Origin of the sequence: Blastococcus sp. MG754426 (genome assembly GCF_021699055.1) — a bacterium.
Classification (GTDB): domain Bacteria; phylum Actinomycetota; class Actinomycetes; order Mycobacteriales; family Geodermatophilaceae; genus Blastococcus.
The window spans coordinates 1-55059 of sequence record NZ_SSXC01000017.1 but is presented as its reverse complement, the minus strand read 5'-3'; the positions used below and the strand labels follow the sequence as shown (position 1 = coordinate 55059).

General features: G+C 75.5%; 58 protein-coding genes (1 of these 58 only partly in view). 25 read left to right on the top strand and 33 right to left on the bottom strand.

Annotation, left to right across the window (positions count from 1 at the left end):
* The 7 genes from E9549_RS08555 to E9549_RS08525 all read left to right on the top strand — a co-directional run.
* A protein-coding gene (locus E9549_RS08555) for a DivIVA domain-containing protein (RefSeq protein ID WP_236826116.1) crosses the window boundary here: on the top strand, positions 1-636 show its 3' portion. It extends 135 nt beyond the left edge of the window; only the last 636 of its 771 coding nucleotides appear in the window; its start codon lies beyond the left edge, outside the window; it ends in the stop codon at positions 634-636.
* 104 nt (positions 637-740) lie between these two features.
* A complete protein-coding gene (locus tag E9549_RS08550; RefSeq protein WP_236826115.1) occupies positions 741-1355 on the top strand; it encodes a DUF4178 domain-containing protein in 615 nt (204 codons plus the stop codon).
* Entirely contained in the window at positions 1352-1858 is a 507-nt protein-coding gene (locus E9549_RS08545) for a DUF2617 family protein (RefSeq protein WP_236826114.1), read from the top strand. Before E9549_RS08550 ends, E9549_RS08545 begins: the two co-directional genes overlap by 4 nt.
* A complete protein-coding gene (locus tag E9549_RS08540) occupies positions 1855-2259 on the top strand; it encodes a DUF4247 domain-containing protein (RefSeq protein ID WP_236826113.1) in 405 nt (134 codons plus the stop codon). The genes E9549_RS08545 and E9549_RS08540 overlap by 4 nt, the downstream gene beginning before the upstream one ends.
* 40 nt (positions 2260-2299) lie before the next feature.
* On the top strand, positions 2300-2764 hold the full coding sequence (locus E9549_RS08535; protein ID WP_236826112.1) for a DUF350 domain-containing protein: 465 nt from the start codon (positions 2300-2302) through the stop codon (positions 2762-2764).
* A gap of 4 nt (positions 2765-2768) precedes the next feature.
* Positions 2769-4346, top strand: a complete 1578-nt coding sequence (locus E9549_RS08530; RefSeq protein WP_236826111.1) for a polyamine aminopropyltransferase — start codon at positions 2769-2771, stop codon at positions 4344-4346.
* A gap of 131 nt (positions 4347-4477) precedes the next feature.
* Positions 4478-6097, top strand: coding sequence for a peptide chain release factor 3 (locus E9549_RS08525; protein WP_236826110.1), 1620 nt, complete (start codon positions 4478-4480; stop codon positions 6095-6097).
* Between the two features lie 6 nt (positions 6098-6103).
* On the opposite strand, the gene E9549_RS08520 is transcribed toward E9549_RS08525, so the two are convergent.
* Positions 6104-6976, bottom strand: a complete 873-nt coding sequence (locus E9549_RS08520; RefSeq protein ID WP_236826109.1) for an alpha/beta fold hydrolase — start codon at positions 6974-6976, stop codon at positions 6104-6106.
* Positions 6977-7091: 115 nt separating this feature from the next.
* Between E9549_RS08520 and E9549_RS08515 the strand changes: the two genes are divergently transcribed.
* Both E9549_RS08515 and E9549_RS08510 read left to right on the top strand, forming a co-directional pair.
* Entirely contained in the window at positions 7092-7847 is a 756-nt protein-coding gene (locus tag E9549_RS08515) for an SDR family oxidoreductase (RefSeq protein WP_236826108.1), read from the top strand.
* Between the two features lie 73 nt (positions 7848-7920).
* Positions 7921-8283: a DUF1330 domain-containing protein gene (locus E9549_RS08510; RefSeq protein ID WP_236826107.1), complete on the top strand. Its 363-nt coding sequence runs from the start codon at positions 7921-7923 to the stop codon at positions 8281-8283.
* Between the two features lie 28 nt (positions 8284-8311).
* Here the strand turns inward: E9549_RS08510 and E9549_RS08505 are convergent, their stop codons facing one another.
* From E9549_RS08505 to E9549_RS08490, 4 genes are all read right to left on the bottom strand, one after another.
* Complete coding sequence (locus E9549_RS08505) at positions 8312-9955, bottom strand: thiamine pyrophosphate-binding protein (RefSeq protein ID WP_236826106.1); 1644 nt, start codon at positions 9953-9955, stop codon at positions 8312-8314.
* Positions 9952-10728 carry a cyclase family protein gene (locus E9549_RS08500; RefSeq protein ID WP_236826105.1) on the bottom strand — a complete coding sequence of 259 codons (777 nt, stop codon included), beginning with the start codon at positions 10726-10728 and terminating at the stop codon, positions 9952-9954. The genes E9549_RS08505 and E9549_RS08500 overlap by 4 nt, the downstream gene beginning before the upstream one ends.
* Positions 10729-10790: 62 nt before the next feature.
* Positions 10791-10973 (bottom strand): PspC domain-containing protein, encoded by a 183-nt coding sequence (locus E9549_RS08495; protein WP_255715098.1) that lies wholly within the window; start codon positions 10971-10973, stop codon positions 10791-10793.
* Positions 10974-11013: 40 nt separating this feature from the next.
* Positions 11014-11847 carry an alpha/beta fold hydrolase gene (locus E9549_RS08490; RefSeq protein ID WP_236826103.1) on the bottom strand — a complete coding sequence of 278 codons (834 nt, stop codon included), beginning with the start codon at positions 11845-11847 and terminating at the stop codon, positions 11014-11016.
* Positions 11848-11930: 83 nt separating this feature from the next.
* Here E9549_RS08490 and E9549_RS08485 point away from each other — a divergent pair, with 83 nt between their 5' ends.
* A complete protein-coding gene (locus E9549_RS08485) occupies positions 11931-12125 on the top strand; it encodes a hypothetical protein (protein ID WP_236826102.1) in 195 nt (64 codons plus the stop codon).
* Between the two features lie 11 nt (positions 12126-12136).
* On the opposite strand, the gene E9549_RS08480 is transcribed toward E9549_RS08485, so the two are convergent.
* Positions 12137-13495: an alpha-amylase family protein gene (locus tag E9549_RS08480; RefSeq protein WP_236826101.1), complete on the bottom strand. Its 1359-nt coding sequence runs from the start codon at positions 13493-13495 to the stop codon at positions 12137-12139.
* Positions 13496-13756: 261 nt separating this feature from the next.
* Here E9549_RS08480 and E9549_RS08475 point away from each other — a divergent pair, with 261 nt between their 5' ends.
* A complete protein-coding gene (locus E9549_RS08475; RefSeq protein ID WP_236826100.1) occupies positions 13757-13960 on the top strand; it encodes a cold-shock protein in 204 nt (67 codons plus the stop codon).
* Positions 13961-14301: 341 nt separating this feature from the next.
* Here E9549_RS08475 and E9549_RS08470 read toward each other — a convergent pair whose 3' ends face one another.
* Positions 14302-15174 (bottom strand): ATP-grasp fold amidoligase family protein, encoded by an 873-nt coding sequence (locus E9549_RS08470; RefSeq protein ID WP_236826099.1) that lies wholly within the window; start codon positions 15172-15174, stop codon positions 14302-14304.
* A 147-nt stretch (positions 15175-15321) separates the two neighbouring features.
* Here E9549_RS08470 and E9549_RS08465 point away from each other — a divergent pair, with 147 nt between their 5' ends.
* The gene (locus tag E9549_RS08465) at positions 15322-16461 is read left to right on the top strand and encodes a hypothetical protein (RefSeq protein ID WP_236826098.1); all 1140 of its coding nucleotides are present in this window, start codon (positions 15322-15324) and stop codon (positions 16459-16461) included.
* Here the strand turns inward: E9549_RS08465 and E9549_RS08460 are convergent, their stop codons facing one another.
* Positions 16462-17004, bottom strand: coding sequence for a sugar O-acetyltransferase (locus E9549_RS08460; RefSeq protein ID WP_236826124.1), 543 nt, complete (start codon positions 17002-17004; stop codon positions 16462-16464).
* Between the two features lie 74 nt (positions 17005-17078).
* Here E9549_RS08460 and E9549_RS08455 point away from each other — a divergent pair, with 74 nt between their 5' ends.
* A complete protein-coding gene (locus tag E9549_RS08455) occupies positions 17079-18914 on the top strand; it encodes a SpoIIE family protein phosphatase (RefSeq protein WP_236826097.1) in 1836 nt (611 codons plus the stop codon).
* Here E9549_RS08455 and E9549_RS08450 read toward each other — a convergent pair.
* From E9549_RS08450 to E9549_RS08435, 4 genes are all read right to left on the bottom strand, one after another.
* Positions 18904-19344 (bottom strand): NAD(P)H-dependent oxidoreductase, encoded by a 441-nt coding sequence (locus tag E9549_RS08450; protein ID WP_236826096.1) that lies wholly within the window; start codon positions 19342-19344, stop codon positions 18904-18906. The genes E9549_RS08455 and E9549_RS08450 overlap by 11 nt on opposite strands.
* 131 nt (positions 19345-19475) lie before the next feature.
* Complete coding sequence (mug, locus tag E9549_RS08445; RefSeq protein WP_236826095.1) at positions 19476-20006, bottom strand: G/U mismatch-specific DNA glycosylase; 531 nt, start codon at positions 20004-20006, stop codon at positions 19476-19478.
* Positions 20003-20659: a histidine phosphatase family protein gene (locus E9549_RS08440; protein ID WP_236826094.1), complete on the bottom strand. Its 657-nt coding sequence runs from the start codon at positions 20657-20659 to the stop codon at positions 20003-20005. The genes mug and E9549_RS08440 overlap by 4 nt, the downstream gene beginning before the upstream one ends.
* Positions 20650-21717 (bottom strand): phosphotransferase family protein, encoded by a 1068-nt coding sequence (locus E9549_RS08435; RefSeq protein WP_236826093.1) that lies wholly within the window; start codon positions 21715-21717, stop codon positions 20650-20652. Before E9549_RS08435 ends, E9549_RS08440 begins: the two co-directional genes overlap by 10 nt.
* A gap of 244 nt (positions 21718-21961) precedes the next feature.
* Here E9549_RS08435 and E9549_RS08430 point away from each other — a divergent pair, with 244 nt between their 5' ends.
* Positions 21962-22417 (top strand): STAS domain-containing protein, encoded by a 456-nt coding sequence (locus tag E9549_RS08430; RefSeq protein WP_236826092.1) that lies wholly within the window; start codon positions 21962-21964, stop codon positions 22415-22417.
* Positions 22418-22425: 8 nt separating this feature from the next.
* On the opposite strand, the gene E9549_RS08425 is transcribed toward E9549_RS08430, so the two are convergent.
* The 4 genes from E9549_RS08425 to E9549_RS08410 all read right to left on the bottom strand — a co-directional run bounded on the left by E9549_RS08425 (position 22426) and on the right by E9549_RS08410 (position 25081).
* Positions 22426-22659, bottom strand: coding sequence for a hypothetical protein (locus tag E9549_RS08425; RefSeq protein ID WP_236826091.1), 234 nt, complete (start codon positions 22657-22659; stop codon positions 22426-22428).
* 40 nt (positions 22660-22699) lie between these two features.
* Complete coding sequence (locus E9549_RS08420; RefSeq protein WP_236826090.1) at positions 22700-23995, bottom strand: S8 family serine peptidase; 1296 nt, start codon at positions 23993-23995, stop codon at positions 22700-22702.
* 127 nt (positions 23996-24122) lie between these two features.
* Positions 24123-24518 carry a VOC family protein gene (locus tag E9549_RS08415; protein ID WP_236826123.1) on the bottom strand — a complete coding sequence of 132 codons (396 nt, stop codon included), beginning with the start codon at positions 24516-24518 and terminating at the stop codon, positions 24123-24125.
* A gap of 98 nt (positions 24519-24616) precedes the next feature.
* Entirely contained in the window at positions 24617-25081 is a 465-nt protein-coding gene (locus E9549_RS08410; protein WP_236826089.1) for a helix-turn-helix domain-containing protein, read from the bottom strand.
* Between the two features lie 153 nt (positions 25082-25234).
* Between E9549_RS08410 and E9549_RS08405 the strand changes: the two genes are divergently transcribed.
* Positions 25235-25378 carry a hypothetical protein gene (locus tag E9549_RS08405; RefSeq protein WP_236826088.1) on the top strand — a complete coding sequence of 48 codons (144 nt, stop codon included), beginning with the start codon at positions 25235-25237 and terminating at the stop codon, positions 25376-25378.
* 46 nt (positions 25379-25424) lie between these two features.
* On the opposite strand, the gene E9549_RS08400 is transcribed toward E9549_RS08405, so the two are convergent.
* Positions 25425-25913, bottom strand: coding sequence for a hypothetical protein (locus tag E9549_RS08400; RefSeq protein WP_236826087.1), 489 nt, complete (start codon positions 25911-25913; stop codon positions 25425-25427).
* Between the two features lie 409 nt (positions 25914-26322).
* Here E9549_RS08400 and E9549_RS08395 point away from each other — a divergent pair, with 409 nt between their 5' ends.
* From E9549_RS08395 to E9549_RS08375, 5 genes are all read left to right on the top strand, one after another.
* Positions 26323-27198, top strand: a complete 876-nt coding sequence (locus E9549_RS08395; RefSeq protein ID WP_304505741.1) for a metallophosphoesterase — start codon at positions 26323-26325, stop codon at positions 27196-27198.
* Between the two features lie 85 nt (positions 27199-27283).
* Positions 27284-27961, top strand: coding sequence for a response regulator transcription factor (locus tag E9549_RS08390; RefSeq protein WP_236826086.1), 678 nt, complete (start codon positions 27284-27286; stop codon positions 27959-27961).
* A complete protein-coding gene (locus tag E9549_RS08385) occupies positions 27958-29400 on the top strand; it encodes a HAMP domain-containing sensor histidine kinase (protein ID WP_236826085.1) in 1443 nt (480 codons plus the stop codon). The genes E9549_RS08390 and E9549_RS08385 overlap by 4 nt, the downstream gene beginning before the upstream one ends.
* Complete coding sequence (locus E9549_RS08380; protein ID WP_236826084.1) at positions 29397-29981, top strand: GerMN domain-containing protein; 585 nt, start codon at positions 29397-29399, stop codon at positions 29979-29981. Before E9549_RS08385 ends, E9549_RS08380 begins: the two co-directional genes overlap by 4 nt.
* 4 nt (positions 29982-29985) lie before the next feature.
* Complete coding sequence (locus E9549_RS08375; protein ID WP_236826083.1) at positions 29986-31350, top strand: DUF2254 domain-containing protein; 1365 nt, start codon at positions 29986-29988, stop codon at positions 31348-31350.
* Positions 31351-31374: 24 nt separating this feature from the next.
* On the opposite strand, the gene E9549_RS08370 is transcribed toward E9549_RS08375, so the two are convergent.
* The 6 genes from E9549_RS08370 to E9549_RS08345 all read right to left on the bottom strand — a co-directional run bounded on the left by E9549_RS08370 (position 31375) and on the right by E9549_RS08345 (position 37863).
* Positions 31375-32055, bottom strand: a complete 681-nt coding sequence (locus tag E9549_RS08370) for a GPR1/FUN34/YaaH family transporter (protein WP_236826082.1) — start codon at positions 32053-32055, stop codon at positions 31375-31377.
* The gene (locus E9549_RS08365; RefSeq protein ID WP_236826081.1) at positions 32052-32534 is read right to left on the bottom strand and encodes a hypothetical protein; all 483 of its coding nucleotides are present in this window, start codon (positions 32532-32534) and stop codon (positions 32052-32054) included. The genes E9549_RS08370 and E9549_RS08365 overlap by 4 nt, the downstream gene beginning before the upstream one ends.
* Positions 32531-34996, bottom strand: coding sequence for a molybdopterin oxidoreductase family protein (locus tag E9549_RS08360; protein WP_236826080.1), 2466 nt, complete (start codon positions 34994-34996; stop codon positions 32531-32533). The genes E9549_RS08365 and E9549_RS08360 overlap by 4 nt, the downstream gene beginning before the upstream one ends.
* A 215-nt stretch (positions 34997-35211) precedes the next feature.
* Positions 35212-36435, bottom strand: coding sequence for a cation:proton antiporter (locus tag E9549_RS08355; protein ID WP_236826079.1), 1224 nt, complete (start codon positions 36433-36435; stop codon positions 35212-35214).
* 40 nt (positions 36436-36475) lie between these two features.
* On the bottom strand, positions 36476-36883 hold the full coding sequence (locus E9549_RS08350) for a four-helix bundle copper-binding protein (RefSeq protein WP_236826078.1): 408 nt from the start codon (positions 36881-36883) through the stop codon (positions 36476-36478).
* A gap of 128 nt (positions 36884-37011) precedes the next feature.
* Positions 37012-37863, bottom strand: coding sequence for a formate/nitrite transporter family protein (locus E9549_RS08345; RefSeq protein ID WP_236826077.1), 852 nt, complete (start codon positions 37861-37863; stop codon positions 37012-37014).
* A gap of 239 nt (positions 37864-38102) precedes the next feature.
* Between E9549_RS08345 and E9549_RS08340 the strand changes: the two genes are divergently transcribed.
* Both E9549_RS08340 and E9549_RS08335 read left to right on the top strand, forming a co-directional pair.
* Entirely contained in the window at positions 38103-39251 is a 1149-nt protein-coding gene (locus E9549_RS08340) for a glutathione-independent formaldehyde dehydrogenase (RefSeq protein WP_236826076.1), read from the top strand.
* 13 nt (positions 39252-39264) lie between these two features.
* On the top strand, positions 39265-40473 hold the full coding sequence (locus E9549_RS08335) for an alcohol dehydrogenase catalytic domain-containing protein (RefSeq protein WP_236826075.1): 1209 nt from the start codon (positions 39265-39267) through the stop codon (positions 40471-40473).
* Positions 40474-40532: 59 nt separating this feature from the next.
* On the opposite strand, the gene E9549_RS08330 is transcribed toward E9549_RS08335, so the two are convergent.
* The 6 genes from E9549_RS08330 to E9549_RS08305 form a co-directional block, all read right to left on the bottom strand.
* Entirely contained in the window at positions 40533-41048 is a 516-nt protein-coding gene (locus E9549_RS08330; protein WP_236826074.1) for a DUF421 domain-containing protein, read from the bottom strand.
* A gap of 63 nt (positions 41049-41111) precedes the next feature.
* Positions 41112-42707 carry an alpha/beta hydrolase fold domain-containing protein gene (locus tag E9549_RS08325; protein WP_236826073.1) on the bottom strand — a complete coding sequence of 532 codons (1596 nt, stop codon included), beginning with the start codon at positions 42705-42707 and terminating at the stop codon, positions 41112-41114.
* A 143-nt stretch (positions 42708-42850) separates the two neighbouring features.
* Positions 42851-43714 (bottom strand): dioxygenase, encoded by an 864-nt coding sequence (locus tag E9549_RS08320; protein ID WP_236826072.1) that lies wholly within the window; start codon positions 43712-43714, stop codon positions 42851-42853.
* An 81-nt stretch (positions 43715-43795) separates the two neighbouring features.
* Positions 43796-44767: a zinc-binding alcohol dehydrogenase family protein gene (locus tag E9549_RS08315; RefSeq protein WP_236826071.1), complete on the bottom strand. Its 972-nt coding sequence runs from the start codon at positions 44765-44767 to the stop codon at positions 43796-43798.
* Between the two features lie 10 nt (positions 44768-44777).
* On the bottom strand, positions 44778-45623 hold the full coding sequence (locus tag E9549_RS08310) for a citryl-CoA lyase (protein WP_236826070.1): 846 nt from the start codon (positions 45621-45623) through the stop codon (positions 44778-44780).
* A complete protein-coding gene (locus tag E9549_RS08305; protein ID WP_236826069.1) occupies positions 45620-46810 on the bottom strand; it encodes a CaiB/BaiF CoA-transferase family protein in 1191 nt (396 codons plus the stop codon). The genes E9549_RS08310 and E9549_RS08305 overlap by 4 nt, the downstream gene beginning before the upstream one ends.
* Positions 46811-47042: 232 nt before the next feature.
* Here E9549_RS08305 and E9549_RS08300 point away from each other — a divergent pair, with 232 nt between their 5' ends.
* From E9549_RS08300 to pdxY, 3 genes are all read left to right on the top strand, one after another.
* Positions 47043-48560, top strand: a complete 1518-nt coding sequence (locus E9549_RS08300) for an amidohydrolase family protein (protein ID WP_236826068.1) — start codon at positions 47043-47045, stop codon at positions 48558-48560.
* An 83-nt stretch (positions 48561-48643) separates the two neighbouring features.
* Entirely contained in the window at positions 48644-49471 is an 828-nt protein-coding gene (locus E9549_RS08295; RefSeq protein ID WP_236826067.1) for an IclR family transcriptional regulator C-terminal domain-containing protein, read from the top strand.
* A gap of 129 nt (positions 49472-49600) precedes the next feature.
* Positions 49601-50452, top strand: a complete 852-nt coding sequence (gene pdxY / locus E9549_RS08290; RefSeq protein WP_236826066.1) for a pyridoxal kinase PdxY — start codon at positions 49601-49603, stop codon at positions 50450-50452.
* A 12-nt stretch (positions 50453-50464) separates the two neighbouring features.
* Here the strand turns inward: pdxY and E9549_RS08285 are convergent, their stop codons facing one another.
* From E9549_RS08285 to E9549_RS08270, 4 genes are all read right to left on the bottom strand, one after another.
* Entirely contained in the window at positions 50465-50641 is a 177-nt protein-coding gene (locus tag E9549_RS08285; protein ID WP_236826065.1) for a hypothetical protein, read from the bottom strand.
* A gap of 129 nt (positions 50642-50770) precedes the next feature.
* Complete coding sequence (locus E9549_RS08280) at positions 50771-51589, bottom strand: hypothetical protein (protein ID WP_236826064.1); 819 nt, start codon at positions 51587-51589, stop codon at positions 50771-50773.
* Between the two features lie 33 nt (positions 51590-51622).
* Entirely contained in the window at positions 51623-53053 is a 1431-nt protein-coding gene (locus E9549_RS08275) for an ATP-binding protein (RefSeq protein ID WP_236826063.1), read from the bottom strand.
* The gene (locus E9549_RS08270) at positions 53050-54708 is read right to left on the bottom strand and encodes an FAD-dependent oxidoreductase (RefSeq protein ID WP_236826062.1); all 1659 of its coding nucleotides are present in this window, start codon (positions 54706-54708) and stop codon (positions 53050-53052) included. Before E9549_RS08270 ends, E9549_RS08275 begins: the two co-directional genes overlap by 4 nt.
* Positions 54709-55059 lie beyond the last annotated feature (351 nt).

Below are 55059 nucleotides of genomic sequence, written 5' to 3'. Positions count from 1 at the left end.
GACATGGTGGCCGCGGAGGTGGGCAGCCTCGTGGGCGAGCGCGACGAGCTGCGGCACCGGGTCACCGAGCTGGAGCAGCGCCTGTCGGGCGCCACGGTGCCCGAGCCGCCCAGCGAGCAGGCGGTGAAGATCCTCGCCAGCGCCCAGCAGACCGCCGACGAGTACGTCGCCGAGGCCGAGGACTTCAGCCGGCAGATGACGGCCGAGGCCCGCGACCAGTACGAGGAGCAGCTGCGGCTGGCGCGCGAGAACGCCGGTGCGATCATGCAGGCGGCGCAGGAGGCCGCCGCGCGCCTCAGCGTGCCGACCGGCGGGGACGGCGACGCCGCCGGGCAGCGCACCGCCGCCGAGCTGGAGGAGCAGGTGGCGTTCCTGAAGGCGTTCGCCCAGGCGTGCCGGGCGCAGCTGCGCGCCTACCTGGAGGCCCTGCTCACCGACGTCGAGACCGAGTGGGGCCGGGTCGACCCGGCGCTGGCCCCCGAGGCGCTCGCCGCCGACCGGACCGGGCGGCGCCCCGGCGGTCCCGCCGCCCCGCAGACGGCGTTCCACGGCAACAGCGCCGCCGGTCCGGCGGAGGAGCCGGCGGACGACGCCGACCGGACCGAGCCCGCGGGCGCGCGCGCCACCGGCGGCTGAGCCCCGCTGCCGCGGGCCGCACCGGGCCGGGGCAGCGCGGTCCCGGGACGATCTTCCGGCGCGATAGGTTCTCCCCCGAACGCACCCCGCCGGGAGGCCCCGCGATGCCCGATGTGCTGCTCGTCCTGCTGGTCGTCGTCCTCGTGGTCCTCGCGGTGCTCGCCGTGGTCGTGCTCGTGCTGCGCCGGCGCAACCTGGCGCGCGCCGCGGCGCCGCGCGCCCGGGTCGACCCGCTGGCCGACGAGCCCGACGTCTACGACCCGCACGCCATCGGCGTCGGCGACGTGATCACCTACGCCGGCATCGACCACGTCGTCCGCGGCACGATCGTGCTGGAGGAGGGCGGGATGACCTGGCGCGAGCACCTGCTCGACGGGTCGACCGGCCGCCGCTGGCTCACCGTGGAGGACGACGAGGGCGACCTCGAGATGACGCTGTGGATGCGTCGCGAGGGCACGAACCTGACCCCCGACGGCGACGTGGTCCTGGACGACCGCGTGCACCGGCAGGTCGAGCGGGGCCGCGCCTCGTACACCGCCGAGGGCACGACCGGCACCCCGCCCAGCGGCACCGTGGACTACGCCGACTACGCGACGGCGGACCGGACCGGGCTGATCGCCTTCGAGCGCTGGGCGCCGACCCAGTCGTGGGAGGTCTCCACGGGCCGGGCCGTCAGCCGTGGCGAGCTGACCGTCTACCACCGGACGCCCGGGACATGAGCCTGCACCAGCTGGACATCGCCCCCCGCGACGTCTCCGCCGGTGCCCTGGGGCTGCTGCTCGACGGGCCGGCCCCCACCCCGCTGGCGCAGCTGCGGCTGCCCGGTGCGGCGGGCGCCTCGGTGGTCCTCGGCGTGCTGGGCGCCTCGCACGTGGTCGCCGCCGAGGTCCGCGGTCACCGGCTCACCGAGGAGGTGTCGTGCGACGCCGTCGCCGCGGGGGGCCGCCCGCTCCCGGCGGAGCAGCGCTCGGGCGGCTATGCGTTCACCGCGGCCACCACCACCGCGACGCGCGCGGAGCTCGACGCGACGGCGGCGCGGTTGCGTGCCCGGGCCGCCGGCGACCCGGCGTGGCTGTGCGGCGCCTTCCCCGGCGCGGCCGACGCGCTGACCGCCCTGACCGCGCAGCCGCTGGACGGCGGCTGGGCCTGGCAGACCTGGCACCTCTACCCGGCCGGCGACTCCGGCGAGCTGGTCACGACGCGCACGAGGTGGGTGCCGTGAGCCCGGCCCGCCGGCTGGCGGCGCTCCTGCTCGCCGCCGTCCTGCTCGCCGGGTGCGGCAGCGGCACGCGGGTGCGCGACTTCCTCGACGACACCTACGAGCGGACCAGCACCGTGGACGACACCTGGGTCTACGCCTCGCCCGACCCGGTGGGCACCACGACCGCGGCGATCGCCGACGCGGTGCGGCCCGCCGAGCGGCAGGCCGACGGCGGCAACGAGTACCTCCGCTACGACGACGACATCGTCGTGGTGAGCGCGGCCGCCGGCGGCAGCACCGTGCGGGTGGAGGACCTCGACGGCCGCTACCGCAGCGGCTTCTTCGCCTTCCTCGGCCCCGGCTTCCGCCCCGGCTCACCCGCCGGCACCGGTGGCGGCGGCGGCCCGGGCGACGGCAAGTGATCCGCTGCTCCCCCACCCCGACCTCAGGAGAGTTCCCGACGTGACCACGACCTGGCAGGCCCTCGAGTTCGGCACGGTCGAGGGCGGGGCGCTGCTCGACGGCGTCCTGGCGACGCTGCTCTGGTTCGGCATCGGCGTCGGCGTGCTCGCGCTCGGCTTCCTCGCGCTGGACCTGCTCACGCCCGGGAACCTGCGCACCCAGGTCTACACCGACCACAACCCGAACGCGGCGATCCTGCTGGGTGCCAACCACATCGCCCTGGCGATCATCGTCGTCACCGCGATCATGACCAGCGCCGACAGCCTCGGCCAGGGCCTCGTCGACGCCGCCGTCTACGGGCTGGTCGGGGTGGTGCTGCAGGCCGTCGCCCTGCGGTTGCTCGACGCGGTCATCCCGACCGACGTGCGCGCCCTGGTGAACGAGCCCCGGATGCGCGGCTCGGCCTGGGCCGTCGGCATCAGCCTGGTGGCCATCGGCGCGGTGAACGCCGCCGCGCTGTCGTGACGCCGTGACGACGTCGGCGGAGCGGGTGGCCGGCCCGGCGCGCACCCGGGGCGGTGGCGCCGTGCGCTCGCGGCCGCTGCTGCTGGCCGCCGTCGCCGTCTGCGCGGCCTGCGGGCTGGTCTACGAGCTGGTGCTGCTGACCCTGTCGGCCAGCCTCGTCGGCGGGGGCATCACCCAGACCTCGCTCATCGTCGCCGGCTTCGTCGCCGCGCTGGGCGCCGGCGCGCTGCTGGTCAAGCCGTTCCTGCCGCACGCCGCGACCACCTTCGTCGCGGTCGAGATCCTGCTCGGCGTCGCCGGGGGGCTCAGCGCCGTCACGCTGTACGTGTCGTTCTCCTTCTACGGCACGAGCACCGCCGTGCTGCTCGCCGCGACCGCCGTCCTGGGGATCCTGGTCGGCGCCGAGGTGCCGCTGCTGATGACGCTGCTGCAGACCGGGCGCGAGGGCATCGACGCCGAGGGCAGCGGCACGGTGCTCGCCGACCTCAACGCCGCGGACTACGCCGGTGCGCTGCTCGGCGGGCTGGCCTGGCCCTTCCTGCTGCTGCCGCTGACCGGCCAGGTGCGCGGCGCGGCGATCACCGGCCTGGTCAACCTGCTCGCCGCCGCGGTGGTGTGCGGCCTGCTGCTCCGGCGGCAGATGACGCGCCGGGCGCGGCGCGCGGCCACCGGTGCGCTGCTCGCCGCGGCCCTGCTGCTCGGCGCGCTCCTCCTGCAGGCCCGGGACATCGAGACGACCGCGCGGCAGCGGCTGTACGCCGACCCGGTCGTGCACGCCGAGCGCTCCGCGTACCAGGAGGTGGTGCTGACCGAGCGCTCCGGCGACCTCCGGCTCTACCTGGACGGCGACCTGCAGTTCTCCAGCCGCGACGAGCACCGGTACACCGAGTCGCTGGTGCACCCCGTGCTGGCCCGCGACCCCGCCCGGGTGCTGGTCCTGGGCGGCGGTGACGGGCTCGCCGCGCGGGAGGTGCTGCGCCACCCCTCGGTGCGCGAGGTGGTCCAGGTGGAGCTCGACCCCGAGGTCGTCCGCCTGGCCCGCACCCGGCTGGCCGCGCTCAACGCCGGCGCGCTCGACGACCCGCGCGTGCGGGTGGTCGTGGACGACGCGTTCCGCTGGCTGCGCTCCCCGGCCGCGACCGGCTTCGACGCCGTGGTCGTGGACATGCCCGACCCCGACACCCCGGTGCTCGGGCGGCTGTACTCCACCGAGTTCTACGGCCTGGTCTCGGCCGCCCTGGCGCCGGGCGGGCTGGTCACCGTGCAGGCCGGCAGCCCGTACTCGACGCCGGACGCGTACTGGCGGACCGTCTCCACCCTGGAGGCGGCCGGGCTGGCGGCGACGCCGTACCACGTGCACGTGCCGAGCTTCGGCGACTGGGGGTTCGCCCTGGCCGAGCAGGGGCAGCGGCCGCCGGACCTCGTCCTCTCCCCGGAGGCCCCGCCCACCCGGTTCCTCGACCCGGACGTGCTGGCGGCAGCCGGCGTCTTCCCGGGCGACCGGCCGCGGCAGCGGCTGGAGCCCTCCACCCTCGACCGGCCGCTGGTCGTCGGCGACATGCGCGGCGGCTACGTCGGCTGACGCCTGTAGCGTTGAGCGTGCTCGGACGCCGCCGGCCGGCCCGTTGGTAGCTCGCCCGCCCGGTGTCCCGGAGCACCCCCGGGCCGCCGTCTGAAGGACCTGCGCGCCCACGGACCCCGAGGAGAACCACCGTGAGTGCCGCCCCACCCGCCGCCGACGTCGACCGCACCGGCCGGGCAGCGGTCGCCGAGGCCGCGCGGCGGCGCACCTTCGCCGTGATCAGCCACCCCGACGCCGGCAAGTCCACACTCACCGAGGCCCTGGCCCTGCACGCCCGCGTCATCGGGCAGGCCGGCGCGGTGCACGGCAAGGCCGGCCGGCGGGGCACCGTGTCGGACTGGATGGACATGGAGCGCGCCCGCGGCATCTCCATCACCTCCGCGGCGCTGCAGTTCGAGTACCGGGACGCGGTGGTCAACCTGCTCGACACCCCCGGCCACGCCGACTTCTCCGAGGACACCTACCGGGTGCTCACCGCCGTCGACGCCGCCGTGATGCTGGTCGACGCCGCGAAGGGCCTGGAGACCCAGACGATGAAGCTGTTCGCCGTCTGCAAGCACCGAGGCATCCCGATCGTCACCGTGGTCAACAAGTGGGACCGGCCGGGCAAGGACGCCCTGGAGCTGATGGACGAGATCGCCGAGCGCACCGGCCTGACCCCCACCCCGCTGACCTGGCCGGTGGGCATCGCGGGCGACTTCCGCGGCGTCCTGGACCGCCGCGACGGCACCTTCCGCCGCTTCACCCGCACCGCCGGCGGCGCGACCATCGCCCCGGAGGAACAGCTGACGGCGGCCGAGGCCACCGCCCGGGAGGGCGAGGTCTGGGCACAGGCGGTCGAGGAGGCCGAGCTGCTCGAGGCCACCGGCGCCGAGCACGACCAGGAGTCCTTCCTCGGCGGGGTCACCACGCCGGTGCTGTTCGCCTCCGCCGTCTCCAACTTCGGCGTCGGGGCGCTGCTGGACACGCTGGTCGACCTCGCCCCCGCCCCCACGGGACGCCCGGACGCCGACGGCGCGGTGCGCGGCCTGGACCAGCCGTTCAGCGCCTTCGTGTTCAAGGTGCAGTCGGGGATGGACGCCGCTCACCGCGACCGGCTCGCCTACATCCGCATCTGCTCGGGGGTGTTCGAGCGGGGCATGGTGGTCACCCACGGCCGCACCGGCCGCCCGTTCGCCACGAAGTACGCCCAGCAGGTGTTCGGCCGCGAGCGGGAGAGCGTCGACGTCGCCTACCCCGGCGACGTCGTCGGCCTGGTCAACGCCTCGGCCCTCGGCGTCGGCGACACGCTGTTCACCGAGCGGCCGGTCGCCTTCCCGCCGCTGACCACGTTCGCGCCCGAGCACTTCGCCGTCGTCCGCAGCCGTGACACCGCCAAGCACAAGCAGTTCCGCAAGGGGATCGAGCAGCTGGACTCCGAGGGCGTGGTGCAGGTGCTCCGCTCCGAGCGCCGCGGCGACGGCTCCCCCGTGCTGGCCGTCGTGGGCCCCATGCAGTTCGAGGTGGCCACCCACCGCATGGAGCACGAGTTCAACGCCCCGGTCGCGCTGGACCGGCTGCCCTACAGCCTGGCGATGCGCACCGACGAGGAGTCGCTGCCGCTGATCGCCTCGTCCGGCGGGGTCGAGGTGGTGCAGCGACCCAGCGGGGAGCTGCTGGCGCTGTTCCCCGACAAGTGGGCCCTGCGCATCCTGCAGCAGCGGCACCCGCGCGCCACGCTGGAACCGCTGGTGGCCGCCCAGCTGGCCTGACGCGGCTCAGGGCCGGAGCGCCGCGTACACCTCCTCGGCGTGGTCGAAGACGAGGAAGTGCCCCTCCCCGGGCAGCCAGCGCGCCGAGCACCGGGGCAGCATCGCGCTCAGCACCTGCCCGAGCACGACGGGCACCTGCCAGTCCTGCGTGCCGTGCCAGACGTGCACCTGCTGGCCGATCTCCGCCAGCGGGAAGCCCCACGGCCGGAACAGCAGGGCGCGGTCCTCGGCGAGCACCCCGCTGCCGTTGCGCAGCCCCTCGGTGAAGGTGTCGGCCAGGACCCGCCGGACGGCGGGGCGCCCGATCACCCGGCGGTCGGCGGCGTTGAGGCGCAGCTGCAGGTAGCGCGGGATCATCGCCGGCCGCAGCCCGATCGGCGCGAACACCGGCCGCAGCACCGCCGCCAGCCGGCCCGGGCGGTGCACCGCGGCGCGGAGCTGCCCGGGGATCCAGCGGGGCCACGGCCACGGGACGTCCGGCGGGGGCGCGCCGCCGAGGATGCCCACGGTCGTCACCCGGTCGCCGAGGGCGTGCGCGCAGGCCAGCGCGTAGGCGGCACCCCCGGAGAGGCTCAGCGCCGCGCACCGCTCGACGCCGAGGTGGTCCAGCAGCTGGGCGACGTCGTCGGGCCAGTCCGCGACCCGGCGGCCGGGGTGCGGGTCCGAGCGCCCGAAGCCGGGGCGGTCGGGCACGATGAACCGCACCCCCCACCGCCGGTAGTCCGCCGGGTCCTCGACGTGCCGCTCCAACCGGGAGCTCGGCGAGCCGTGGCACCCCAGCACCGGCCACCCGTCGGGGTCGCCGTGCTCGGCCCAGGCGAGCGTCCGGCCGTCCCGGAGCCGGATGCTCGCCTGCCGTGCCTCTGCATCGGTGCGCATCTGCACCCCCTACCCCACGGGGCGGTGCGCACCCCCGCTCTCCGGGGACTGCGGGAACGGACCGCGGGTAGGGACCCCTGGTGCCGCGGTGGGCCGCGGCCGGACGGGAGGGCGCATGAGCGGCACCGGTACCGACCGCGTGGCCGTGGTGACCGGGGCCAGCAGCGGGCTGGGCCGGGCAGTGGCGCTCCGGCTGGCCGCCGACGGCCACCGCGTCGCCCTCCTCGCCCGGGGCGCCGAGGACCTCGGGGCCGTCGCCGCGGAGGTCGAGCGTGCCGGTGGTACGGCGCTGACCTGCGCGGTCGACCTCGCCGACGCGGCGGCGACCCGGGCCGCCGCCGAGGAGGTCCTGACCCGCTGGGGGCGGGCCGACGTCCTGGTCAACGCGGCGGCCACGGATGCGCCCGGGCCGGTCGCGTCGACCACGGTGGAGGACTGGGACCGGGTCCTCGCGGTGAACCTCCGGGCCCCGTTCCTGCTGAGCCGGGCGGTGTTCCCGGCGATGCGCCGGGCGGGGGGCGGCACGATCGTCACCGTGTCCTCGGTCGCCGGCCGCCGCGGCTGGGCCGACGCCGCGGCCTACTGCTCGTCGAAGTTCGCGCTCACCGGCTTCACCCAGGCGCTCGCCGCCGAGGGCCGCGCGCACGGCATCCGCGCCTGCGTCCTGTACCCGGGTGCGATGGCGACGTCGTGGGGGGTCTGGGATCCCTCGGCGCGCCGGCCGGCCGGCGTCGGGGACGCGCCCGACCCCCGCGACGCGCTCCCGCCCGAGCGCGTCGCGGAGCTGGTGGCGTGGCTGGTGCAGGCACCGGGTGAGCTGGTGCTCAACGAGGTGACCGTCACCCCGTTGCACGAGCAGGGCTGGCCCTGACCGCGACCGGACCGGTGCGCCGACCTGCAGGTACGCCGCCCGCCCCGAGGACCGGGACCGGTAGCGTGCCGGCATGGCGATCGATCCACGCGGTGCGGACCTGAAGCGCTACCTCCAGGAGGACCCCGGCGGCCCCGTCGTGATGCTCAACCTGCTCCGGTTCGCCGAGGGTGGTCGGGAGCTCTACGCGCAGTACGCCGACGCCCTGTCCACCACGTTCCTGCCCCGCTACGGCGGCGAGGTGCTCTACGCCGGCAGCGGCTCCACCCCGCTGGTGGCCGAGTCCGGGCAGGACTGGGACGCGGTGCTGCTGGTCCGCTACCCCTCGCGCGAGGCGTTCAGCCGCATGGTCGCCGACCCCGAGTACCAGCAGGTGACCGGCCTGCGCACCCGCGCCCTCACCGAGGCGGTGCTCCAGGCGACGACCGCCTGGTAGCCGCCCTCCCGGTCGCCCGGCAGGCCGGTCAGTGGCCGCGGAACGCCTCCTCGAGCCACCAGGACGGCCGCTCGCGGGTGACCTTGGCGTCGACCAGCAGCGGCGCGGTCCGGGGCCCGGCCAGCCAGGCGGCGACGCCGTCGAGGTCGTCGCGCCCCCGGACGGTGACCGCGTCGTACCCGTGCCCGCGCGCGACGGCGGCGAAGTCGGTCTCGGGGAACCGGACGGTGTCCAGCGGGTGGCCGTCCGGGCCGAAGTGGTGCACCTCGGCGCCGTAGCCGGCGTCGTCGTAGACCACCACGACCATCGGCAGGCCGAGCCGGACCACCGTCTCGAGCTCCGCGGCGCCCATGAGCGCCCCGCCGTCGCCGAGCGCGGCCACCGGCAGCCGGTCGGGGCGGGCCAGCGCCGCACCGATCGCCGTCGCCAGGCCCAGCCCGACCGACTGGAACGCCTGGGTGAAGCAGAACCCCTGCTCGTCGGGGACGTCGAGGAACATGCTCGGGTAGCCCATGAAGTTGCCCGAGTCGACGGCGACCACGCGCTCGGCGGGCAGCAGGTCGTCCAGGGCCGCGGTGAGCGCGCGCGGGTCGATCCGGTCGCCGTCCCCGTCGGGGAACGGCTCGTCCCGCCAGCGCCCGCGGGCGGCGATCGCCGCCCGCACCTCGGGCGTGCGGTAGCCGCCCGCGGCCTCGGCGCCCAGCACCGCGGTGACCGCCTCGGCGGTGGCGCCCACGTCGCCGACGACGCCGAACGCCACCTCGCGCTGGGCGCCGATCGCCGGCTCCTCGTCGTCGACCTGCACCACGACGGCGTCCGCGGCGATCAGCCGGCCGTGGCGCATCGTCCACATGTTGAGCTGGCAGCCCCAGCCCACGATCAGGTCGGCCCCCGAGACGAGCTCGGCGGCCAGCGGGGTGGCGAACCCGCCGGAGACGTCGAGGTCCCACTCGCTGCCGCGGAACAGCCCCTTGGCCACCGCCGAGGTGGCCAGCAGGGCGCCGCAGCGCTCGGCCAGCCCCTCCAGCGCGACGCGGGCCGCCCGCGCGCCGCGGCCGGCCACGAACACCGGCCGCCGGGCGCCCCGCAGCGCGCCGGCCAGGCGCGCGACCGCCGCCTCGTCGGGGTGGACCCGCGGGGCCGTGGGCACCGGCGGGGGCACGGCGTCCCCGGCCGGGAGGGCCTGCACGTCCAGCGGCAGGTTGAGCACGACCGTGCGACGCTCCAGCCGCGCGGTGTCGACGGCGGCCGCGGCCACCGCCACCGCGTCGTCCGCGGAGGTCGCGCGCAGGGAGATCGCGCCGACCGCCGCGGCCAGCGCCGGCTGGTCGACGAAGAAGTTCGACCGCGGCGACGTCGCCTCCGCCGTGAGCACCACCAGCGGGGTGCGGCTCTTGGCCGCCTCGGTGATGCCGGTGAGCGCGTTGGTCAGCCCGCAGCCCTGGTGCAGGCTGAGCACCGCCGGGCGGCCGGTGACCCGCGTGTGCGCGTCGGCCATCGTGGCCGCCCCGCCCTCGTGGCGGGCGGCGACGTACCGGGCGCCGGCGGCGACCATCGCGTTGGTCGCCACGAAGTTGCCCGAGCCGACGACGCCGAACACCGCCTCGACCCCGCGCGCGACGAGGTTCTCCCCGACCGCCTGCGCGACGGTGCGCCCGGTCGCGCCGCTCATCCCCGCTCGACCAGCGCCAGCACGCGGGACGGCGACCCGGAGCCCGAGACGATGGGCAGCGGGGCGGCCACCAGCAGCGCGCCGGTGGGCGGCAGGAGGGCGAGGTTCTGCAGCTGGGTCAGCCCGTACTTGCCGCTGCCCATCAGCGCCGCGTGGCAGGGGAACGGCGGGTCGAAGGAGTGGGCCGCGCCGGCGTCGGTGCCGACCGTCTCCACGCCGAGCCCCAGCACCGGCGACTCCTCGGCCAGCCAGCGCGCGCACTCGGCCGACAGACCCGGGGTGTGCGGGCCGGTCTCGTCGGCGTTGAGGAACTCCTGCTGGGAGGCCGAGCGGGCGTCCCAGCCGGTGCGGAACAGCAGCCAGCCACCCTCGGGCAGCGGCCCGTGCTCGGCCTCCCACGCGCGCACGTGCTCGACCTCGAGCAGGAAGTCGGGGTCGGCGGCGGCCTGCTCGGAGAAGTCGAGGACGACGGCCGGGGCGATCAGCCGCGCCGGCGGCACGGAGGCGACGTCGTCGCCGTCCCGGCCGGTGACCCAGTGGTTGGGTGCGTCGAAGTGCGTGCCCGTGTGCTCGCCGGTGCGGAAGTTGTTCCAGTACCAGGCCGGGCCGCGGTCGTCGTACCGGCTCAGCTCCTCCAGCTCGAAGCGCGCCGTCTGGGCGAACTGCTCGGGCAGCTGGATGACCGGCGTCTCCGCCGACAGGGGCGCGGTGAGGTCGACGACCTCGATGCGCGCGCTGACCAGCGCCTCGGCGAGGCTGGAGAGGATCGACATCGCACTTCCTCGGGGACCGGCGGGTGGGCCGACAGCCAATCACAGCCCCGGGCGGGAGGTGCTCAGCGCTCCTTCGGGATCATGATCCAGAGCGCGATGTAGGCGATCTCGCCCACGCCGAAGAGCCCGAACAGCACGAAGCCGATCCGCACCAGGCCCGTGGATACGCCGAAGCGCTGGGCGAGGCCGGCGCACACGCCGGCGATCATCTTGCGTCCTCGTGGTCTGACCAGCGGTGTCGTCATCCCCGCCCGCTACCCGAGGGGTTGGGCGGGGACACCTCGGTCAGGCCCGTTCCACGAGGCGTAGCACCGCCTCGGCGACGACGTCGGGCCGGTCCGCGGGCACGAAGTGGCTGGCGTCGTCGACCCAGGTGAGGCGGGCGCCCGGGAGGTCGTCGGCCAGCCGCTGCCCGTACCGGGGCTTCATCTGGTGGTCCTGCCGACCCCACACCACCTCGGCCGGCACCGCCAGCCGGGGCAGGAACGGCGCGACGGTCTGCGTGTACACCGAGTCCAGCGAGCGCAGGTGGCGGGCGAGCCGGCCGGGGCCGCCCGGGCGGGACCACGGCTCGACGAAGCGGTCGAGGAACGGCTCCGCCCGCTCCCGGTGGGCGAACAGGGTGCGCAGCGCCGGCCGCAGGACGTTCGCCAGCACCGGGGGTGGCAGGAGCGGCAGCGCCGGCCACGTGGCCTTGAGCGCCCGCACCACGGGCACCGGCCAGCCGTCGTAGCAGACCCCGTCCACGACGCCGAGCCCGGCGACGCGGCCGGTGCTGGTGGTGGCCAGGATCTGCGCCACGCCTCCGCCGAGGTCGTGGCCGACGACCACCGCCCGGTCCACCTCCAGCCCGTCCAGCAGCCGCAGCAGCAGCGCCGCCTGGGCGGCGAGGTCGACCGGGTGGTCGCCGGGGGCGTCGGAGTCGCCGTAGCCGAGCATGTCGACGGCCAGCACCCGCGCGTCACCGGCGACCGCCGGGACGACGTCGTGCCAGAGCAGGTGGTTGGTCGGGATGCCGTGCACCAGCAGCACGACCGGGCCGGTCCCACCGGCCTCCCAGACGTTCAGCCGACGATCGCCGACGTCGACCGTGCGGGTGGTGCCGACCGGGACATCCATGCCTCCTCCGGTGCCCGGCGCCCGCCCGCCCGATGCACGTCCTCCCCGCCTATCCCGGCGCCGGCGGGGTAGGGACGCCGACCATGGATGCGATCACCTTCGGGAAGGCCGGCCTCAAGGGCTGGCGCGCACGCGTGGCCGACGCCGTCGCCGGGCCGGTGTCCCAGCGCGCCCCGGTCACCGACGACCAGGTGCGGGCCGCCATCGGGGCCCTGTTCCTCGCCCTGTCGGCCATGTACGTGGCCAAGGCGGTGAAGGACCTCGCGGCCAGCCGCTGAGCCGGCCGCCCTCAGCCGGCCAGCACGGCCCACCCGTGCCCGGGGAGCCGCGCCCGGGCGCCGGGTGACCCGGGCGCGAGGACGTCGGCCCGGCCGGCCAGCACACCGACCGCTCCGGGAGCGGGGAGCTCCGACGGGCCGTCGGAGACCGACAGCGCCACCACGAGCCGCCCGGCACCCTCGCGGGCCTCGTAGACGACCTGCTCGTTGGCCAGGTGCAGCGTCGTCGTGCGGGCGGTGTGCAGCCAGCGGTGCCGGCGGCGCAGGCCGATGAGCTGCTGGTGCAGGTGGTACACGGGCAGGCCCAGCGGGGAGAGCTCCCCGGGAGCGGCCGGGAAGGCCGGGCGGACGGCGTCGTCCCCTCCGGCCCGGTCCTCCTTGACGCCGCGGAAGGCGTGCTCGTCACCGGCGTAGACGGACGGGGTGCCGCCGGTGGTCAGCAGGACCACCAGGGCGTGCGCGAGGTGCCGCTCGTCGCCCAGCCGGCTGGCGATGCGCGTCACGTCGTGGTTGCCGACGAAGGTGTAGGGCACGAACCGGCCCAGCACGTCGTCGTGCCGGGTCAGGGCCGCGTCGAGCTCGAAGAAGTTGCGGTCGTTGAGCGAGCTCCAGATGGCCTTCCACAGCTCGTACTGGGTGACCGCGTCCAGCCCCGACTCCGCGACGAAGCGCCGCTGGTCGCCGTGGATGACCTCGCCCGTCAGGTAGGCGCCGGGGTGGCGGGCGCGCACCCGCCCCGCCACCTGCGCCCAGAACGCGGTGGGCACGGCGTACGCGGCGTCCAGCCGCCACCCGTCGGCGCCCCGGTCGAGCCAGTGCACCATCACCCCGCTGACGTGGTCGACGACGTCCGGGGAGCGGTGGTCCAGGGCCACCAGGGCCGAGTGGCCCTCGAAGTCGTCGTAGGCGGGCTCCGTCCCGGGCCGCCACGCCTCGGTCCCGCCGGGCCAGCGCAGCCGGAACCAGCCCGCCGTGGCGGCGGCGGGGCCCTCCGCCAGCACCCGCTGGAACGCCGGGTGACCGCGACCCACGTGGTTGAAGACGCCGTCGAGCAGCAGGCGCAGGCCCCGGGCGCGGCACGCGGCGACCAGGGCGTCGAAGTCGGCGTCGTCGCCGAGCCGGGGATCGATGCGCAGGTGGTCGGTGGTGTCGTAGCCGTGCGTCTCCGACGCGAAGACCGGGCCGAGGGCGAGCCCCGAGGCGCCGAGCTCGACCGCGTGGTCCAGCCACGGCAGCAGCTGCCGCAGCCGGTGCCGGACCGGCTGCCCCGGGGCGGAGGCCGGCTCGGCGCCGACGAAACCCAACGGGTAGACGTGCCACCACAGGGCGTCGTGCACCCAGCCCGGCTCGCGGGTGCTCGGGGACTCCATGGCGACGATGCTCGCGCACGCGCCGACCGCACCCGCCGGCCGGGTCGCACCCCACGGGGGGAGCCCGACGACCAGGTCTTCCCACGGTGTGCCCATGTGGCTGTACAGTCCTCGGTGGTCGCTGTTGCGCCTCTGCTTTCGTTCTTGGACGTCCGCAGTCGTCTCTGCCTGACGTTCCCTCTCGGTCCTGCCGGTCGGTGCGGCGGCCCCGCACCCGGTACGTACCTGTGCGGTCACCTCCCAGCACGGAAGAAGAACGACATGGCTCAGGGCACTGTGAAGTGGTTCAACGCGGAGAAGGGCTTCGGGTTCATCGCCCAGGACGGCGGCGGCGCCGACGTCTTCTGCCACTACTCCGCCATCACCGGCTCCGGTTACAAGTCCCTCGACGAGGGGCAGCAGGTCGAGTTCGACGTCACGCAGGGCCAGAAGGGCCCGCAGGCGGAGAACGTCCGCGCGCTCTGATCGACGCGTGAGGAGGGGGCCACGGCGCGTTGCGCCGTGGCCCCTTCCGCGTTCCGGTCCGGCACTCCCGCCGCACCGGCCACCCGACCGAGGGGACCGCGCCATCGCCACGCACGCCGGACGCTGCGAGGAAGCCCACCTCGGTTGCCCCTGCCGGGGCGACGAGCGGATCCACGAGGAGCGGACCCGCGCCCTCGCCGAGGCGCGAGCCGAACCCGCCCAGACCGTCGAGTGCCCCGAGTGCGGCGGCCCGACGACCCCGCTGGCCATCGTCTCGTGGGGCAACTGCCGGGCCTGCCGCACGGCGCACTCCCGCTCCACCCACCCGCTGCGCTGGTGAGCTAGCGGTCGCGCACCCCGGCGCGGGCGGGCAGCGTCCACCAGCCGCCGAGCCACCGGTCCAGCTCGGGGTCGAACGGGTCCAGCCCGCCGCCGGGGTAGGGCGTGAGCTCGCCGAACCAGACCTCGCCGTCGACGTCGTAGAGGTCGACCCGGATGAAGTCGAAGGCCGCACCCAGCGCCTCGGCGGTGGCCAGCATGGCCGGCAGCGCGGCCGGGGGCGCCGTCACGGGACCGGTGACCACGTGCGGTTCGTGCGCCGTCACCGGCACCCAGTCGCGCGTGTAGAGCCGCCGGGAGTGGCTCCCGGTGAGCCGGCCGGTGTCGACCTGCACCAGCCGCACCCGGCCACCGAAGACCAGGAACTTGTGGTCGGCGAGCACCTCCCCCGGCCGGCCGAGGAACTCCTCGGCCAGCAGCAGCCGGCGGGCCCGGCTGTAGACCCACTCGCCGCGCTCGGGCCACAACGGCTCGTCCAGCCAGCCCTCGGTCAGCCGCCGCAGCGCCGGCACGTCCGGTCGCCCGGCGCCGCGGTGCACCCGCATCGTGCCGTGGTTCGGCTTGAGCACCCAGCGTTCGGGCAGCGCCGAGCCGGCGAGCTCACCGAGGTCGGTGCCCGCCCAGAACACCCGCGGGACCGCGAGCCCTGGGCAGGTGCGCGCGGCGTAGTCCTTCATCGCCAGCTTGTCGCCCAGCTGCCCGATGAGCGGTCGCCGGTCGTGCACGATCCGCCAGTTCAGCTTCTCGGTGAAGGTGCGGGGACGGCGCAGGGGCGGCCGCCGGCCGTGCGCCTCGGCGTAGAGGACAGCGCGCTTCGCCGCCAGCGGCAGCCGCCGCACCACGGCCCGGCGGAAGCGGTCCGGCACCACGCGCACGCCCTCCCCTGCTCGGGGCGGCCGCCGCGGCCGCGCTCCGCGGACAGTCTGCGCGGCGGACCGCGCCGTCCCCTCCTAGGGTGGCGCCGTGACGACGGACGGGGCCCCGCGCTGAGCACGACCGACGAGGGGGTCGGCCCCCGCGGGGTGGGTTTCGTCGCCAAGGACCCGTGGCACCCGGCCATCCGGCGCGAGCAGATGATCGCCCGCGAGCTGGTCCGGTTGGGACGGCCGGTCAGCTTCCTGCAGGCCCCGGCCGACTGGCGCCGCCTGCGCAGCGAACCGGTCAACTGGTGGGGCCACCTGACGCGGGCCCGGTTCGCGCCCGCGGCTCCGGGCGTCCGCGTCTCCGAGCGCTCCACGGTGCTGCCCGGCGCGCGCGGACGCCTGGCCGAACGGCTCGACGCCGCCCTCCTGGGCACCGTGCTGCGGCGCTCGGGCTGGGACGCCGACGTCACCGCCTTCATGCTGCCGTGGGAGTGGCGCGCCGCGGGCGCCGTCCGCGGGCGCGTGGTGTTCGACTGCACCGACGACTGGGCCCGGCTGCTCCCCCACGCCCGGCGGCTGCCCGACCAGCTCCGCCGGATCGCCGCGGAGGCCGACGAGGTCGTCGTCGTCAACCCGCTGCTGGGCGAGCTCTTCCCCGGCCGCCGGCCGGTGGTGGTGCCCAACGGCGCCGACGCCGGCCTGCTCGCCGCGCCCCGGGTGGCCGAACGCGCCGAGCGGCACGCCGTCTACGTCGGCAGCGTCGCCGAGCGGTTCGACGTCGACCTGCTGCACGGCCTGCTGCGCGCGCTGCCGGACTGGACGTTCGCCGTGCACGGGCAGCTGGTTTTCCCCGACCGGGCACGGGCCGCGGCGGAGCGCTTCCGCGCCCTGGTGGCGGGATCAGGCGGCCGGCTCCGCTACCACGGGCTGCTGCCGCGCGAGCGGCTGGCCGCCGTGCTCGACGCCGCGACGGTGGGGCTGCTCCCCGACGTCCCCGGCCGGGCGCTCGGCCAGTCGTCGATGAAGAGCTACGACTACGCGACGCGGGGGCTGCCGCTGGTCGCCACCGCCGGGCACCTGGAGCTCGCCGCGGAGCTCCCGCCGCACACCGCGCTCGTCTCCGGCCCCGACGAGATGGCCGCCGCCGTGCGCGCGGCCGCGGAGGAACCCGCCGCCCACGGGGCACGGCGCCGGGAGTGGGCCGCCGAGCGCACCTGGTCCCGGCGCACCGGTGAATGGCTGGACGCGGCGCTCGGCCGACCGGCGCCCGTCACCGGGTCGGCGGCCCCCGCCGCCTAGCTAGACCAGGGTGCGGACCACCCGGGCCGGGTTCCCGACGGCGACCACCCCCGGCGGGAGGTCCGCGGTGACGACCGCGCCGGCGCCCACCACCGTGTCGGCGCCCACGGTGACACCGGGCAGCACGACGACCCCGCCGCCGAGCCAGGCGTTGTCGTCGATGGTCACCGGCGCCGCGTGCTGCCAGCCGGCCCGCCGCTCGGCGGGGTCGAGCGGGTGGACCGCGGTGAGCAGCTGGACGTAGGGGCCGAGCTGGACGTGGTCCCCGAGCGTGATGGGGCCGACGTCGAGGAAGACCGCGCCCCAGTTGACGAAGCAGTGGGCCCCGACGCGGATGCGGTAGCCGTAGTCGCAGCGGAAGTCCGACCGGATCGTCGTCCCGCCGCCGACCGCGCCGAGGAGCTCGGCGAGCAGCGCGTGCCGGCGGTGCGGGTCGGCCTCGGCGTTGTAGCGGGACACCAGCGCGGCGGCCCGCCGGGAGTCCGCGGCGAGGTCCGGGTCGTCGGGACGGTACGGCAGCCCGGCCAGCATCCGGTCCCTCATCTCACCCACGCGGGCACGGTAGCCAGAGCCGGCGGCCCCGTGCGGGGAGGACCGGGGCGTCGCGATCAGGGAGGATGGCCGGGACCGGAACCGGAGGACGGCGAGCGGAGAGGAGCAGGGTCATCGGCGAGCTGCCCGAGCCGGACTACCGCCGCGTGTTCGACGCCGCCCCCACGCCGTTCCTGCTGCTCACGCCGGACCTCGTCATCGTGCACGCCAACCAGGCACGGCTGGACGCGACGGCCACCACGCTCGAGGGGACGGTCGGCCGGCACCTCTTCGACGTCTTCCCGCTGAACCCCGAGCACCCGGAGGGCGACGGGCCGGGCAACCTGCGCGCGTCGCTGGAGCGGGCCCGCGACACCCGGCGGCCGCACACGATGGCGATCCAGCAGTACGACATCCGCCTGCCCGACGGCAGCTACGAGGAGCGGTTCTGGAGCCCGCGGAACGTGCCGGTCCTCGACGACGACGGCGAGGTGGTGCTCCTGCTGCACCGGGCCGACGACGTCACCGACTACATCCGCGCACGCGCCGGCGTGGAGGCCGCCCGGGCGGAGGGCCGGCTCGACGACCGGGCCACGCGGATCGCCTCGGACCTGCTGGCCCGCACCCGGGAGCTGGAGCAGAGCAACGCCGAGCTCAGGGCGCTCCGCGAGCGCGAGCGGCGGACCGCACGCTCCCTGGCCGGCCTGGCCCGCACCGTCTCCGCTCTCGCGGCCGCGGAGACCCGGGCCGAGCTGCTGCACCTGCTGGCCGACCGCGGCGGCCCGGGCGTGTCGGCCGATTTCCTGGCCGTCGCGCAGCACCGGCCCGGGTCGACGGAGCTCGCGGTGGTGGACGCCCCCGCCGGATCCGGGCCGGCCCCCCGGCGGTTGCCCGCCGACTCGCCCTCCGCGCCGGCCGTCGCGGCCGCCGGCCGCACCGTGCTGGTGCCCGACGCCCGTTGCTCCACCGAGCCGCCGCCGGCCCCGGGCCTGCGCGCCTGGGCGGCCCTGCCCCTGCGCGCCGGCGACCGGGTGCTCGGGTCGCTGACCGTCGGCTGGTGCCTCCCGCAGCCGCTGGAGGACGACGACGTCCGGGTGCTGCAGGCCTTCGCCGCCCAGTGCGGTCAGGCCCTCGACCGGGTCGCCCGGCTGGAGCAGGAGCGCCGGCAGGCGCAGGCCACCCGGAGCCTCGCCGAGGCGCTGCAGCGCTCGATGCTCACGGACCCGCCACGGCCCGAGGGGCTGGGCATCTCCGTGCGCTACCGGCCGGCCGCGCAGGAGACCCGGGTGGGCGGCGACTGGTACGACGCCTTCGACGCACCCGACGGCGTCACCACCCTGGTCGTCGGCGACGTCACCGGCCACGACCGCACGGCGGCCGCGCTCATGGGGCAGCTGCGGAACGTCCTGCGCGGCATCGCGCACGCCCTCGGCCCCGATCCCGCGCAGGTGCTCGTGGCGCTCGACCGCGCCATGGCCGGGTTCGGGATCACCACGCTCGCCTCGGCGCTGCTGGCCCGCATCGAGCCGGCCGGGCACGGGGAGGGCCGGGTGCTGCGGTGGTCCAACGCCGGGCACCCGCCGCCGCTGCTCGTCGAGCCCGACGGCGCCGTGGAGCTGCTCGAGCGGCGGCCGGACCTGCTGCTGGGCGTGACCCCGGACGCGCCCAGGTCGGCGCACGAGCGCCCGCTGACCCCGGGCGCGACCCTGGTCCTCTACACCGACGGCCTGGTGGAGCGCCGCGGCTCGACGCTCGACGACGGGCTGCACCGGCTGGCCGCGGCGGCGGGCGACCTGCCGGGCCTGCCGGTCGACGCGGTCGCCGAGACCCTGCTGGAGCGGGTGGCGCCGGACTTCTCCGACGACGTCGCACTGGTGGTCTGCCGCGTCCTGCCCCGCTCCGGGGAGCCCGTCAGAGGCTGACCGCGACGGTGGCCGCGAGCTCCCGGCAGGCCTCGAGTTCCGCAGCACCGGGCGCCCCGGTCAGGCTGAGCGGCGCCGCCACCTGCTTCCAGCGCAGGGCCCCGGTGATGCGCTCGATGCTGCGCAGCGCGCCGGCCGTGTCGTCGTTGCCGTGCACGTACACCCCGAACGGCAGGCCGGCGGTCGCCTCCAGGCAGGGGTAGTAGACCGTGTCGAAGAAGTGCTTGAGCGCCCCGGACATGTAGCCGATGTTGGCCGGGGTCCCCAGGACGACACCGTCGGCGGCCAGCAGGTCCGCGGCCCCCGCGGACAGCGCGGGGCGCAGGACCGGCTCGACGTCGTCGACGAGGCCGACGCCATCCCGCACCGCCTCCAGCACGGCCTGCAGGGCCGGCGAGGGCGTGTGGTGGACGACGAGCAGGCGGGGCACCCCGGCATTCTCGTCCCCGGGCCCCCCACCGCGCCTCCGGAGCACCCGGGTGTGAGGACCCCTCGGTCACCCCGGGCCTGGTGCCGCGCCGGGCCATCCGGCCCTGGGACGTCGTCGGCTGGTCCGGCCGGTCAGCCGGCGGCGTCACCGCTCCCCGGGCGCAGCTGCCCGTAGATGCGGGCCAGGTCCGGGAGCTGGACGTGCGCGTTGAGCCCGCTGGGGTTCGGGACCACCCAGGTGACCGCGCCACCCACCCGCTCGGGCTGGCGCCCGGCGACCGCCTTCGGCCGCGCGAACCCCTGCCGCCAGGCGGTGATGCCGAGCACCGCGAGCACCCGGGGCCGCACGCTCGCGACGAGCCGCTCCAGCGCCTCCGCGCCGGCCCGCAGCTCCTCGGGCGCGAGCTCCGCCGCCGTGCGGGTGGGCCGGTCGACCACGTTGGTCACCCCGAGCCCGTACCGCAGCAGCTCAAGGTCCTCCTCCGGGCGCAGCAGCCGCGGGGTGAACCCGGCGAGGTGGATCGCCGGCCAGAAGCGGTTGCCGGGGCGCGCGAAGTGGTGGCCGGTCTCCGCCGACAGCAGCGAGGGGTTGATGCCGCAGAACAGGACGTCCAGGCCGGGCCCGACGACGTCGGGCACCGGCTTCGCGGACGGCGGGGTCATCGGTAGGTGAGCAGGTGCCGCCGGTCGCCGGTGACGTGCGCGTGGTCGTTGAAGGCCAGCAGCGACAGCCCGGAGGCGCCCGCCAGCACGGAGGTCACCCCGACGTTCACCGCGGCCCGGTTCAGCGCCACGACGCCGTCGGCCCCGGCGCCGAGCAGCCCGGCCACCACCGCGGCGATCACCCCGCCGGAGCTGACGACGACGGCGTCCCGGCCGCGCTCGAGGCCGGCGGCGAGGTCGGCGACGGCCGCGGCCGCCCCCGCCGAGAAGGTCGGCCAGCCGTCGGCGTCGCCGGCCGCGATCCACGAGCGGAGCGCGCCGTCGAGGAGCCGCTGCACCTGCCGGGAGCCGGAGCCCCCCACGGGCTCGCCGTCGTCGGCGGGGTAGCGCTTCAGCAGGTCGAGGTGGTCGTACTCGTCCAGCCGGGGGTCGGGCTCCCCGGCCGGCGGGTAGCCGGCCGCCTCCGCGAGCAGCGCCGCGGTGTCGCGCTGCCGGCGCAGCGTGCCGGAGACCACCAGGGGGTCACGCAGCCCGCGGCGCCGCAGCTCCTCACCCGCGCAGCGGGACTGCTCGCGGCCCAGCTCGCTCAGGACGTCGTAGTCGTCGGCACCGAAGGAGGCCTGACCGTGCCGGACGAGGCAGATCAGCGGCATCCGGCCAGCCGTTCCGCGCGCTGCAGCAGGACGGCGGCGGCGATGCCGAAGTGGGCGAACCGCGGGTTGGTGGTGTGCCCGGAGCGGTACCGCGCCCAGATCTGCTGGATGATCACCGCCAGCCGGAACAGCCCGAACACCTCGTAGAAGGTCCAGTTGCCGGTGCTCAGCCCCGTCCGCTCCAGGTAGCGCGCCACGACCTGCTCGCGGGTGGGCATCCCGGGCAGCGTGCTCGGCTGGGTGGAGACCAGCCCGAACTCCTCGTCGTCGTCGGCGGTCACCCAGTAGGCCAGCGACGCGCCCAGGTCCATCAGCGGGTCGCCGACCGTGGCCATCTCCCAGTCCAGGACGCCGGTGATCCGGGGGGTGCCGGACAGGTCGAGGACCAGGTTGTCGAGCTTCCAGTCGCCGTGCAGCAGGCTCGCCCGCACGTCCTCGGGCTGATGGGCGGCCAGCCAGGCCATCAGCTCCTCGGCGGGCGGGACGTCGTCGGTGCGCGCGTCGCGGAAGCGCCGGGACCAGCCCTCCACCTGCCGGCGGACGTACCCGGGACCCTTCCCGAGGTCGGCCAGCCCGGCGGCGTCGACGTCGATCGCGTGGAGGTCGGCGAGGGTGTCGTAGGCGGTCTCGCCGAGCGCCCGCGCCTGCTCCGGGGAGAGCTGCACGCCCTCGGGCAGCTTCCGGCCGAGCACGGTGCCGACCAGCTGCTCCATGACGTAGAAGTCGCTGCCGATGACCGCGTGGTCCTCGCAGAAGCCGTGGATCTCCGCGACCACGTCGAGGTGCGGCCGCAACCGCTGCTGCACCCGCACCTCCCGTCCCATGTCGTGCGCCGAGGCCGCCTTGTGCCCGTGCGGGGGCCGGCGGAGCACCAGCCGGGGGTCGCCGTAGTCGAGGAGGTAGGTGAGGTTGCTGGCCCCGCCGGAGAGCTGCCGCACCCGGGGCGCGGGCCGACCCTCCAGCGCCGGGACGCGCGGCGCCAGCCACGCGTGCACGGCCTCGACGTCGAAGGTGTCTTCGGGGCGGACCTCACGCAGCCGGTTCGCGTTCTCGCTCATCGGCCCCATCCCACCACGGGGCGCCCCGGCACCCGTCGCCGACCGGAGGAGCGGCGGGTGGGCGCGCCGCCGGCCGGGTGGGCAGGGGGACGGTGGCACGACACCCCGTGTTCCAGGGCTGCGCCGTCTCGCTTCACCCGCTAGGGTGAATCCCGAGGTCGAAGCTCCGGCCCACGCACGCCGCAAGGCGCGCTCCCGTGCTACCCGGAGCTGCCTCCGGGGCACATGCCAGGGGGTACCTGCCATGTCACCGCACCCAGACCTTCCCGAGGTCCCGCTCGACCTCGCGCCGGTCCCCTTCCGCCTGGACGTCGACCTGGTGGGCGCCACGGTGGCGGTCGCCGGGGAACTGGACCGCGAGCACGTCCACCTGCTGCTCGACGGGCTCGCCGCGCTCGCGGACGGCGTGCACCGGCCCTGGTCGGTCGACGCCGCCGAGGTCGTCTTCTGCGACGCGGCGGGGTTGCGCGCCCTGGTGACCGCGCACCACCTGGCGCGACGGCACGGGTGCACCCTGGTGGTGGAGCGCCCGAGCCCCTGCCTGCACCGGCTGATCCTGCTCGTCGGGCTGGACCAGATGCTCCACCTGCGCCCGGCCGGGCCCGCGCCGGGACCGGCCGCCGCCGGACGCCGCCCGCTCCCCCACACCGGCCCGCTCCGGGTGGGGCACCCGGTCCGCGCCGTGCCCGCGGAGGTGTGAGACCCGGTCTACTGGACCGGCGCCCCCGGCGGCGGCAGGCGGTGCACCCGCTGCTCGTCGACCGAGGCCACGCCGGTGACCGCGCTCAGCGCGCCGAGGGTGCCCGCGGGCACCGAGCCGGTGATGATGCCGAGCCCGTCGAGGACCTGCTCCACCTGCATCCCGCGGGCGCGCAGCCCCTGCACCACGCCGTCGAGCGCACTCAGGTGCCGGTCGTCCACGGTCACGCTGACCCGGGTCATGCCCCCGACGATACGAGGAACCGGCGGAACCGGGAACGCCTCACCGCGGCGCCAGCACCAGCCCGCTGCCGGCGTCGACCGACGGCTGGAGCAGCCGCTCGCCCTCCTGGACCAGCGTGGCCCACAGCTCCAGCCCCCGCCGCCCGGTGGCCTCGGCCCACAGCGCGGCGACCCCGGCGACGTGCGGCGTCGCCATGCTGGTGCCGCTGATGGTGTTGTACCGGGCGGGCATCGGCCACGCCGAGCAGACGTCCGCCCCCGGGGCGGCGACGTCGACCTGCCCGCCGCGGCCGGGCAGGCTGCGGGCGGAGAACCACGCCGGGGCGAGCGCCTGGTCCAGTGCCCCGACCGCCAGGATCTCCGGGCTGTTGGCGGGGGCGCCGACGAAGCCCCACGAGCCCGCCCGCCGGTCGGCGTTGTTGCCGGCCGCGGCCACGACCAGCGATCCCTGGGCGAGCGCCCGGCGACCGGCCGCCGAGTACGGCGGGTGGGCCTCCGGCACGTCCGCGCCCAGCGACATGGAGATCACCGGGCACCGGTTGGTCACCGCCCAGTTCATCCCGGCGAGGATGCCGGCGTCGGTGCCGCTGCCGTCGTCGCCGAGCACCTTCCCCGCGAAGATCTCCGCCTCGTGGGCGACGCCGTACCGCGGCCCCGACGGCGGGGTGCGGGGGCCGCAGGCGGTGCCGATGCAGTGGGTGCCGTGGCCGTGCCCGTCCTGCGGTCCCTCGCCGGCCACGAAGGACCGCGCCGTGACCGCCCGCCCGGCGAAGTCGGGGTGGGCGAGGTCGAACCCCGTGTCCAGCACGGCGACCCGGATGCCGCGCCCGGACCGGGAGGAGGTGTCGGCGCCGACGGCCCGCACCCCCCACGTCGCCTGCCGGGTGTCCTCGAGGCGCGCCGGCCCGGGGGGCTCCTCGCCCGGGGCGGCCAGGAGGCGGCCGGTGAGGTCCGCGACGCCGTCGCGGTACCCGCGGGCGTAGCTCGCGGCGCCCTCGTCCAGCACGTGGTGAACCAGCTCCGGGGAGACCGAGAGCACCGGCCGGCCCCCGTCCCCGGCCGCCAGCACGCCGACCTGGGCCGGCTCCGCGGCCACGACGGCGATGCCGAGCGCGGCGAAGACGATCGCGGCGGACTCCCGCAGGACCTCCGGGGGGACGAGCCCGTCGGCGAAGTCCCTCGAGTCGGCCACGTCCCGCAGCCCCGCTCGCGCCCAGTCCACCGCACCGTCGTCGTCGGCGAGGACGAGCACCTGGCGGCCCGTGGTGCGGGTCAGCGGGCCGACCGCCCCGTGGCGCACGCTCCCCGGCTCACCGGCTGCCTGCGGATCGATCACAGCTCCCCCTCCGCCTCGTGGCGGACCGCCGCGGCGGCCCTCCCCCGCCGGCCGCCGGGAGCGGCCGGTGACGACAGGCTTCCGGAGAGTGGGCGCCGCCGCCAGCCGACGGCCCCGCCGGAGGGGTTCAGCCGGCGATCACCGCCGGGTCCATCCACATGACCTCCCAGACGTTGCCGTCCGGGTCGGCGAAGCTCGCCCCGTACATGGCGCCGTGGTCCTGCGCGGGGAGCCAGGGCTTCCCGCCGGCGGCGATCGCGGTGGACACCATCCGGTCGACCTCCTCGCGGCTGTCCGCCGACAGGCAGGCCAGCACCGTGGTCGCCTGCGCCGGGTCGCCGACCTCGCCCGCGACGAAGTCGGCGAACCGGTCGCGGGTCAGCAGCATGACGGCGATGTTCTCCTCGATCTGGTAGGAGACCGTCCGGTCGTCGGAGAACTGGTCGTTGCGCCGGAAGCCCAGCGCCCCGTAGAAGGCGTCGGCGCGGTCGCGGTCGGCCACCGGCAGGTTCAGGAAGATCATGCGCACGGGGAGCTCCTCGGCTCGGGGTGGCCCGGCGCCGTCCGCCGGGCTCGCGGGTAGGACGAGCGCGCCGGCGGGAACTCATCGGCCTCGACAGCTCAGGCCCGTTCCGCGCCCGCTCCCGCGGCCCGGGCGCGGACCTCCCGCGGCCCGCCCACCTCGTGGCCGTCGTCGCACACCAGGGCCACCCGCACCGCGGCGCCGCAGTCGCGGTGCTCGAGCACGAGCGGCGGCGGGCCGTCGGCGAGCCAGCGGTCGCCCCAGGCCATGAGGGCGACGAGCGTCGGGTAGAGGTCGCGCCCCTTCTCGGTGAGCCGGTACTCGTGGCGCTGCCGCTCCCCCTCCGCGCGGTAGGGCTCCCGGCTGAGCACCCCCTCGCGGACCAGCGTGGCCAGCCGGTCGGTGAGCACCGCCTTCGGGGCGCCGAGCGCCTGCTGCAGGTCGGCGAACCGCCGGACGCCGAGGAACGCCTCGCGGAGGACGAGCAGGCTCCACTTCTCCCCGACCACGGCGAGCGTGCCGGCGACGGAGCAGCGGGACCGGTCGAACGTGGCGTCGCTCACGGGTGTGAGGATAACCATGCTGGGTTCGCTTGCCGAACCTCGCTCGGTGGAGCAGAGTTCATGCTGCGAACCCAGGAGGCGGACGGTCTCCGGCCGGCCCGCCCGGCCCCCTGCAGCGCTCGCACCACCACCGCTGCTCCGGAAGGACACGTCATGACCCGCCTCCGCACCGTCCTCGCCCGCCGGCACGCCGTCCGCGCGCACCTGCGCGAGGAGCGCGCCCTCGCCCGGGCGCTGGCGACCGCGCCGACCCTCGAGTCCGCGCACGAGATCGCGGCGCTCGGCGCCCGCCGCTGACCGGACCGGCGCCCCTGCCGTCGCGGGGGCGCCACCGGTCCCCGGCTCAGGGACGCACCTCCACCGTGGCGGCGTCCAGGTAGGCATCCCCGTCCCACTCCGCGTAGGGCTCGTCCGGGAGGTCCGTGCCGAGCTCCCGCTCCAGCGCGGCCAGGTCGAACTCCTCGGTGGGCTCCGCGCCGAGGGCGACGACCTGCCCCGGCCGGAGGTCGGGCATCTCGCGCTCCGTGACGACGAGGATCGGCTCGACGTCCTCGCCGGTGAGCGTGAAGGCGACGGGCGAGACGATCCGGCCCACCTCCCCGACCAGGCTGACCTCCAGACCGGCGTAGGCGTCCAGGTCCTCGCGGAACTCCGCGGTGTAGGCACCGGTGTACGGATCGGCGAGGTCCTCGGGCGGCCGGACGTCGACGTCCACCGCGCCGGCGGCGGGCTCGTCGTCCTCACCGCAGCCCGCGAGCGCGGCGCCGGGGAGCAGCGCGGCCAGCAGGACGACGGGGACCCGTCGGCGGAGGGGCCGCCCCGATCGCGTCACCGCGCTCACCCCTCCGCCGGGGCCGGTGCGGGGGTGACGGGGCTGGTCCGGCTCGTCGGCATGTCGGTGTCCTCTCGGCGGCTCGGAGGTCGCGGCGGTGGTCCGTCCACCGGGGTGCTGCCCAGGCGCGCCCCGGCACATCTGCACGCCGGCGGGTTCGTCACCGCATCGCAAAGGACGACGGCGCCGGCACTGCGGCGCGTCACGCGATCGGCCGCGCTCCGGGCGCCGGACGACCCGGGCCGGCGGCGGTGGGCACCCGCCCTGTGACGACGCCGTGGCGAACCGGTCGCGCGCCGCATGCCCCCGGCAGCCCGGGGCATGACGGGTGCCGCAGCCGCGGCGGGCGGGGTGGCTCCCGCATCCCCCCGCCCGCTGCGCCACGCCCGCCGACGGGAGGACGCCCACCATGACCTGGCTCACGCGCACCGCTGCCGCTCTCGGTGTGCTCGTCGTGCTGCTGATCGTGTACGGCGTCCTGGTGGAGCCACGCCTGATCCTCGACCGCGAGCGCCTGGAGGTGCCGCTCCCGCAGCTGGCCGGCTCGGCCGGGGGCACCGAGGTCGGGATGGTCTCCGACTTCCAGGTCGGGATGTGGTGGTCCAACGAGGGCATGGTGTCCCGGGCCGTGGAAGAGCTGGTCGAGGCCGCGCCCGACATCGCCCTCCTCGGCGGTGACTACGTCTACAGCGAGGATCCCGGCATCCCCGAGCAGGTGGCGACGGTCATGGACCTCCTCCAGCCCCTGCTCGACTCGGGCATCCCCACCTACGCCGTGCTCGGCAACCACGACTACGGGGCCGGGGCGGCCGAGGAGCTGGCCACGGCGTTCGAGGAGGCCGGGATCACCGTGCTGCGCAACGAGGCCGCCGCGGTGCCCGGAACCGGGGCCGGCGCCGAGGCGCTGCACGTGGTGGGCATCGGGGCGGCATGGCCGGGCGAGGTGGACGTGGACGCCGCCCTCGCCGAGGTGCCGGAGGAGGCCCCGCGCGTCGTGCTCATGCACAACCCCACGGTCTTCCCCGAACTCCCGGCGGGCACGGCGCCGATCACGCTCGCCGGGCACACCCACTGCGGCCAGGTGGCCCTCCCCGGCACCCCGCGCTGGTCCTACCTCGGCCTCACCGCGGAGGAGGCGATCGTCGCCGACGGCTGGGCACCGGAGACCTACGGCGCCGAGAGCAACCGCATGTTCGTCTCCTGCGGGCTGGGTTTCAGCACGGTGCCGATCCGGATCAACGCCCCGCCGCAGCTGGTCCTCGTCGAGCTCCGCGCGGACGGGTGAGCCGGGCGCCCGGCACGCCGCCGCGGCGCTGACCCCGCCGGGGGTCCGGTGAGTAGTTCCCGGCGGGCTGGGCAGACTGACCGGCATGTCTCGGTCCGTGCTGATCATCGAGGACGACCCTCGGATCCGGCGCATGCTGCAGCTGACCCTGCAGCGGGAGGGGTTGCAGGTCACCGAGGCGGCCACCGGCGAGGAGGGCCTGGCCGCCCTCGCCGAGACGTCGTTCGACGTGGTCCTGCTCGACCTGATGCTGCCCGGGAAGGACGGCTTCGAGGTCTGCCGGGAGATCCGGCGCGCGTCGAACGTCCCCGTCATCATGCTCACCGCCCGGTCGGACAGCCACGACGTGGTGGCCGGTCTCGAGGCCGGGGCCGACGACTACGTCTCCAAGCCCTTCGTCGTCAAGGAGCTCTCCGCCCGCATCCGGGCGCTGGCCCGCCGGACCCGTGCACCCGAGCCGCGCGTGCACCTCACCGTCGGCGACCTGGAGGTCTCGCCCACCGAGGGCACCGTCACGCGCGACGGCGAGATGCTGAACCTGACGCGCACCGAGTTCCGGCTGCTCTGCGAGCTCGCCACCGACCCCGGCCGGGTGCTCAGCCGCGAGGAGCTGCTCGAGCGGGTGTGGGGCTACGACTACTTCGGCGACTCCCGGCTCGTCGACGTCCACATCCGCCGGCTGCGGAAGAAGATCGAGCCCGACCCGTCGAACCCGACCCTGGTGACGACCGTCCGGGGCATGGGTTACCGGGTTCCTGGGTGACCGCGCCGGCCGGCGGGGCCGCCGCCCCCGCCGCGGGCTCCCCGCCGGTTCGGCGCCCGCCCTACCGGCTGGCCACCCTGCGGGCGCGGGCCACCGCGGCGTTCGCCGCCGTCACCCTGCTGCTGTCGACGGTGCTGGCGGTCGCCGTGTGGGTGGCGGTCTCGCAGTTCCTCCTCGTCCAGCGCGAGCGGGTGACCCTGGTGCAGACCTCCGACAACGCCGCCCAGGTGCAGCGCTCGCTGGCGACCGAGGGCCTCGACGTCGCCCAGGTCCTCGCCCAGCTGCCACGGGAGACGGGGTCGACGTCGCTGCTCGTCGACGACGGCGCCTGGACCACCACGTCGCTGCTGGTCGGCCGCGACGACCTGCCCGAGGAGCTGCGCGAGCAGGCCGTGGCCGGCACGCCGGTCCGGCAGCGGATCGAGCTCGACGGCGAGACGGTGATGGCCGTCGCCGTGCCGCTGGCCGAGCTGGGCTCGGCCTACATCGAGGTGTTCCCGCTGGGCGAGCTCGACCGGACCTACCGCGTGCTCGCCACGGTGCTCGCGGTCGCGGTGCTCGGCTCGGTGCCGCTGGCGGTGGTGGTCGGCTGGTGGCTCACCGGCCCCACCCTGCGCCCGCTCGACCGGATCTCCGCCGCGGCGGCCGCCGTGGCCGGCGGCGCGCTGGACACCCGCATCGACCCGCGTGGGGACCCGTCGCTCGCCCCCATCGCGGCGTCGTTCAACCAGACGGCCGAGGCGCTCGAGCAGCGGGTGCGCAGCGACGCCCGCTTCGCCGCCGACGTCAGCCACGAGCTGCGCAGCCCGCTGACCACGATGATGGGCGCGCTGGACCTGGTCGAGGCCACCGCCGACCCGGGCGACGCCGAGCAGGCAGAGGCGCTGGGGCTCCTCCGCTCCGAGGTGGAGCGGTTCGAGCGCCTGGTCGCCGACCTGCTGGAGATCTCCCGGGCCGACGCCGGCAGCGCCGACGTCGCCCTGGAACCCGTGCAGCTGTCCGCGTTCACCCGGGAGGTCGCCGCCCGGCACCGGCTGGACGGCGCCACCGCGGCCCTGCTGACCGTGCACCCCGACGCGGAGGGGGTGCCGGTGTGCGCCGACAAGCGCCGCCTGGAGCGGGTGCTCGGCAACCTCCTGGACAACGCCGACAAGCACGGCGGCGGCGTCACCGGGATCGCGGTGACGCGCGCCGGCGACCGCGCACTGGTGACCGTCGACGACGCCGGCCCGGGGGTGGCCGCGGCCGAGCGCGACCGGGTCTTCGAGCGGTTCGCCCGGGGCGCGGGGAGCGTCCGCACCAGCACCGAGGGTTCCGGGCTGGGCCTGGCCCTCGTCGCCCGGCACGTCCGGCTGATGGGCGGCACGGTGCACGTCGAGGACGGCCCGGACGGCGGCGCCCGGTTCGTCGTCTCCCTGCCCGTGGAGGCCGGGCCGTGAGGGCGCTGGCCGTCGCACTGTGCGTCCTCGCGGTGCTCACCGGGTGCGGCGTGGACCCGCAGCCGCAGCCGGAGCGCATCGCCGTGCCCACCGCCCCGCCGGGCACCGCCACGCCGCAGGCCGACGACGCCGGGCCCGAGGTCGTCGTCTACTTCGTGCGCGGGGCCGACCTGGCGCCGGCCCCCCGGGCGACGCGGGCCGCCACCCCGGAGAACGCCGTCACCCTGCTCGCGACCGGCCCCACGCGGGCGGAGGTGATCGGCGGCCTGCGCACCGCCGTGGCCCCGCAGTCGATCGTCGCGGACGAGGGCCTGCCCGGCGGCATCACCGCGGTGAACGTCACCGAGGAGTTCGCCGGCATCACCGGCGGCAACCAGCTGCTCGCCGTCGCCCAGGTCGTCTGGACGCTGACCGAGCTGCCCGGCACCGCCCGGGTGCGCTTCCTGCTCGACGGGAGGCCGCTGGAGGTGCCCACCGACGTCGGGCTCTCCGACGGGCCCGTCGGCCGTGACCAGTTCCAGTCGGTGGCGCCGCCCGGCACCACCCCGACCCCGGGCCCCGGCCCGTCGAGCGAGGACTGAGCCCGTGCACGAGATCCACCCCGTCCGCCGCCTGTGGCGGTCGATGCGCAGCGCCCTGTGGCCGATCCCGCTGCTGACGCTCGTGCTCGCCGTCGCGCTCGGTATCGGGATGCCGGTCGTGGACCGGCTCCTCGGCACCGGTGGCCCGGGATCGCCGTTGGGCTTCGTGTTCGGGGGCGGCCCGGCCGCGGCCCGCGACCTGCTGTCGGCGATCGCGGGCTCGCTGATCTCCGTGACCGGCGTCATCTTCTCGCTCACGGTCGTCGCGCTGCAGCTGGGCAGCAGCCAGTACTCCCCCCGGCTGCTGCAGACCTTCGCCACCGACCGCGTGGTCCAGTACACGCTGGCGCAGCTCACCGGCACCTTCGTCTACGCGCTCACGGTGCTGCGGACGGTGCGGACCGCGGAGGCTGCGGCGGGCGACGACTCCTTCGTGCCGCGGGTCTCGATCACGCTGGCGTTCCTGTTCGCCCTCGGCAGCGTCGTGGCCCTCGTGGTCTTCCTCGGCCACCTGGCCCGCTCGCTGCGGGTGGAGACGATGCTGCGCGACGTCCACGCCGAGGCGACCCTGGCCGTCCGGGACGAGGAGGAGCCGGAGGACACCCCCGTCCGGCCGGAGGGCCGGGCCACCCAGCTCGAGGCGACCCGCAGCGGCTTCGTCGTCCGCGTCGACGCCCAGCGCCTGGTGCGAGCGGCCCGCGACGCGGGTGTGGTCCTCGCCCTCTCCCCCCGCACGGGCGACGCCGTCGTCGCCGGCACGCCGCTGGCCGAGGCCTGGCGGCGCGAGGGCGGCGTCGACGGCGACCCCGGGGCGCTCCGCGACGCGGTGAACGAGGGCGTCACGCTCTCCTACGAGCGCAGCCCCGAGCAGGACCCGGCCTACAGCCTCCGCAAGATCGTCGACATCGCCGGCCGGGCGCTGTCGCCGGGGATCAACGACCCGACGACCGCCGTCCACGCGCTCTCGCACGTGTCGGCGCTGCTCGGTGACCTCCTCCCCCGCCGCAGCAGCCTGCGCGCCTGGCGGGACGAGGACGGCGTGGTGCGGCTGCTCGTGCCGCGGTGGACCGCCGAGGAGCTGCTCTCCCTGGGCCTGGAGGAGCCGCTGCAGTACGCCTCGGGGCAGCCGGCGGTGCTGCGCCGGATCGCCGGGCTGCTCCACGAGCTGGCGTGGCGGGTGCGCGGCGAGGGCTTCGACTCCTCGCTGCGCGCCCTGCTCGACCGGACCGTGGACCAGGCGCTGGAGAGCACGTCGATCGGCAGCCGCGAGACCGACGCCTGGCGTGCGGCGGTCGAGGAGGCCCTGGCCGGCCGGTGGTCGCCCGCCCGGCGGCTCAGCCCCCGATCGCCGGCCGGGGAGGCCGGCTGACCGCCGCTGGACGCCGGAAGGTCCTCACAGCTGCGGGCGGACCCCGGCCTCCTCGATCAGCCGCTGCGGGGCGAGCGGCCCCTCCCCGGACATCGCGGCGCGGCCGGGGCCGTGGCGGCCCAGCGGGAGGACGGTCTTCTCCTGCGCCCCCTCCAGCTCCAGGGCCAGCGCCGCGTAGGCGGCGAGGACCGCCAGGGCGAGCCCGACCCAGCCCGCGACCGTCTCCCAGGCGTCGGACCCGCTGACCTCGTGGATGCCGGTCACGACGAAGCGGGTGCCGGCCAGCGCCATCACCGCGGCCGGCACGATCTTGCTGCCCGCGGCCGCGGCGGCGGGCACCAGCATGGCCAGCCCCGCCACCGCCAGCAGCACGCCCAGGCCGTCACTGGTCGAGCCCGGCGGGGTGGTCAGCGTGGTGACGCCGGCGATCGCCCAGGTGCCGCTGAGCAACCCCATGCCGGTGGCCGCCACCGGGTCCCTGGTGAGGAAGCCGAGGACCGAGGCCAGCAGCTGCAGCGGCACGGTGGCGACGAGCGCGGTGTAGCCCGCCACCCGCCCCTCGTCCGGTGGGATCCAGCCCAGCTGCACCGCGCTGAACATCGTCGTGGCCAGCGCCAGGGCCAGGAAACCGAGCGGGAGGGGGGTGGCCAGCGGGCGCAGCACGATCCGCGTGCCGGCCGGGGACGTCGCGCCGTCGGTGCTCAACTGACCAGCACCTGGGTCGCGGACTCCTTGAGCTTGGCGTTGGCCCAGCGGACCTGGCGCAGGGTGTCGGGGTGGCAGCGCTCGGCGAGCTCGAGCAGCTCCTTCTTCCGCGCCCCCTGCGCCCCCTGGGCGAGCAGCTCCCAGTCCAGGGAGGTGCCCGAGGCCTCGCGGTAGATGTGCCGCAGGTCGGCCAGCAGCAGCATCCCGGGGGTGCTGCTGCGCCCCAGCAGGTCCGATGCCTTCTGCCGCGCCTTCTCCAGCACGGTCGGGTCGCCCTTCGGCTCCGGGTCCAGGTCGAGCCCGAAGTCACCGCCGATCCGGGCCAGCGCCCGGACGTGGTCCTGCGACCAGCGGGCGATGTCGCGGGCCACGTGGAAGACCTCGTGGTCGGCCTTGTGCCGGTCCGACATCGCCAGCAGCGCGCCGGCGAGGTGGTTCTCCGAGCGGTGCAGCTCCTCGATCGCCAGGTGCAGTTTCACCGGTCGCCTCCGGCCACGGTCGCCAGCTCCTCGGTGCACAGGGCGGCGTCGCCGCCGGTGGTGGGTGGGACGCCGTCGGTCACCGGCCGCGAGCCGGTGGTGGTCGGCGCCGGGGACGGACCGTCGGCCTTCTCCAGGCGCTTCACGGCCGCGGCCGCGGTCTTGAAGATCGGCTGCTTGGAGCACGGATCCCAGTCGGTGATGGTCAGCTCGTTCGCCGCGCGGCCACGCTTCCCGTCCGGCTCGTGGCCGCCGGGTGCGTCCCAGTAGCCGTAGTGGAACGGCAGGAAGACCACCCCGGGGCGGATCCCGCTGATCCGCAGCTTCGCCTCGACACTCCCGCGGGGGGTGCTGATCTCGAGCACGTCGCCCTCGGTGAGGCCGCGGTCGGCCGCGTCGCTCGCCGCCATCTCGGCCCACACCTCCGGCGCCGCCCCCTGCAGCTGCGGCGCCCGCCCGGTCTTGGTCCGGGTGTGGAAGTGGTAGAGGGTGCGCCCGGTCATCAGCTGGAAGGGGTGGTCCTCGCTGATCACCTCGTGCGGCGGCACGTACTCGGCGGCCTTCAGGACCGCCTTGCCCGACGGGTTCATCGCCTTGTACTCGACCGGGGACAGCGGCGCCCCGGTGACGAGGTCGCGGCCGTAGCTCTCGCAGTAGCTCGGATCGGACCAGAACTGCCCGTCGACGTAGATGCGCTCCGTCCCGTCCGGGTGCTCGTCGTTGCACGGCCACTGGATGCCGCTGCCCCCGCGGAGCTTGTCGTAGGAGAGACCGGTGTAGTCGCAGGGCCGGCCGCGGGTGCACTCCTTCCACCCCTCGAACGCCTCCTCGGGCGTCGACCACTTGACCAGCGGTGCGCCGTCCTTGTCCTTCAGGCCCAGGCGGTGGGCGAAGTCGAGGAAGATGTCGAGATCGGGCCTGGCGTGCCCCGGCGGCTCGACCGCCTTCTCCGACAGGTGCACCGTCCGGTCGACGTTGGTGAAGGTGCCGGTCTTCTCGCCCCAGGTGGCGGCGGGCAGCACGACGTCGGCGAGCTGGGCGGTCTCGGACAGGAAGATGTCCTGCACCACGAGGAAGAGCCGCTCCTGGGCGAGGACCTCGCGGATCCGGCCGAGCTCGGGGAGGGAGACGGCGGGGTTGGTCGCCTGCACCCACATGAACCGGATGGAGCCCTCCTCGGCGTACCGGAACATCTGCATGGCGTGCGTCGGCGGCGAGTAGTGCGGGATGTCCATCGGGTCGACGTTCCACACCCGGGCGAGGTCGGCGATGTGCTCGTCGTTGGACCAGTTGCGGAAGGCCGGCAGGTCGCCGTCGGCGCCGCACTCGCGGGTGTTCTGCGCGGTGGGCTGGCCGTTCATCTGCAGGATCCCGCAGCCGGGCTTGCCGAGCATGCCGCGGACGATGTGGATGTTGTTGACCTGCACGGCCGCCGCCGTCGCCTGGTTGGCCTGGTAGAAGCCCTGCAGCACCGAGGACACGAGCCGCTCGGCGGTGCCGATGACGCGGGCGGCCTCCCGGATCCGCTCGACCGGGACGTCGCAGACCTCGGCGGCGAGCTCGGGCGGGTAGTCCCGGACCCGCTCGGCCAGCTCCTCGAAACCGACCGCGTGCTGCTCCACGTAGCCGGCGTCGACCCAGCCGTTGCCGATGATCTCGTGCAGCAGCGCGTTGGCCAGCATGACGTTCGTGCCCGGTCGCGGGGCGAGGTGCACGGTGGCGTGCCGGGCCACGGGGGTCTCCCGCGGGTCGATGCAGACGACCTTCGGCGGGTTGGGGCCGGCCAACCGGTCCAGGATGCGGGTCCAGAGCACCGTCTGGGTCTCGGCCATGTTGTGGCCGTACAGCGCGATGACGTCGGCATGGTCGATGTCGGTGTAGGAGCCCGGCTGCCCGTCGCAGGCGAAGGACTCCTTGAGCGCTGCCGCGGCCGTCGCGGTGCACAGCCGGGTGTTGCCGTCGACGTGGTTGGTGCCGATACCACCGTGGGCGATGAGCCCCAGGGTGTAGTACTCCTCCAGGAACAGCTGCCCGGTGGTGTAGAAGCTGATCGCGCTGGGCCCCTGCTCGGCCAGCAGCTCCCTGCACCGGCCGGCGACCGCGTCCATCGCGGTGTCCCAGTCGGTCTCGACCAGCTCGCCGTCGCGCCGGATGAGCGGTTCGGTGAGCCGGTCGGGCGAGTTGTTGGCCTGCCAGCCGAAGAGGTCCTTGGGCCCCAGCCGGCCGTGGTTCACCCGGTCGACGGCGCGGCCGCGGACGCCGACGATCCGGTCGTCCTTCACGGCGATGTCCAGGCCGTCCCCGTTGGAGTGCAGGATCGTCGCCGACTGCACCCAGCGGTCGACGTCGGCCTCGGTGAGCCCGTCGGCGAGGTGGCTGTCCACCCGGGTGGGCCACTGCTCGCCGGGCCCGTACGGGGTGCGGGTGCCCCACGGCTCGGCGATCCGGTCGATGCGCGTCACGTGCGTCCTCCGGGAGGTCGGGGTCGTGCTGGGATGCCGCGCGGGCGGGCCCTGCCGGTGGCGACGTGGCGGCCACGTCCCGCGGCGGAGGCGCCGGCGGCTGCTCACCGGCGTGGTCGCGGCCACCCCTTCCCCGGACCGACCTCGCGAAACCGTGCGCGCCGACCGGTGCGCCTGGTGACACGGTCTCGTCATGCACCGCCCCGCGTCCCGGGTCAGGAGCCGCCGTCGGCGCGGCCGGCGGTCACCTCCCGGAACACCACCCGGCCCGGGGTCGCGGTTAGCCCGTGGACCACCGTGCTGGCGGCGACCACCAGCGAGCCCGCCACGAGGACGACCGGGTCGACCTGCAGGCGCTCGGACTCCAGCGTGAGGTAGAACAGCGCCGAGATCCCGATCGGTCCGAACCAGCCCAGGTGGACGGCGTCCGGCCGCCCCAGGCCCAGCGGGCGGCGGAGCAGGTAGACGACCGGGGGCCGGCGCAGGAGGAGCACCGCGACGGCGAAGGCGACGCCGCTCCACCCCAGTGCCCGCCACTCCGCCCACGGCAGCAGCGCGCCGAAGGCGAGGAACAGCGGCAGGACGACGAACCGGTTCACCGCCTCGTCGATGCGCACGTCCGCCGTCCGCTCCCGCCCGGTGCTGACCGCGTTGAAGGCCAGCCCGCAGACGAACACGGCGAGGATCCCGTCGACGTGGGCCAGGCCGGCCAGGCCCAGCACGGCGAAGGCCAGGACCACGGTGAACACCAGCTCGGGGCCGGGGTCGGCGGACCCGTGGTCGGCCCCGGCGCGCAGGGCGCGGCCGCCCAGCCAGCCGAGCAGGACCCCGATCAGCACCGCACCGACCACCTGCCAGAGCGACTCGAGCAGCGCCTCGCCCACGGTCAGCGGGCCGGCGACCGCCACGGCGACCAGCACGAGCGGGAGGGCCAGGCCGTCGTTGGCCCCGGACTCCAGGGAGAGGAGCTGGCGGTCCCGGCCGGGGATGTCCTGCTCGGCGGGCTCACCGGTGGCGACGTTCGAGGCGAGGACCGGGTCGGTGGGCGCCAGCGCCGCACCCAGCAGCGCCGCCACGCCGAGACCGGCACCCAGCACCGCCGCGGCCAGACCCGTGCTGACCAGCGCCATCACCGGCATGACGACCACCAGGAGCAGGGCGACCGGCCGCAGGCGGGAGCGGGCGACGTGGAAGGGGTAGCGCAGTGCGATCGACATCACCGACACGGCCAGCAGCAGCCGCGCGGCGGTGTGCAACCAGGCGTGGTCGGCGAGCAGGTCGGGCAGGCGCACCAGGTCCAGGACGGCCGGTCCGAGCAGCACGCCCAGCCCGAGGGCGATCAGCGGTTCGCTGACCGGCAGCCGGCGGATGGCCGTCGACCAGGCCGCGGCGACGAGCGCGAGGGCGCCCGCCGCCGCCAGCAGCACGTCGACGGTCATCGCGCGCCGCCGTCCAGGGCACCGGTCGGCGCCATCCCGGTCAGCCCAGGCTGCTGATCAGGTCCCGGCAGGCGGCCTCGCAGCGCCGGCAGGCCTCGGCGCAGACCCGGCAGTGCTCGTGCATCCCGGCGTGCTCGCCGCACTCGTCACCGCACGCCTTGCACGCCGTGGCGCAGGCCTCCAGGACGGCGCGGGTGAGGTTGGCGTCGTAGCCGGTGTGCCGGGACAGGACCCGGCCGGTGGTGTCGCAGATGTCCGCGCAGTCGGTGTTCGTGCGGATGCACTTCGTCAGCTCCGCGACGGTGTCCTCGCTGAGGCAGGCGTCGGCGCACGCGGTGCAGGCCTGCGCGCACTCGAAGCAGGCCTCGATGCACTCCAGGAGCTTCTGCCGGTCCACCCCGCCGAGGTCCTTCGGGTAGGTGTCGAGCATCTGGGCGGCGACGGTCACGTCGATCCCCTCTCCGGTGGTCGGCCCGGGTGCGGACGCACCCGGGAGCTCTCGCCGGACCGGCCCCTACCCCCGCCGTCCACCGTCGTACGCGGCGGCCGCATGACGATCCCGTGACGCGCGGTCGGTCAGCCCCGTTCGGCCGGCTCGGCCGCGGCCTCGGGCGCCGACGGCCCGGCCTCGTCCCGCAGGAACAGGTACCAGTAGGAGGTGGCCACGAAGACGACGGCGCCGACCAGGTTCCCGGCCCCGGCCAGCAGCCAGTTGAGCAGGGTGTCGTCCCAGCCGATGTCGGGGACCCCGGCGAAGATCGCGGCCGGCAGGAAGAACATGTTGGCGACGACGTGGTCGAAGCCCATCGCCACGAAGGCCATGATCGGGAAGAAGATCGCCAGGATCTTGCCCGACACCGACGTCGCCGCCAGCGACATCCACACCGCCAGGCAGACCAGCCAGTTGCAGCCGACCGCCCGCAGGAAGGTCTGCCACGGCGACTCCCCCAGCGCCTTCCCCTCGGCGATGGAGGCCAGCCGCTCGTAGGTGAGCGCCGCGCTGCCCGCCGCGTCCGCGTCGCCGATCACCCCGGTCTGGACGGCGAGGAAGTAGGCCACGAACAGCGCCCCCACCAGGTTGCCCAGCAGGACGAGGGTGAGGTTGCGGGCGACGTCGCCCAGGCCGAGCCTGCCGTGCATGGCGCCCAGCGGGACCAGCAGCATGTTGCCGGTGGCGAGGTCCGAGCCGGCGATGAGCACCAGCACGAGGCCGAGCGTGAACGTCGCCCCGGTGAAGAGCGTCGGCAGCGTCCCCCACGTCTCCGGGTCCAGCCCCGAGGAGACGGTGATCGCCACGAGGCCGCCGAAGGCGATGTAGGCCCCGGCCAGGAAGGCGCTGACCAGCACCCGGTCCCAGCTGCGGTCGACCTTCTTGGCGCCCATCGCGGTGGCCGCCTGGGCCATCTCCTTCGGTTGCCGCGCCGTCATCGCCGCCCCCTCCGGTCGGTGCTCCCTGGGCGCAGCCTCCCGCCGCGCCGCGGTCGCGGCAAACCGAGCCGGGTCCGCCCGGAAGTGCGGACCGCGATCGGATCGAGGACGACCGAGTACCGGCAGCCGGACCGGGTAGTGCCGGAGCGGCGCATGACCCCCGGGGAAGCCAATCCCGGCCGGGGTCGGTGCCCGTTCCCGGCGGCACCGCCGCCGTCCCCCAGCGGAAGGACCAGTCCATGAAGGCCGTCGTCTACCGGGGCCCGAAGCAGGTCACCGTCGAAGAGGTCCCCGACCCGACGATCCAGTCCCCGACCGACGCGATCATCCGCATCACCACCACGAACATCTGCGGGTCCGACCTGCACATGTACGAGGGCCGCACGCCCGTCGAGGAGGGCAAGGTCCTCGGTCACGAGAACATGGGCGTCGTCGAGGCCGTCGGCGAGGGGGTCGACCGCGTCCAGGTCGGCGACCGCGTGTCGGTGCCCTTCAACATCGCCTGCGGCACGTGCCGGACCTGCACCCAGGGGTGGACGTCGTTCTGCCTGCGCGCGAACCCGACCGAAGGAGTGGACGGCGCCGCCTACGGCTACGCGAACATGGGGCCCTACGACGGCGGCCAGGCCGAGTACCTGCGGGTGCCCTGGGCCGACTTCAACCTGCTCCACCTGCCCGCCGGCGAGGAGCACGAGAACGACTTCACGATGCTCTCGGACATCTTCCCGACCGGCTGGCACGGCGTGGAGCTCTCCGGCTTCCAGCCCGGCGACCGGGTCGCGGTCTTCGGCGGTGGGCCCGTCGGCCTCATGGCCGCGCACAGCGCCATGATCCGCGGCGCCTCGCAGGTCTTCGTCGTCGACAAGGAGACCGACCGGCTCGCGCTGGCCGAGAGGTTCGGGGCCACGCCGGTCGACTTCAGCGCGCACGACCCGGTCGAGCAGCTGATGGACGCCACCGGCGGGCGCGGCGTCGACCGGGGCGTGGAGGCCGTCGGCTACCAGGCGCACGACCCCTCCGGCGAGGAGCACCCCGAGCTGGTGCTGGACAACCTGGCCCAGGTGGTGCGCTCGGCCGGCGGGATCGGCGTCGTCGGCGTCTACATGCCGGCCGACCCGGGGGCGAACGGCGAGCTGGCCCAGCAGGGGCGGATCCCGTGGCAGTTCGGGACCTTCTTCACCAAGGGGCAGTCGATGGGCACCGGGCAGGCGCCGGTCAAGCGGTACAACCGCCAGCTGCGCGATCTGATCGTGGCCGGCCGGGCCACGCCCGGCCTCATCACCTCCCACGAGCTCGGCCTGGACCGGGCCGTGGAGGGCTACCAGCACTTCGACCAGCGGGACGACGGCTGGACCAAGGTCCTGCTGCGGCCCGGCCGGAACGCCTGAGAGGAGAACGGACGTGAAGGCTGTCGTGTGGCACGGCGTCGGGGACATCCGGTTGGACGACGTCCCCGACCCGACCGTCCAGGACCCGACCGACGCGATCGTGGAGATCACCGCGAGCGGCATCTGCGGCACCGACCTGCACTTCGTGCGCGGCACCATGTCGGGCATGGTCGAGGGCACCATCCTCGGCCACGAGGCGGTGGGCGTGGTGCGCGAGACCGGCCCGGGCGTGCGCAACCTGCGCGCCGGGGACCGGGTCGTCATCCCGTCCACCGTCGGCTGCGGCGTCTGCTCCTACTGCCGCGCCGGCTACTACGCGCAGTGCGACAACGCGAACCCGAACGGCCCGTCGGCCGGCACCTGCTTCTTCGGCGGACCGCAGACCACCGGCCCGGTCGACGGGCTGCAGGCCCAGTACGCCCGCATCCCGTTCGCCCACGTGGGCCCGGTCTGGCTGCCGCCGGAGGTGACCGACGACCAGGCGATCCTGCTGTCGGACATCTACCCGACGGCCTGGTTCGGCGCGCGGCTGGCCGAGGTGGGGCCCGGCGACACCGTGCTGGTGCTCGGCGCCGGTCCGGTCGGCCAGTTCGCGGTCACGAGCGCCTTCCAGCAGGGTGCCGGGCGGGTGCTCGTCGTCGACGGCATCGCCAGCCGGCTCGACCAGGCGCGCGGACGGGGCGCGGAGGCGATCGACTTCAACGCCGAGGACCCGGTCGCCGTCGTCCAGGAGCTCACCGGCGGGATCGGCGTCGACCGCGTCATCGACGCCGTCGGCGTGGACGCGCAGCGGCCGAAGTCCGGCCCGGCAGCGGAGACGGCCGAGCAGCAGGCGGGGAGCTTCGACCAGGAGCGCGCGCAGGTGGCGCCCGAGCAGAACCCGCAGGGGGCGAACTGGGTCGCCGGGGACGCCCCGAGCCAGGCGGCGCAGTGGGCGGTGCAGGCCGTGGCCAAGGCCGGGACGATCGGGATCATCGGCGTCTACCCGCCGGAGATGACCAGCTATCCGATCGGTGCGGCGATGAACAAGAACCTGACGGTGAAGATGGGCAACTGCAACCACCGCCGGTACATCCCGCACCTGCTCGACCTGGTCCGCACCGGCGCGATCGACCCCTCGACCGTGCTCACCCAGGTCGAGGACATGCCCTCGGTGCTCGACGCCTACGAGACCTTCGACCGGCGCGAGAGCGGCTGGACCAAGGCGGTCGTCGCCCCCTGACGGCCCCGTCGCGCCGCCGGGGACCGCGTACCCGGCGGCGCGGCGGGCAGGGCCCGAGCTCAGCGATCGGCGCGGCGGACCCCGTCGAGGCCCGAGCCGTCGCCCATCTGCCCGGCCGAGATCACGCTGAGCGAGCCGTCGGACTCCAGCACGATCGCGCCGATCGACGAGACGTCCCCCGAGCCGGTCGCGCGCACGGCCTGCCGGATCTCCTCCATGCTGACCCGCTGCTCCCGCAGCGCCTCCGCGACCGGCTCCCCGTCGCGGAGCAGCAGCGTCGGCTCGGCCGTCACCACCCCGCGGAACGCGGGCCACCGGACGGTGACCCACGCGATGACGAACTGGAGCGCCGCGAGGAGGGCGAGCGCGACGACGCCCTCCACCCAGCTCACGTCGGCGCTGAGCAGGATCGTCGCCAGCGTCGAACCGAGCGCCACCGTGACGACCAGGTCGAAGGCGTTGAGCTTCGCGAGCGTCCGCTTGCCGGAGAAGCGGAGGACGACGACGAGCGCGACGTACGCGCTCGCCCCCACCGCCAGGACACGGCCGAGATCGGACCAGGAGTCGAACCACATGCGTGGCCCCTACCCCGGTCCGGTCCCGCCCGTACCGTCAGCCGGGCCGCCGCCCCGGCATCGTCACCGGACCGTGCGGCCGGACGGCGCGACGCCCACGGGAGGCCGGGCGGCCCCGAAGGCCCGCACGAAGTGCTGCGCCGCCTCCTGCTGCGCCTGCTCGGCCTTGTCGAGGACCGCGGCGGCGCCGAAGAACTCGTGCATGACGCCGGGGTAGTAGCGGTGCGTCGTGGGCACGCCGGCCGCCTGGAGGTTCTCCGCGAACCGCTGCCCCTGGCTGCGCAGGACGTCGCGCTCGCCGGTGACCACCAGCGTCGGCGGCATGACCGCCAGCTGCTCGCGGCCCCAGCCCAGGAGGTCGACCCGCGGATCCGCCGCTGCATCCGGCTTCCCCTCGAAGGCGTGCATGGCCATCCAGGAGAGGAGTGCACGGTTGAGGGGGCGGCCGTCGGCGGCGTCCGCCATCGACTCGCCGACCTGCTCGCCCGTGGTGAGCGGGTAGACGCAGACGGCGGCCGCGGGCACCGGTTCGCCGGCCTGCGCGAGCTGGAGCACCGTCGCCGCGGCCATGGTCCCCCCGACCGACTCGCCGCCGATGCCGATGCGCGCCGGGTCACCACCCAGCTCGGCGGCGTGCTGCACGACCCAGCGGTAGGCGGTCAGGACGTCGTCGTGCGCGGCCGGGAAGACCGCCTCGGGGGCGCGGCGGTAGTCGGGGCTGACGACCATGGCGCGGGCCTTGTCGGTGAGCCCGCGGCAGGAGGCGTCGTAGGTGTCGATGTCGAACAGCACCCAGCCGCCGCCGTGGATCCAGAAGACCACCGGGAGCGGTTCGGGGCCCGCGTCGGCGGGCTGGTAGACGCGCATGCGCATCTGACCGCCGGCGGCGTCGGGGATCACGATGTCCTCGACCGAGCCGACCGGCTCCGGCCCCTCGATGCCCCTGTCGGCCATGACCTTCTTCACCGCGTCGTCGGGGCCGGGCTGCTTGCGTGCCTGGTCGGGCTCGAGGATCTCGACGGGCAGCGGGCCGAGCGAGGAGTGGGCGTCGACGATCGCCTGCGCCTGCGGGTCGAGCAGCCCGGAGGCGTCGGTGGCCATCTCCTTCTGCTTGCCGGAGAGCAGGTCGCGGACGTGGTCCAGCGGCTTGGCCAGCATGCCCGCGATCCGCTCCGCGATGCCCTCGTCCGGGGCGTGCGGGTGCGGCCGGGTCGGCGCCTGCCGCTTGGCGGCCAGGAACTCCCTGCCCAGCTGCGCCATGCGGTCGGGGCCGGCCTTGCGGCGGAACTCCGGCAGCTCGTCGGTCTCCTCGTCGTCCACGTGGTGCCGGACGACGCCGATGAGCTTGGCGAGCGCCTCCTCGAACTCCTGCTCGCCCGGCTCGGTGCGGCCGAGCACGACGAGCAGCTCCTTGATCTCCTGGTGCTCGTGCTCGGCGTCGTCGTGCTCGTCGGTCATCCCGATCTCGGTCCAGATCGGGTAGAGCACCGTCTCCTCGGCGAACGCGTGCAGCGCCAGCTCGAAGGCGACCTGGTCCACCAGCACGCGGCGGTTGCCGCGGCCGGCCTCCAGGTGCTGGAACTGCCGCTCGACGATCGCGTGGTCGTCGGCGATCAGGTGGTCGATGTCGCCGGGCAGGGTCGGGTAGTCCAGGGCCACGGGTGGCCTCCTCGTCTCTCCGTCGTGCGCAACCGGTCGGGGCGGCTCCTACCCACGACCCGGTCGGGCACGCACGGCGGACGCGGTCCCCGCCGGGCGGGCACCGCGCGGCGGCGCGGCCGACCGCACCGCCGCGCGGGCGTTCAGGCGCGCCGCTGGAGCACGAAGTCGTAGCGCGACTCCAGCCACGGCACGTCGATCGAACCGCCGTCGGGCGTGGCCCCCGGCTCCCGCTCCTCGAAGGCGGTCACCAGCTCCTGCTTCGTCCCGAAGACGACGTCGCTGTCCAGGTACTGCGCGCCCTCCTGGAACAGGTGGGTGATCAGCGGCTCGAAGCCGGGCACGTTGATCAGGAAGTGGATGTGCGCCGGCCGGAAGTGGCTGATCTCCGTGCGCGCCACCAGGTCGCCGACCGGTCCGTCCATCGGGATCGAGTAGCCCAGCGGGGCGATCGTGCGCAGGCAGTACCGGCCGTCGTCGTCGGTCGTGTACTTGGCCCGCAGCCGCGCCTCGTCCACCTCGGCGAGCTGGGACTCGTAGAGGCCCTCGGAGTCCGACTGCCAGACGTCGAGCACGGCGCCGGCCACCGGGGCGCCGTCGAGGTCGGTGACCCGGCCGTGCAGGTACAGCGGGGTGCCGGGCAGCCCGTCGGACATGTCGTCGCCGTACCCGAGCTCCGGGGACCCCTCGATGTGGAAGGGGCCCAGCACCGTGGCCGGGGTCGCCTCCGGGTCGAGCCGGTGGTTCATCTGGACGACGAGCATCGACAGGCCCACCACGTCGGAGGCGAGGATGAACTCCTCGCGCTTCTCGGTGCTGATCTTCCCGGTGGCGGTCAGCCACTGGACGGCGGCCATCCACTCGTCCTCGGTCAGCCGCACCTCGCGGGCGAAGTCGTGCAGGTGCCGCACGAGCGCGGTCATGACCTCCGCCAGCCGCGGGTCGCGGGCGGTGGCCCAGCGCTCCACCGCGAGGTCGGTGATGTTCTCCTCGGTCACCAGGTCCACGACGGTCCTCCTGCCGTCCGGCGCGGCCGCTGCCGGCCGCGCACCTCCTCCCCTCGCGGTTCCCGCGCGGGGCCTGCTCGTTCAGGGCGTCAGGACCAGCCGGACGCCGGGGTCACCGGTGGCCTGCCGCCGCCAGGCGCCGGCGACGTCGGCCAGCGGCACCCGCTCGTGGGCGACCGCCAGCCGGCCGGCCGCCGCCTCGCGGGCGATCGAGCCGACGGCCTCGGCCCGCTGCGCGGGAGTCAGCGCGTTGTTCGTGTACCCGAGCACCGCCGCCGCCTTGCCGCGCAGCACCGCGGAGGAGAACTCCGCGGTGTCCCCGGAGGCGCCGCCCAGGTTGACCAGCCGCCCGCCGGCGGAGAGCGCCCGCGCCGCGGCCGTCGCGGCCGCGCCGAAGACGGGGTCGACGACGAGGTCCAGCCGGCCGCCGGCCGCCTCGGCGAACCGCTCCGCGAGCGTCTCGACGTCGGCGTCCAGGGCCACGACCGCGTCGGCGCCCGCCGCCAGCGCCCGCTCCCGGGCCGCGGCCGAGCGGGCCGCTGCCACGACGCGGCCGGCGCCCAGCAGCCGCGCCGCGCCCACCGCCGACTGCCCGACCGCGCCGCCGGCGCCGAGCACGAGCACGTGCTCGCCGCGCTGCAGACCACCGCGCCAGGTCAGCGACATCCACGCGGCGACGGCGGAGAGCCCGAGCGCGGCCAGCGCGGCGTCGTCGACGTCGGCGGCCACGGGGACGGCGTCCTCGGCCGGCACCGCGCACCGCTCCGCGAGGCTGCCGTCGCCGGGGGCCATGCCGGCGGTGGTGCTGAACCAGACCCGCGTGCCCGGCGCGTGGCCGGGCCCGCTCTCGACCACGCCCACGCCCTGCACCCCGGGCACGTAGGGCACCGCGGGGCGCCCGAAGTAGGAGGTGCCCGAGGCGCACAGGAGGTCGAGCGGCACGAGGGGCGCCGCGGTCACCCGCACGACGGTGCGGTCGCTGGCGGGCCCGGGGTCGGGGTGCTCGCGCAGCTCCGGGGTCTCCCCCGGCGTGTGCAGGACGGCGGCGCGCACGGCCGGCCCCTCAGCCCTGGGACCCGGCGCCGGGCAGCGGCGCGGGGACGAACGGATCGGGCTCGACCGGCTGGTTGTTGAGGTCGACCGAGAGGAAGACGTCGTTGGCCACCGGGTGCCGCAGCTCCTCGGCCAGCTGGCCGATCAGCCCGGCGGTGCGGGCCAGCAGGGCGAAGCCGCGCAGCAGCTCCATCGGCAGCCCGAGGTCGGCCAGGGCCGCGCCGCACACACCGGCGCCGTTGAGCGGGAGCCGCTTGCCCAGCACCTGCTCGTGGGTGCGGCCGATGGCGGCGAACAGCTGCAGGTGGGGGCCCACCAGGCCTTCCTGGGCGGCGATCTCGAACAGCCGCGGGGTGCGCGGGTCGCCCTGCTTGTGCACGTGGTGGCCGAGCCCCGGGACGAACCGACCGGCCGCCCGCTGCGCCGTCACCGTCTCCAGGGCGAGCGCGTCCCAGCCGGCGTCGTCGGTGGGGAGGCCGCCCTCCACCCGGGTGAGCACGTCGTGCAGGAAGCGGCCGCAGTCCTCCGTGACGCCGAGGAAGCGGGACCCGCCGCCGAGCAGACCGGCCGCCAGGGCGCCCTGGATCGAGTCCGGCGCCGAGAGGTAGGTGAGCCGGGTGACGATCGCGGTGGGGGTGAACCCGTGGTCGGCGAGCGCGGCCAGGACCGCCTCGAACACGCGGGTCTCCCCTGCCGTGGGCCGCCGCTGGGTGGCCAGCCAGAAGGCCAGCTCCCCGAAGCCCACGGTGCCCATCACGTCGCGGGCGAGGTCCGTGCCCAGCAGGGTGATCGACTCCAGGCTGGAGGCGCCGAGCGCCGTCGGGTACCGGGGAGGCTGCGGGTTCTCGGCGGTCACCGGGTGCCCTCCTCGGGTGCGCCGAGCCAGCGGCGGATCTCCGCGCCGTGCTCGTCCAGGCCCGGCGGTGGCAGCCGGTAGGCCGGCGGCGTCTCGGAGAAGGTGATCGGGTTCCGCACGGTCGGCACCGCGGCGGCGCCCTCCCCCACCTCCACGACGGGGTCCAGGCCGACCTCCTGGGCGAAGGCGACGCCCTGGTCGATCGTGTTGATCGGCCCGCACGGCACGCCGGCGCCGATGATGTCGCGGAACCACTCCTGCTTGCTGCGGGTGCGCAGCCGCTCGACCAGCAGCGGGCGCAGCTCGTCGCGGTTGGCGGTGCGGTCCTCGTTGCGGCTGAACCGCGGGTCGTCGGCGAGCTCGGGCACGCCGAGCACCTCCACGAGCTTGCGGAACTGGCCGTTGTTCCCGGCGGTGACGATCAGGTCGCCGTCGGCGCAGGGCAGCGGCTCGTAGGGGAAGAGGCTGGGGTGGCTGTTGCCCATGCGGAAGGGCACCACGCCGCCGGCGACGTAGGCGCTGGTCTGGTTGACCAGCCCCGAGAGCGCCGAGGAGAGCAGGTTGACCTCGATGTGCTGCCCCCGCCCGGTGGCGTGCCGGTGGTTCAGCGCCGAGAGCACGCCGATGGTGGCGTGCAGGCCGGCCATGACGTCGAAGAGCGCGACCCCGCCGCGGTAGGGCGAGCCGTCGGGGTCGCCGGTGAGGCTCATGAACCCCGAGATCGCCTGCACGATGAGGTCGTAGCCCGGGAGCGACGCCCCCTCGGGCGCGCTGCCGAAGCCGCTGATCGAGGCGTAGACGACGCCGGGGTTGGTGCGCGCGACGGCGTCGTAGTCCAGGCCGAAGCGGGCCAGGCCGCCGGGCTTGAAGTTCTCGACCAGCACGTCCGCGCGGCGGGCCAGCTCCTGCGCGGCCGACCGGTCGGCGGGGTCCTTCAGGTCGAGGGCGACCGAGCGCTTGTTCCGGTTGGCGCCCATGTAGTACGTCGAGACGCCGTCGCGCACCGGCGGCTGCCAGGTGCGGGTGTCGTCCCCGTTCGGGCCCTCCACCTTGACCACCTCGGCGCCGAGGTCGGCGAGCAGCATCGTCGAGTAGGGCCCGGCCAGGATGCGGGAGAAGTCCGCCACCAGCAGGCCGGAGAGCGGGCCGGCCACCGCTCCCCCGGAGTCCTCGGCGTCAGCGCTCATCCGGGATGCACACTCCTCGTCGTCGACACGAGCGGACAGTCGTCCGCTCATCGGCGTCCGCAGTCTCCGACGCGCACGCGAGGCTGTCAACCGCTGGCCGATGGCGCGGGACTTGCGCGACGCCCCCCGTTGACAGCCGCCCGCACAGGCGTCATCGTGACCCAGATCGCAGTGGGTGTCCGTCAAGCGGACACCGGTCCGGCGATGTGACGACGACGTCCAGGAGGAGACGATGACCCACCCCGAGCCCGCTCCGGCGGCCGGCCGGCCGGTGGTCCTGCGCGGCGGGACCGTGCTGACCATGGACGAGACCTGCACCGTCCTGCCCGACGCGGACGTGCTGGTCGTGGACGACCGCATCGCCGCGGTGGGTCCGGCGCTGGAGGTGCCCGAGGGCACGCAGGAGATCGACGCCCGGGGCGGCATCGTGATGCCCGGGATGATCGACACCCACCGCCACATGTGGCAGACGGCGATGCGCGGATACGGCGCCGACTGGACGCTGACCCAGTACTTCGTCTGGTACTACCTCGAGCACGGGAAGAAGTTCCGCCCCGAGGACGTCGCGGCCGGCAACCGGCTCTCGGCCCTGGAGGCGCTCGAGGCCGGCGTCACCACGACCGTCGACTGGTCGCACGGGCTCCAGTCGGTCGACCACGCCGAGGCCGCCGTCGAGGCGCTGCGCTCGGTGCCGGGCCGGTTCGTCCTGGCCTACGGCAACATCCAGGCCGCGCCGTGGGAGTGGACCGCCGATGCGGGCGTGCGCGCCTTCCTCGAGCGGCACCGCGACGCCGCCGACGACAAGCTCGGCCTGCAGCTGGCCTTCGACGTCACGGGCGACCCCTCCTTCCCGGAGAAGGCGGCCTTCGAGGTGGCCCGCGACCTGGGCCTGCCGGTCACCACGCACGCCGGCGTGTGGGGCGCCACGAACGACGACGGCATCCGCCTCATGCACGAGCACGGCTTCATGACCCCCGAGACGGTCTACGTCCACGCCGCCACCCTCACCCCCGACTCCTACCACCGCATCGCCGCCACCGGCGGGTCGATCTCGGTGTCCACGGAGTCCGAGCAGAGCGCCGGGCAGGGCTACCCGCCCACCTGGCAGGTGCGCTCGCACGGCATCCCGGTCTCGCTGTCGATGGACACCAGCGTGTGGTGGAGCGGCGACCTGTTCTCCGCGATGCGCACCACGCTGGGCGCCGACCGCTCCCGCGAGCACTTCGAGGCGCACCTGAAGGGCGAGACGGTCACCCACCTCCAGCTGCGCGCCCAGGACGTCGTCCAGTGGGCCACCCGCGGCGGGGCGCTGGCGCTCGGCCGCGACGACCTGGGCACCCTGCAGCCGGGGAAGAAGGCCGACGTCGTCCTGATCAAGAACGACGCCTCGCCGGTCTCCTTCCCGCTGCTGAACCCCTTCGGCCACGTCGCCTTCCAGGCGCAGCGCGGCGACGTGCACACGGTGCTGGTCGACGGCCGGGTCGTGAAGCACGCCCACCGCCTGGTCGACGTCGACCTGGCCGCCGTCCGCCGCGAGGTGGACGCGACCGTGGAGCACCTCCGCGGCGCGATGGGCGAGGAGGCGTGGGCCGGCGGCATGTACCCCGACCTGCCCGACACCGAGGTGCTGGACAACCCCTACCAGTACACCGACTACAAGTCGCACGGCACGCACGCCGCCCGGGAGCAGGTGTTCGAGGAGCACCTGGCCACCGAGCGGGCCGGCGAGCAGTCGACCCGGCACCAGTAGGCCCGCCGGGCGGTCCCGCACACTTCCGGCGGGGGTGTGCGGGACCGCCGCGCCACCGCGGCACCGACGAGAGGACGACGGACATGGCAGGTCGCGGCAGCGGGCCCGACTTCGTCGAGGCGCTGGCACGGGGCCTCGACGTCCTCGCCTGCTTCGACCGCGACCACCCGGTGATGACGCTGTCGGAGGTGGCGGCCGCCGCGGGGCTGGCGCGCCCCACCGCCCGGCGGCTGCTGCTCACCCTCGAGGAGCTGGGCTTCGTGCGGTCGTCGGCCGGCGCGTTCGCGCTCACCCCGAAGGTGCTCACCCTCGGCATGGCCTACGTGGGCGCCCTCGGGCTCTGGGACATCGCCCGCCCGCACCTGGAGGCGCTCGTCGGGCGCACCGGCGAGTCGTCCTCGATGGCCCAGCTCGACGGCTCCGACATCGTGTACGTCGCCCGGGTCGCGGTGCCCAAGCTGATCGCGCTCCGGGTCGACATCGGCACCCGCTTCCCGGCGGCCCAGACCTCGCAGGGGAAGGTCCTCCTCGCCGCGCTCCCGCCGGACGAGCTGGCCGGGGTGCTCGCCCAGCCCAGCCGCGCCGGGCTGCCGCCGGTGATCGGCCGCTCCCCCGAGCAGCTGCGGACCGAGCTCACCGAGGTGCGCGCCCGCGGGTGGGCGCTCGCCGACGAGGAGCTGGCCCCGGGCGTGCGCTCGGTGGCGGTGCCGGTCCGGGACGGCGACGGCGTCGTCCGCGCCGCCATGAACGTCACCGTGCACGCCGCGGAGACCTCCACCGAGCGGCTGGTCGGCGAGCACCTGCCCCACCTGCTGCGCACCGCCGGCGACATCAGCGCGGAGTGGGCGCTGTGGCAGTCCCGCCCGCACGTGGAGCTCGCCCCCGGGCGGACCACCGGCGCCACCGCCTGAGCCCGGGTTCCCTGATCACGGCGCGTCCTCCCGCGGCGTGGGAGGTGAGGGAGGACGCTCCCCGCTGGGGGAGGAAGCCGCCGACCCGGTGAGGTCGCGACGGGGAGGGCGTGTGCCAGGGTGCCTGTCGTGACCGCCGTCCTCTCCGTCCAGTCCCACGTCACCTACGGCCACGTCGGGAACAGCTCCGCCGTCTTCCCGCTGCAGCGCCTCGGCATCGAGGTCTGGCCGGTGCACACCGTCCAGTTCTCCAACCACACCGGCTACGGCCGGTGGACCGGCCGGGTGTACGACGGCCAGTCGATCGAGGAGATCGTGCAGGGCGTCGCCGACCGCGGTGTGCTGGGCAGCTGCGATGCCGTGCTGTCGGGATACCTCGGGTCGGCCGACATCGGGCACGCCGTCGTCGGCACGGTGGCGCGGGTGCGCGCGGCCAACCCGGCCGCCGTCTACTGCTGCGACCCGGTCATCGGCGACGTCGGCCGGGGCGTGTTCGTGCGCCCCGGCATCGAGGAGTTCATGCGCGAGGTCGCCGTCCCGGCCGCCGACCTGGTGACGCCCAACCACTACGAGCTGGACCTGCTCTCGGGCACCACCACCCGCTCGCTCGGCTCGGTCGAGGACGCCGTCGCGGCGGTCCAGGCGCTGGGTCCGCGGGTCGTCCTCACCACGTCCCTGGTCGCCGAGGACACCCCCGACGACGCCGTGGACCTGCTCGCCTCCGAGGGCGGGCGGCACTGGCGGGTGCGCACCCCGCGGCTGGGCGTGTCGGTCAACGGGGCCGGCGACGCGATCGCCGCGCTCTTCCTCGCGCACTGGCTGGAGACCCGCTCGGCGGCCGAGGCGCTCGGTCGCGCCGCGGCGTCGGTGTTCGGCCTGCTCCAGCGCACCGAGGACGCCGGCTCCCGCGAGATCCTGCTGGTCGCCGCGCAGGACGAGTTCGTCTCCCCGACCCGGACCTTCCCGATCGAGGAGGTCTGAGCCACCCCCGGCTCAGGTCTTGCTCTTGCCCTGCGCGCTGGAGTGCTCGTGCCGGTCGTCGCCGTGGGTGTGGGTCTCGATCTGCTTGGAGGCCCCGGTCGTGACGCCGGCGGCGCTCGGGGCGACGCCCTGCTTCTTGGCCTCGCGCACGGCTGACCGCTGCGCGTCCTGGTCGTCGTTCTTCGCCATGCCGCCGTCGGTACCCCGGGTCCGGCGGCGGCACGCGCGGTTGGCAGACCGGAGCATCGCCCCTGCTGCCGGGCATCCGGCGACCTGGTCCCCCGCCGGGGGGCATCGCCCGGCCGGCCGCGGCCGCCGCTAGCGCTCCAGCGCGGCCTCGATCCGGGTGATCGTCGCCTCTTCCACCGGCAGGTGCGCCAGCACCGACGGCACCTCCTCGGGCTCCAGCCCGGTGTCGCCGAAGGCGGCCAGCAGCAGGTCGGCCTCCTCCGGTGGCACCGGCACCGTGCAGCCGGAGCCGTCCAGGGCGGCGCGGGCCAGGAACAGCGCGCCGGCCAGCGTCTCGTCGGGCACCGGCGCCGGCTCCGGGACGACGGCGGCGCGGGTGGCCGCCTCGGCAGCGCGCACCAGCGAGAGCGGCAGCCCCTCGGCCTCCACCTCGATCAGCGGCACGTCGCGCAGCGCGGCCAGCACCAGGTGCTCGGCGTCGATGCGCAGCGGGGCCGCCCAGCCAGCGGCGCGCACCACGCCCTCCACGTCGTCGGGGTCCTCGCCCAGGTCGTCGGCGAGCTCCGCCCACGCGCCCCGGCGCGTCTCGCGGGCACGCTCCCCCGCCAGCCGGCAGGTCTCGACGACGAACGGCACCAGCACCTCGTCGTCGAACCGCTCGGCGACCAGCCGGCCGTCGGCGCCGATCATGTCCAGCGCGTCCTGGAAGCTGCCCGGCGCGGCATCACCGAGGTCGACGCGTCCGTCCTCCTCGCTGGCCAGCCGCTGGCCGGTGGCGGCCCGCTCCCCCACGGTCAGCCCGCTGGGCACCACCCGGCCGGCGCGCCGCCGGTGGTGCGGGCGGTCCGAGAGCCCCACGGCCCACGCGCAGGTCTCGGCGATCAGCGCGGCACCGCGCTCGCGCAGCACCTCCCGGGTCAGCAGCCCCATCCAGTCGACGTCGAACACGCCCCCCACTGTCCCAGCGCGGCGCCCGCCGGGTCAGCCCGCCGGCTCGGTGAGCGGCAGCAGCACCCGGAACCGGGTGTCCCCGGGCGACGACGTCACCCGCAGGTCGCCCCGGTGCCGCTCGACGACGACGCGCCACGACACGTCCAGGCCGAGCCCGGTGCCCTGGCCGACCGGCTTGGTCGTGAAGAACGGCTCGAACACCCGCGACCGCAGCTCGGGCGGGATGCCGGGGCCCGTGTCGGCGATCTCGACCAGCGCGCGCTCGCCCTCGCGCGCCGTCCGGACGGTCAGCGTGCCCTCCCCGGCCATCGCGTCGAGGGCGTTGACGACCAGGTTGGTCCAGACCTGGTTGAGCTCGCCGGCGTAGGCGGGCACCTCGGGCAGACCCCGGTCGTAGTCCTTCACCACGGTGACACCCGGCGGGATCTTGCCGCCGAGCATCACCAGCGTGGCGTCCAGCCCGGCGTGCAGGTCGGTCGGCCGGTGGGGCGTGCGGTCCATCTGCGAGTACTGCTTGGCGGCGTCGACCAGCGCGGAGATGCGGCTGGTGCTGTCCGCGATCTCCAGGAGCAGCGCCTCGGTCTCCACCGTGTACGCCAGCCAGCGCAGGGCCGGCTCCAGGAAGGACGGCGCGACGGCCTCCGCGACGCGGTCGAGGTCCTCCGGCGTCATCCCCTCCGCGACGAAGACGCCGGCCAGCTCCCACGGCCGGCTCACCTCGCGCTCCTCGAGCCACTCGCCGAGGCGCTCCTCGAGGTCGGCGCGCGCCAGCGTCGAGAGCTCGCGCGCGCCGCCGACCCGCACCACGAACTCCTCCTGCAACGCGGTCAGCGCCCGCAGCACCGCGCCGTCGATCCTGCCCTCGGAGAGCAGCGCCAGCTTCTGCCGCATCCCGGCGAACCGGTCGCGCAGGGCGTCGCTCGCCCGGGCCGCGGCCGCCGCCGGGTTGTTCAGCTCGTGGGTGAGCCCGGCGGTCAGCTTGCCCAGCGCCAGCAGCCGTTCGCGCTGCCCGACCAGCTCGGCGGAGTTCCGCTGCCCCACGAAGATGCCCTCCAGCAGGTGCACCGCCATCGGGTACCAGCGGCGGAACACCTCGGCGAACGGACCGGCCGGCAGCGCCAGGAACCGCGTGTCGGTGACCGCGCGGACGGTCGCGGGGTACCGCTGCTCCAGCCGGTCGCCGAAGTAGAACTGGACGGCGCCCGAGTAGACCCCGCGGTGCGAGGTCCGGACCGTCTCCACCTCGCTGCCGCCGACCAGGCGCACCATCGTCATCGTCCCCTCGAGCAGGACGAAGAAGCACTCCGCCGGCTCCCCCTCGACCGAGACGTCGGTGCCGGCCGCGCGCTCCACGACGTCGCCGTTCGCGGCCACCCACGCCAGCTGCTCGTCGTCGAGGTCCTCGAAGAGGAACAGCTCGCGCAGCTCCCCGGGCGCCAGCCGGCGCCCGGTCGCGGTCACCGCTCCCCCAGGTAGCGGTGCACGAGGGTGACCGCCATCGCGCCCTCCCCGACCGCGGAGGCCACCCGCTTCACCGACTCCGCCCGCACGTCACCCGCGACGAAGACCCCCGGCAGGCTGGACTCGAGCAGCCACGGGTCCCGGTCGAGGGTCCAGCCGTGTGGGCGGCGCCCGTCGTCGAGCAGCCCCGGCCCGGTGGGGATGAAGCCCCGCTCGTCGCGGACGACGACCCCGTCCAGCCAGTGGGTGCGCGGTTCCCCGCCGATGAAGACGAACAGGTGGCCGGCGTCGTGGGTGGTCCGCTCCCCGGTCCGCGCGTCCTGCAACGTGACCTGCTCGAGGTGGCCGTCGCCGTGCACCTCGGCGACCGTCGTGCAGGTGTGCACGCGCACGTTGCCGATCGCGGCGAGCTGCTCGACCAGGTAGTGCGACATCGACGCCTCCAGCGCCGGCCCCCGGACCAGCAGGTGCACCGAGCTCGCGTACCGCGCGAAGAAGACGGCCGCCTGGCCCGCCGAGTTCGCGCCCCCGACGATGAACACCTCGGTCCCGGCGCAGGCCGCCGCCTCGGTCATGGCGGAGCCGTAGTAGACGCCCCGGCCGGTGAGGGCGTCGACGCCCGGGACCCCCAGGCTCCGGTAGGAGACGCCGGTGGCCAGGACGACGGCGTGGGCGGCGACGGAGCTGCCGTCGTCGAACCGCACGACGCGCTTGGGCCCGTGCGCCTCCAGCGCCACGCAGTCGCGGGTGAGCAGCAGCTCCGCGCCGAACTTGCGCGCCTGGCGCCGGGCCCGGTCGGCCAGCTGGCTGCCCGAGACGCCGTTCGGGAAGCCGAGGTAGTTCTCGATCCGGCTGCTCTGCCCGGCCTGGCCCCCGGTCGCCTCCCGCTCGACGAGCACCGTCCGCAGCCCCTCGGAGGCCCCGTAGACGGCGGCGCCGAGCCCGGCCGGCCCGCCGCCCACGACGACCAGGTCGTAGAAGTCGGCCTCGGGTGCGGTGCTCAGCCCGACGACGGCGGCGAGCTCGGTCTCGGTCGGCGCCTTCAGCACGACGCCGTCGGGCGTCACGATCACGGGGACGTCGTCCGGACCGGCGACGGCGGCCTCGAGCAGGCGCTGACCCTCGGGCTCCTCGGCGCTGTACCAGCGGTAGGGGACGGCGTTGCGGGCGAGCAGGTCCCGCGCGCGGAACGACGGTGCCGACCACCGGTGGCCCACCAGCCGCACGCCGTCGGCGACCACGTCCGGGCCGGCCCGCCAGGCCTGGACCATCTGGTCGACGACCGGGTAGAGCTTCTCCTCGGGCGGGTCCCACGGCTTGAGCAGGTAGGCGTCCACGTCGACCAGGTTGATCGCCTGGATGGCGGCGTCGGTGTCGGCGTAGGCGGTCAGCAGCGCGCGGCGGGCCCGCGGGAACAGGTCCATGGCCTGCTCGAGGAACTCGATGCCGTTCATCCCTGGCATCCGGTAATCGGCCAGGAGCACCGCGACGGCGTCGCCGCGCAGCTTGAGCTCGCGCAGCACCTCCACCGCCTCCTGCCCCGACGACGCGCGCAGCACGCGGAACTGCTCGCCGTACTGCCGCCGGAGATCGCGCGCGACGGCCCGGGAGACCCCGGGGTCGTCGTCGACGCTGAGGAGGACCGGCTTGCCCATGGCGACTCCCGTCGGCGACCGCCCGCGACCGCGCCGGGCGCCGGCCCGCGCACGCCCGGGGGCGGCCCGTCGTCCTGCTCCCGCACTGCGGTCAGGACGCTAGCCCGCCGGGGCCCCACGGCACAGCCCCGTCGCGTCTCTTGGCGCGCCGGGGCGGCATCCGTAGCGTTGCCGGCGTCCCGGGATCAGCCCGTCCGTCGCGGAGGCCGGCCATGACAGCACCTGCCATCGACCCCGAGGTCCCGCCCAGCGGCACCGGCTGCGTCGAGTGCGAGGCGGACGGGGGCTGGTGGTTCCACCTCCGCCGCTGCGCCCGGTGCGGGCACATCGGCTGCTGCGACTCCTCGCCGA

Bases quoted from the DNA above. Each gene is read 5' to 3' on its own strand.
- E9549_RS08515 (WP_236826108.1), top strand. From the start codon at position 7,092: ATGAGCGGCACCGGTACCGACCGCGTGGCCGTGGTGACCGGGGCCAGC.
- mug (WP_236826095.1), bottom strand. From the start codon at position 20,006: ATGACCCCGCCGTCCGCGAAGCCGGTGCCCGACGTCGTCGGGCCCGGC.
- E9549_RS08345 (WP_236826077.1), bottom strand. From the start codon at position 37,863: ATGACGGCGCGGCAACCGAAGGAGATGGCCCAGGCGGCCACCGCGATG.
- E9549_RS08340 (WP_236826076.1), top strand. From the start codon at position 38,103: ATGAAGGCCGTCGTCTACCGGGGCCCGAAGCAGGTCACCGTCGAAGAG.
- E9549_RS08355 (WP_236826079.1), bottom strand. From the start codon at position 36,435: ATGACCGTCGACGTGCTGCTGGCGGCGGCGGGCGCCCTCGCGCTCGTC.
- E9549_RS08550 (WP_236826115.1), top strand. From the start codon at position 741: ATGCCCGATGTGCTGCTCGTCCTGCTGGTCGTCGTCCTCGTGGTCCTC.
- E9549_RS08305 (WP_236826069.1), bottom strand. From the start codon at position 46,810: ATGAGCGCTGACGCCGAGGACTCCGGGGGAGCGGTGGCCGGCCCGCTC.
- E9549_RS08285 (WP_236826065.1), bottom strand. From the start codon at position 50,641: ATGGCGAAGAACGACGACCAGGACGCGCAGCGGTCAGCCGTGCGCGAG.
- E9549_RS08500 (WP_236826105.1), bottom strand. From the start codon at position 10,728: ATGTCGATCCTCTCCAGCCTCGCCGAGGCGCTGGTCAGCGCGCGCATC.
- E9549_RS08545 (WP_236826114.1), top strand. From the start codon at position 1,352: ATGAGCCTGCACCAGCTGGACATCGCCCCCCGCGACGTCTCCGCCGGT.
- E9549_RS08405 (WP_236826088.1), top strand. From the start codon at position 25,235: ATGACCCGCCTCCGCACCGTCCTCGCCCGCCGGCACGCCGTCCGCGCG.
- E9549_RS08415 (WP_236826123.1), bottom strand. From the start codon at position 24,518: ATGATCTTCCTGAACCTGCCGGTGGCCGACCGCGACCGCGCCGACGCC.
- E9549_RS08520 (WP_236826109.1), bottom strand. From the start codon at position 6,976: ATGCGCACCGATGCAGAGGCACGGCAGGCGAGCATCCGGCTCCGGGAC.
- E9549_RS08430 (WP_236826092.1), top strand. From the start codon at position 21,962: ATGTCACCGCACCCAGACCTTCCCGAGGTCCCGCTCGACCTCGCGCCG.
- E9549_RS08505 (WP_236826106.1), bottom strand. From the start codon at position 9,955: ATGAGCGGCGCGACCGGGCGCACCGTCGCGCAGGCGGTCGGGGAGAAC.
- E9549_RS08270 (WP_236826062.1), bottom strand. From the start codon at position 54,708: ATGGGCAAGCCGGTCCTCCTCAGCGTCGACGACGACCCCGGGGTCTCC.
- E9549_RS08440 (WP_236826094.1), bottom strand. From the start codon at position 20,659: ATGCCGCTGATCTGCCTCGTCCGGCACGGTCAGGCCTCCTTCGGTGCC.
- E9549_RS08395 (WP_304505741.1), top strand. From the start codon at position 26,323: ATGACCTGGCTCACGCGCACCGCTGCCGCTCTCGGTGTGCTCGTCGTG.
- E9549_RS08460 (WP_236826124.1), bottom strand. From the start codon at position 17,004: ATGAGGGACCGGATGCTGGCCGGGCTGCCGTACCGTCCCGACGACCCG.
- E9549_RS08425 (WP_236826091.1), bottom strand. From the start codon at position 22,659: ATGACCCGGGTCAGCGTGACCGTGGACGACCGGCACCTGAGTGCGCTC.
- E9549_RS08485 (WP_236826102.1), top strand. From the start codon at position 11,931: ATGGATGCGATCACCTTCGGGAAGGCCGGCCTCAAGGGCTGGCGCGCA.
- E9549_RS08480 (WP_236826101.1), bottom strand. From the start codon at position 13,495: ATGGAGTCCCCGAGCACCCGCGAGCCGGGCTGGGTGCACGACGCCCTG.
- E9549_RS08490 (WP_236826103.1), bottom strand. From the start codon at position 11,847: ATGGATGTCCCGGTCGGCACCACCCGCACGGTCGACGTCGGCGATCGT.
- E9549_RS08295 (WP_236826067.1), top strand. From the start codon at position 48,644: ATGGCAGGTCGCGGCAGCGGGCCCGACTTCGTCGAGGCGCTGGCACGG.
- E9549_RS08330 (WP_236826074.1), bottom strand. From the start codon at position 41,048: ATGTGGTTCGACTCCTGGTCCGATCTCGGCCGTGTCCTGGCGGTGGGG.
- E9549_RS08475 (WP_236826100.1), top strand. From the start codon at position 13,757: ATGGCTCAGGGCACTGTGAAGTGGTTCAACGCGGAGAAGGGCTTCGGG.
- E9549_RS08300 (WP_236826068.1), top strand. From the start codon at position 47,043: ATGACCCACCCCGAGCCCGCTCCGGCGGCCGGCCGGCCGGTGGTCCTG.
- E9549_RS08510 (WP_236826107.1), top strand. From the start codon at position 7,921: ATGGCGATCGATCCACGCGGTGCGGACCTGAAGCGCTACCTCCAGGAG.
- E9549_RS08435 (WP_236826093.1), bottom strand. From the start codon at position 21,717: ATGAGCGAGAACGCGAACCGGCTGCGTGAGGTCCGCCCCGAAGACACC.
- E9549_RS08390 (WP_236826086.1), top strand. From the start codon at position 27,284: ATGTCTCGGTCCGTGCTGATCATCGAGGACGACCCTCGGATCCGGCGC.
- E9549_RS08495 (WP_255715098.1), bottom strand. From the start codon at position 10,973: ATGACGACACCGCTGGTCAGACCACGAGGACGCAAGATGATCGCCGGC.
- E9549_RS08455 (WP_236826097.1), top strand. From the start codon at position 17,079: ATGGCCGGGACCGGAACCGGAGGACGGCGAGCGGAGAGGAGCAGGGTC.